Here is a 57,671-nt window from a genome sequence, read left to right on the forward strand (position 1 = left end):
TTTGTCTGGCGCTGGGGCTGGTCTGGCTGGAACGCCGCCCGCATCTGGCCATAGATACCTTGCTGGGCATCATGGCGCACAGTGCGCTTTCACTGGGACTGGTGGTCGTCAGCCTGATGTCGAATGTGCGGGTCGATTTGATGGCCTACCTGTTCGGCGATTTGCTGGCGGTCACCCCTGCCGATCTCGGGGCAATGGCTGCGGGCGTAGGTTGTGTTTTAGCGGTCATGGCCTGGCAGTGGCGCCCGTTGCTGTCGATGACCATCAGCCCTGAACTGGCGCAGGTCGACGGGGTGAATATTCAACGCACCCGGTTAATCCTGATGCTGGTGACCGCGCTGACTATTGGCGTGGCGATGAAATTTGTCGGGGCGCTTATCATCACCTCGCTGCTGATTATCCCGGCTGCGACGGCGCGACGCTTTGCACGTTCACCGGAAATGATGGCCGCGATTGCGGTGCTGATCGGGGTAATGGCAGTGACCGGCGGGTTAACCTTCTCGGCGTTCTATGACACGCCTGCGGGGCCGTCTGTGGTGCTGTGCGCAGCCATACTGTTTATCGTCAGTATGGTGCGCAAACCGGCGCTGTGATTACGCCTCTTTGGTGATACCGAAATGACGGTAAGCATGCTGCGTGGCCATCCGGCCGCGCGGTGTACGTTGGATAAAGCCCTGCTGAATCAGGAAGGGCTCGATGACATCTTCGATCGTTTCCCGCTCTTCACCAATCGCCGCCGCAAGGTTATCCAGACCCACCGGCCCGCCGGTGAATTTATCAATAATCGCCAGCAGCAGTTTACGATCCATATAGTCGAAACCTTCGCTGTCAACGTTAAGCATGTCCAGCGCGGTCACTGAGACTTCGCCGCTTAAGTTACCGTTTGCCCGCACTTCTGCAAAATCACGCACCCGGCGTAACAGTCGGTTAGCAATACGCGGCGTGCCGCGAGAGCGACGGGCGATTTCAAGGGCCCCCTCCTCGCTCAGCGCCAGGCCCAGACAGGCGGCACTGCGCCCGACGATATGCTGCAAATCTTTCACCTGATAGAATTCCAGCCGCTGCACGATACCAAAACGATCTCGCAGGGGCGACGTCAGTGAGCCCGCGCGCGTAGTGGCACCAATCAGCGTAAACGGCGGCAGATCAAGCTTAATCGATCGCGCTGCCGGACCTTCGCCAATCATGATATCCAGCTGATAGTCTTCCATCGCCGGATACAGTACTTCTTCAACGACCGGTGACAGGCGGTGAATCTCATCAATAAACAGCACATCATGCGGCTCAAGGTTGGTCAGCATCGCCGCCAAATCGCCCGCTTTCTCCAGCACCGGACCGGAGGTGGTGCGCAGATTGACGCCCATCTCATTAGCCACAATGTTCGCCAGGGTGGTTTTTCCCAGCCCGGGTGGGCCAAAAATCAGCAAATGGTCCAGCGCATCGCCACGCAGTTGGGCCGCTTTGATAAAAATTTCCATTTGCTCCCGCACCTGCGGCTGGCCGACATACTCGGTCAGCATCTTAGGCCGGATGGCGCGGTCGAGGCTCTCTTCTTCGCTAACGCTGGCGGCGGAGATCAGGCGATCGGCTTCAATCATGAATTACCTCAAATAGCGGCGCGGAGCGCTTCGCGAATTAATGTTTCACAATCCGCGTCAGGGCGACCCACTTTGCTGATCATGCGGCTCGCTTCCTGCGGTTTATAACCCAGGGACACCAGCGCTGCAACCGCTTCCGCTTCGGCGTCGTTGGTTTCGGGTTCCGGGCCCGGCGTGGTCAGCGTAAAGGCCGAGTCACCGCCAAACAGATCGCCATGCATCCCTTTAAAGCGATCCTTCATCTCGACAACCAGACGCTCGGCGGTTTTCTTGCCCACACCCGGCAGTTTGACCAGAGCGGCAATCTCTTCTTTTTCCACCGCCGTGACAAACTGCTGAGCGGACATGCCCGACAGAATAGCGAGCGCCAGTTTCGGCCCAACGCCGTTGACTTTTATCAGTTCACGAAACAGGGCACGTTCCTGTTTGCTGTTAAAGCCGAACAGCAGTTGCGCGTCTTCACGAACCACAAATTGCGTAAAGATTATCGCTTCGTGATTAAGCTCAGGCAGTTCATAAAAACAGGTCATTGGCATATGGACTTCATAACCAACGCCATGCGCCTCCAGCAGGACCAGCGGTGGCTGCTTTTCCAGAATGGTTCCCCGTAAACGACCTATCACCTGATGCCTTCCTTATTCAACGTATGTGGCGGAATTTATACCATAAAAAAGGCTGGATGAATATCCAGCCTGACGGGCATATTGCGGGGATTGCCGTTAGCGCTGCCGCAGCCGGCCGCGGGTCAGCACCAGCGTGTTCTCACTCATGCGCGCGGCATTCTGTGCAACATGGCAGTGCGTAATCGCGATAGCCAGCGCATCGGCGGCATCAGCCTGCGGACTGGCTGCAAGCTTCAGTAAAGATTTGACCATATGCTGAACCTGACTTTTTTCTGCCCCGCCGGTTCCGACAACCGTCTGCTTCACCTGACGTGCGGCATATTCGAACACCGGCAGGTCATGGTTTACCGCCGCGACGATGGCGGCACCGCGCGCCTGGCCAAGCTTCAGCGCCGAGTCGGCGTTCTTCGCCATAAACACCTGCTCGATGGCGAAAAAATCAGGCGAAAACTGCGTGATAATTTCGCAAACGCCAGCATAGATCAGTTTCAGGCGCGCCGGCAATTCTGTCGTATTGGTGCGGATACAGCCGCTGCCCAGATAGGTGAGCTGGCGGCCGGTCTGACGAATCACCCCGTAACCGGTGACGCGTGAACCGGGGTCAATCCCCAGGATAATAGACATGACGCGTCTCCAGCCAGCGATGAAAGCGGTACAGCATTACAGCGTTTCCGCCACCTCATCGGAGATCTCACCGTTGTGGTAAACCTCCTGCACGTCGTCGCAGTCTTCCAGCATATCGATCAGACGCAGCAGTTTCGGTGCGGTTTCCGCATCCATTTCCGCTTTGGTTGACGGAATCATCGCAACTTCCGCCGTATCCGCTTTCAGACCGGCGGCTTCCAGCGCATCGCGCACGGTGCCCATCTCTTCCCAGGCGGTGAAGACATCGATAGCGCCATCATCATACGTAACCACGTCCTCTGCACCGGCTTCCAGCGCGGCTTCCATCACCGCATCTTCATCCTGGCCTGGCGCGTAAGAAATCACGCCTTTTTTGCTGAACAGGTAAGACACGGAGCCATCGGTTCCCAGGTTGCCGCCGGTTTTGGTGAACGCATGACGCACTTCACCCACCGTACGGTTTCGGTTATCACTCAGACACTCGATCATGATGGCCGATCCCCCCGGACCGTAACCTTCATAGATGATGGTTTCCATGTTGGAATCATCTTCGCCGCCCACACCGCGTGCAATCGCACGGTTCATGGTATCGCGTGTCATGTTATTAGACAGCGCTTTGTCCATGGCAGCACGTAAACGTGGGTTAGAACCGGGATCGCCCCCACCCAGTTTCGCGGCGGTCACCAGCTCGCGAATGATTTTGGTAAAGATTTTACCGCGCTTGGCATCCTGAGCAGCCTTGCGGTGCTTGGTATTCGCCCATTTACTATGTCCAGCCATCTTACATATTCTCCGATCTTAACAATCGCACGGGCTATCTGACTTACGATCCGCCTCCCGACAGTGCCTGCCATCCTCACGTCGTTATAAACGTTCCGGTTGCGCTGCACTGACAGACGCGGCTTCGCGATACCGATGATGCCCGACTCTTCAATTTTAACGGCGCCGGTTTATCACCGGCACCCGGTTTAGGGAACGAAGGATGAGCTTCGTCGAATTCGTGAAATTTAACGTTACTGCCGTCTGAAAAACGCGTTACGGCAGGCATTCAGATAAATTCCTCAATCGCCTGGCGGTTACTCCAGGACTTGGTCAGGGCAGCAGCAGCGGCGGGCTCAAGCCAGCGCGCGGCAAGATGCTCGGTGAGCAGCAGGTCGCGCTCTGCGGGTAAGGCCAGCCTGAACCAGTGTTCACGGTTATGCGTGATGCCCGGTGCGTAACGGTGGCGATAGTGCGGGAAAATTTCAAACTCGATCTGTTTGTGACAGTCTTCCAGCACTAACTTTTCGTCCGCAATGTTGATGGACAGCTCCTCTGACACCTCACGCTCGGCCGCCTGGCGCGGGGTTTCCCCGACTTCCAGGCTGCCTGTGACCGACTGCCAGAAGCTGGCATCATCACGTCGCTGCAGCATTAACACCCGGCCAGTATCTTGCGCAAAAATCACCACCAGCACCGATACCGGATGTTTATTGCCCATTACTTGTTCTCTGACTTTTCTTTCTTCGGCGCCACCAGAATGCCCAGATCCAGCAACGCGGCAGGATTGGCTTCGCTCGGTGCTTCGGTCATCATGCACGCGGCGGCGGTGGTTTTCGGGAATGCGATAACATCGCGAATGTTATCGGTGCCGGTCAGCAGCATCGTCAGACGATCCAGACCAAACGCCAGGCCCGCGTGCGGTGGTGTACCGTATTTCAGCGCGTCAAGCAGGAAGCCAAACTTCAGGCGCTGCTCCTCTTCGGTGATCCCGAGGATACTGAACACCGTCTGCTGCATTTTGCTGTTGTGAATACGCACGGAACCGCCGCCCACTTCGTAGCCGTTAATCACCATGTCGTAGGCATTTGCCACCGCCTGAACCGGATCGCTGGCCAGCGCCTCTGCGGTCATGTCTTTCGGTGAGGTGAACGGATGGTGCATCGCAGCCAGACCGCCCTCTTCATCTTCCTCAAACATCGGGAAGTCGATTACCCACAGCGGTGCCCAGGCGTTTTCGTCGGTGATCCGCAAATCGCGGCCGACTTTCAGGCGCAGCGCACCCAGCGCATCCGCCACGACTTTCGCGCGATCGGCACCGAAGAAGATCAGGTCGCCATCCTGTGCGCCCGTGCGGTTCAGTATCGCTTCCACGATGTCGGCACTGAGGAACTTGGCCACCGGACTCTGCACGCCCTCGAAGCCGTTGGCACGTTCGTTAATCTTCATCCACGCCAGCCCTTTGGCCCCGTAGATTTCAACAAACTTGCCGTATTCGTCGATTTGCTTACGCGTCAGCGCCGCACCGCCGGGCACACGCAGCGCAGCTACGCGGCCTTTCGGGTCATTAGCGGGACCCGCGAAGACCTGGAATTCGACGCTTTTCAGCAGACCGCCTACGTCCACCAGCTCCATCGGGTTGCGCAGGTCAGGCTTATCCGAACCAAAGCGATGCATGGCTTCGGCAAAGGTCATCTGTGGAAACGCCCCCAGATCCACCCCTTTGATGTCCATCCACAGCTCACGAATCAGACGCTCCATCTTCTCACGCACCTGTTCGGCGGTCATGAAGGAGGTTTCAACGTCGATCTGGGTAAACTCTGGCTGACGATCAGCACGCAGGTCTTCATCACGGAAGCACTTAACGATCTGATAATAGCGGTCGAAGCCGGACATCATCAGCAGCTGCTTGAACAACTGCGGTGACTGCGGCAGCGCATAGAACTTCCCTTTGTGCACACGGCTGGGCACCAGATAGTCGCGCGCGCCTTCTGGCGTTGCTTTAGTCAGCATCGGCGTTTCAATATCCAGAAAGCCTTCGTTATCCATAAAGCGACGCACAAAGCTGGTGATTTTCGCACGGGTTTTCAAACGCTGCGCCATCTCCGGACGACGCAGGTCCAGATAGCGATACGTCAGACGCGCTTCTTCGCTGTTGGTCTGGTTAGAATCCAGCGGCAGAGGGTCAGCACGGTTGATGATGGTCAGCGCGTGGGCGAATACTTCCACGTCGCCGGTCGCCATGTCGCTGTTTCGGTTCTTTTCGTCACGGGCACGGACGGTACCGGTGATCTGGATACAGAATTCGTTACGCAGTTCAGATGCCAGCTGGAACGCCTCTTGATGATCGGCATCGAAAAACACCTGGGCGATGCCTTCACGGTCGCGCATATCGATAAAGATCAGGCTTCCCAGATCGCGACGGCGATTGACCCAGCCGCAAAGCGTAACTTGCTGACCCACATGAGACAGATTGAGCTGTCCACAATACTCTGTACGCATAACACTATCCTTTTAACTTCGCCGCTGCAGCAGACAGCACCAGGCCGCGTAACCTTATCAGGTGCTGTCGCAAAAAAGGCCGCTATTATAATGGAAAAAGGCTGACAGGATAAGTGGAGCCACGCTAAAGCACGGCATTTCCTGTTCCCTTTTCACCGGGTTGCGTCAATATACTGCCTTACAGGATAATTACCATCACACTCAACGACAGGAGTCAGGCGTGACACTTCGTATCGGTTTGCCGCAATGGCACCACGCACACTGGAAACGCTGGGGAATTGAAACCCTGGCGGACTACGCGCGTTATTTCCAGACCGTTGAGGGCAATACCACGCTGTATGCACTGCCGGATCCCGAAACCGTGTTGCGCTGGCGGGATATGACGCACGATCAGTTTCGCTTCTGTTTTAAATTCCCCAGCACAATCAGCCATCAGGCAGCACTGCAAAACACCGATGACTTACTGACCGACTTTTTTCGCCTGATGCATCCGCTTGCCGATCGCATCGGTCAGTACTGGCTCCAGTTGCCTGCCAGCTTTTCTCCCGCCCAACTCAGCGATCTGTGGCGTTTTCTGGATAGTCTGCCTGCCTCTTTTTCCTATGGCGTGGAAGTGCGGCATGCCGCTTTTTTCGCGAAAGGTGAGGCTGAGCGCGCGCTGAATCGTGGCCTGCTCCAGCGCGGCGTCAATCGTGTGGTGCTGGACAGCCGTCCGGTTCACGCCTCAACGTCACAAAGCGCGGCGGCGCTGCACGCCCGCCAGCAAAAACCGCGCGTCCCGCCGCATGCGCTGTTAACAGGACCGCGCCCGATGATCCGCTTTGTCGGCAGCGATAGTCTTGAAGAAAGCCTGCCGCTGTTTCGCATCTGGCTGACGAAACTGGCTGAATGGCATACGCAAAGTGAACCGCTGGTTTTCATTCACACGCCCGACATGGGCCAGGTCTTTCCGCTGGTGCAGGCCTTGTGGCCTGAACTGCAAAAAATTGATGCCAGCATCGGTCCCGGGCCGGACTGGCCGCAACAGGATTCGCTATTCTGATAGCGACCGGCAGCATCACACCTCTGGCAAAAGTAAAAATAAGGAATCAATAATGATAAGCGCGTTATATGTGGTGATCGGGGCCTTACTGATCATGAAATTTACCCTGAATGTTGTGCGCTTACGGCGACAGCATCATGTGGCTTATGGCGATGGCGGTCATCACGATTTACATATGGCCATCCGGATTCACGGCAATGCCATTGAAACGATCCCGCTGGGGTTATTATTGCTGATTGTGCTGGAGATGAACGGCGCGAATATCTGGATGGTGCACCTGACCGGCATCCTGTTTTTCATTGGCCGGGTGTTGCATGCACAGGGCCTGCGCAACGATGTCATGAGCAAACGCAAATATGGCATGATGCTGACGTTATTCTCGCTGTCCGGTATGGTAATTTTTAACCTGATTTACCTGCCCTGGCCACTCTTGCTCAGCTTGCGTTAATGTTAACGGCGTAAAGGGTGCAGGCCGCGGCAGTTTCTGCCAGAATAGCGCCCTTTCCGCCGTCTCTTCGGATTTTCGTTATGTCTGATCGCGATCAACTCTTTTCTGCGCCCATTGAAAAACTGGGCGACTGGACGTTTGACGAGCGCGTGGCTGAAGTGTTTCCCGACATGATTCAGCGCTCAGTGCCGGGCTATTCCAACATCATTTCGATGATTGGCATGCTGGCAGAACGTTTCGTCCAGCCCAACAGCCAGGTATTTGACCTGGGCTGTTCACTAGGCGCTGCCACGCTCTCGGTGCGCCGCAATATTCACGTGCCCGGCTGTCAGATTATTGCTGTGGATAATTCGCCGGCCATGGTGGAGCGCTGCCGCCGTCATATCGATGCGTTTCGGGCGGATACGCCGGTTACGGTCGTCGAAGCGGATATCTGCGATATCGCCATTGAGAACGCGTCACTGGTGGTGCTCAATTTCACCCTGCAGTTTCTTGAACCGCCAGCCCGCCTGACGTTGCTGACCAAAATCTGGCAGGGGCTGAATCCCGGCGGCGCGTTGGTGCTCTCTGAGAAGTTCAGCTTTGAAGATCGTGACGTCGGTGAACTGTTGTTCAACATGCATCATGACTTTAAGCGCGCCAACGGCTACAGCGAACTGGAAATCAGCCAGAAACGCAGCATGCTGGAAAATGTGATGCTCACCGATAGCGTAGAAACGCACAAGGCGCGCCTTAAACAGGCCGGTTTTTCTCATGCTGAGCTGTGGTTTCAGTGTTTTAATTTTGGTTCGTTGGTGGCATTAAAATGATCGACTTTGGCCGTTTTTATCAGCAAATCGCCGTGGGTCCCCTGGCAAAATGGCTGGAGGTGCTGCCTGCGCAAATCAGCGAGTGGCAGCGTGAAAATCTGCACGGGCACTTCCGTGACTGGTACAAGTCGCTGGAATATTTACCCCAGCTGGAACCTCAGCGGCTGGACCTGCTGCACAGCGTCAGCGCCGATCGGGACGATATCAGCGATCGGCACCGTCAGGGCATTGAGAAACTGCTGCGTAATCTGATGCCCTGGCGCAAAGGCCCCTATTCGCTTTACGGCACCGAAATTAATACGGAATGGCGCTCAGACTGGAAATGGGATCGCGTGCTGCCACACATCTCCTCGTTAGCCGGACGCACTGTACTGGATGTGGGCTGTGGCAGTGGCTACCATATGTGGCGCATGATCGGGGCAGGCGCGCACCTTGTGGTCGGTATCGATCCCATGCAGCTGTTTCTGTGCCAGTTCGAAGCCGTCCGCAAGCTGTTAAATGACGACCGCCGCGCCCACCTGCTGCCGCTCGGCATCGAACAGCTGCCGGTACTTCAGGCGTTCGATACCGTGTTTTCCATGGGCGTGCTTTATCATCGCCGTTCGCCGCTGGATCATCTGATGCAGCTGAAAAATCAGTTAGTGAGCGGCGGCGAACTGGTCCTGGAAACGCTGGTGATTGAAGGCGATGTGAATCAGGTGCTGGTGCCGGGCGAACGCTATGCTCAGATGCGCAACGTCTACTTTATCCCCTCCGCCGAGGCGCTGAAAAGCTGGCTGGAGAAATGCGGCTTTATCGATGTGCGCATTGTAGACTTTGCCGTAACGACCACAGATGAACAGCGCCGGACCGACTGGATGACCAGCGAATCGCTGGCGGAATTCCTTGATCCTGCGGACAGCAGCAAAACCGTTGAAGGTTATCCCGCACCGCTGCGTGCGGTGCTGGTCGCCACCAAGCCGTAATGCTCAGCGGCGAGACAGCGCCAGTTTCGCCGCGAAGCCAATAAAGACGCAGCCCGTCAAACGATCCATGATTGTCAACACGCGTGGCTTCCTGAGCTGTGCCGCAAAATAGTGACTGCTGCCAATCAGCACGCTGCTCCAGATCAATCCAGTCACCATATGTGTCAGGGCCATCAGGGTGCACCAGACCGGGACCGAGCCGCCCTGAGGGATAAACTGCGGTAAAAATGTTACGTAGAAAACGCCCACTTTAGGATTCAACAGATTCCCCAGTAACCCACGCAGAAAGCAGGCCAGATGCGTTTGCTGCGACGGCGTTTCGGCGGGCAGCGCTGCATTCTGGCGACGCGGATGCCACAGTAACCTGACGCCCAGACAGAGCAGATAGGCTGCGCCAGCCCACTTCAGCAGGTTATACGCCGTTTCCGATGCCAGCAGCAGCGCCCCCAGCCCCAGCCCGACCGCAATGCCCCACGACAGACAGCCCGTCGCCACGCCCAGCGCGGCCGCACTGGCTCGTCGCCAGCCCTGTGCCGCCGCCGATCGCAAAATTAATGCCGTATCGAACCCCGGCGTCAGGGTCAAAATGATGATCGCAAACAGAAAAGCGAGGAATGAAGTCGTCACAGGCGTACTCCTGATTAGAAGTGCTTAACAATAACAAGCGTTTTTCACGCTGTACAGACAGCCAGGCGTGATTAACTGCTACGCTTTTTAGTGGCGTTATTAGCGGGCCGGTAACGGTCTCAATTGAAAAACCAGGAGCTACGATCATGAGTAAATTTATTTTCTCTTCGCCTCGCAAATATGTACAGGGTGCGGGCGTGCTCGATGAACTGGGAGAGTATGTCACGGAATTGGGCAATCACGCTTTCGTGGTGGCTGACGATGTCGTCTGGGGGCTGATTGGTGAGCGGGCGCAGTCTACGCTGGAAAAAGCAGGCATTACCCTCAGCCGTCAGCAGTTCAATGGCGAAGCCTCCAGTAATGAAATTACCCGGTTAAGTCAGCATGCGCAGCAGCAGGGCTGTAACGTGGTGATTGGTTTGGGTGGCGGCAAAACGCTGGATACGGTAAAAGCCGTGGCCGATGAACTCAAACAGCCGGTAGTGATTGTGCCCACCATTGCCTCAACCGATGCGCCCTGTAGCGCGCTGTCTGTTATCTATTCCGACAGTGGCGTTTTTGAAAGCTACCGTTTCTACAGTAAAAATCCCGATCTGGTGTTAATTGATACCGCCGTGTGCGCCGCCGCGCCCGCCCGCCTGTTCGCGTCCGGCATCGCCGATGGTCTGGCGACCTGGGTGGAAGCCCAGGCGGTGGCCCGTAGCCATGCGAAATCGATGGTCAATGGCGATCCGACTATTGCCGGTCTTGCCATTGCCCGGGCCTGTGAAGAGACGCTGCTGACGTGGGGCTACAGTGCCTATATCGCCGTCTCGGAAAAACGCGTCACGCCAGCGGTAGAAGCGGTAGTGGAAGCCAATACATTGCTGTCCGGTTTAGGCTTTGAAAACGCCGGTCTGGCTGGTGCGCACGCGATTCATAACGGATTCACCGCAATTGACGGCGATATCCACCATCTTACTCACGGTGAAAAAGTGGCCTACGGTACGTTAACTCAGATGGTGCTTGAGCAGCGTCCCGATGAAGAAATTGCCCGCTACATCCGCTTCTACCGTTCGATCAATATGCCGACCACGTTAAAAGAGATGCATCTGGACGGGGTGAGCTGGGAAGATCTGGTAAAAATCGGCGCGCTGGCGAACAGCGAGGGCGATACGCTGAAAAACCTCAATCCTAACCTGGCACCGGAACAGATCGCCCATGCGCTGCTGGGCCTGGATGCGTTCAGTAAAACGGTAAAATAGGGGCTATTCCGTCGCCTCAGTGGGTTTGTCCCAGTACTGATACTTATAAACCGCACTGAGGTGACGCTGCACCGTGCCTTTCTCAAAAACTTCGGTTTCATTCAGGTAACTCAGGGTGCAGTTGCCCTTGTCATCCCAGAACTGGCATTCATCCACGGTGCGCAGAGTGCTGACGTCGGTTGATGCCGTGCCGTTCAGGCGCAGCTCCCGCCCTTTATCGTCATAGGTATAGGTGTCTTTTCGCCGGGCAGAGGTGGTGCGGGTGACGAGGCCCTGCGGACTCCACGTGTAACGGTATTCCCCGTTGCTGACGGGATCGGTTCCGCGCGCAATGCTTTTCAGCAAACGATAGTGTTTATCGTAGCGGTACGTGGTGTCCGTGAATCCCGATTTGCCCATGCTGATGAATTTGTCTGAAGCGCTGATAATATTGCCGTTTTTTCCCTTATGCCAGTTGATGGTGCCTTGTCGGTTATCCACCACCACTTCCTTTCCCTGTTTCAGCACTTTTACCAGATACGCATATTCGGCCACCCAACCTTCCTGCACACGCACCAGATGTTGTTCCATGCTCAGAATGACGTTACGCTCATTTTTGTCATAACTGATATCCGCCACCAGCAGGTCGCCACAGGGATCAAACTGCCCCAGCACCCGCTTTTGCGAATTGACGTCTTTGCCAAACTCCCCTGCGACAACCTGACGTACCGCCCCTTTCGCACTGCCGCCCAGCAGAATCCAGTTATTACTGTCAGAGACCGCTTTACTGTTTGATTTGCACGCGGCAAAGGTTAAGGGCGCATGGCATCCCATCACGGTGAGAACAGCGGAAAGCAGAATGCATCGCATGGCAGGGCCTCTGACATCAATGTCGATTAGGGTTAAGCTGATGACCCGCAACCGGGGAACAGAACAGGGAAAGCAAAGCCGCGTTGACGGCAAACGGCGACACAGAATGCACGCAATGCGTTGTTTCATCATCCACTATAGCGGAATACCGGACAAAAAATACCCCAGCAAATGTGCTGGGGTTTGGTACTTGCAAACATCACGTCATCAATCGGCGTGCTGCGCGGCAAAACTGGTTATGAGTCAGGCCACCCGGGCGGTATTCATTTGCATGACACTTTTCATTGCCTCTACAACATCACCATCGACGCAGTAACGGCTGAACTCATCAATTTCGGCTTCGGAACACATGGAAACACCCGCTTTGCGGTAACGCATCGGTGATGCCACCAGGTGGCTTGCCGAGCTGTGTACCTCACGAATATCTGCATCAAGAAACTTTTGCAGGTTACTTAAACGAACGCCAGCACCTGCCATAATGATAGGACCGCTGCTGTATTCATTAAGTTCCCTCAATAATGCAATTCCGTTTTCCGCACTCTGCTGCTGCCCGGAAGTGAGGATACGTTTCACGCCAAAATCGGTTAAAACATCGAGCGAACGTTTTGGCCGGTGGCAGAGATCGAAGGCGCGATGGAAGGTCACCGCCATGCCGTCGCACAGCGCCATGATCTGCCGCATCTGCCCCACATGAATATGGGCATCTTCATCCAGCATCCCTAACACTACGCCCGGAAAGCCCAGTTCGCGAATCCGCGCGACATCCGATTTCATTGCCTCGAACTCCCGGCTGGAATAGCAAAAATCTCCGCCGCGCGGGCGGACAATAGGATGCACCGGAACAGAAATGTCACGACGGGCGAATTCCAGCATGCCAGCAGAAGGTGTCAGGCCGCCTTCACGCGGTGCCGCACAGAGTTCAATTCGATCGGCCCCCGCCTGTTGAGCGGTTAAGGCACAATCCACCCCATAGCAACAAATTTCCAGTGTGGTCATTCTCTTCTCCTTTACATGACGTCCTGTTCACGCCAAATTCGTCAGGTATGCTTATCCCTTAGAACAGTTTACGTGGAAAACTAACTATGACATTCAATTTTGACCAACGGATAGACCGCCGTCACAGTGATAGCCTTAAATGGCACAAATATGCGGGTCAGGATATTCTGCCGTTGTGGGTAGCGGATACGGATTTCCGATCGCCTGCCCCCATCATTGAGGCCATTAAAGCCCGCGTTGATCATGGTGTTTTCGGCTATGGCGATAAGCCTCAGGGATTTATCGATGCGCTGATTGCCCGCTGTAAATCACGCTATCACTGGGAAGTTAAACCGGAATGGGTGGTCGTGTTGCCCGGCGTAGTCTGCGGGTTAAATCTGGCCGTGCGGGCGTTTACCGCGCCGCACCAGGGTACCGTCGCGCCGCATCCCATTTATCCCCCTTTCCGTTCAGCCGCGAAGCTGGCTGAACGTGATCAGTTGAATCTGCCTCTGACGTTGCAGGAAGGCCGCTGGGTCATGGATCTCACTGCAGCAGACGGCCACATGCAGGACAAAACCTTGCTGATGCTTTGCAATCCGCAGAATCCTGGCGGCACGGTTTACCGCCGGGAAGAACTTGAAGCGCAACTGGCCTTTGCGCAGCACCATGATTTAATCGTCTGCTCTGACGAAATTCATTGCGATTTACTGTTAACGCCGGGGCTGCAACATATCCCCTTTGCCTCCCTGAGTGATGATGCGGCCCAACGGAGCATTACGCTGCTTTCGCCATCCAAAACCTTCAATATTGCCGGGCTGGGCGCTTCCGTCGCTGTGATCCCGGATCCTGAACTACGGGCGCGATTCACCGCCGTGCGCCAGGGCATTGTGCCCTCAGTCGATATTCTGGCCCTGGTTGCGGCGGAAGTCGCCTGGCGGGCCTGTGATGACTGGCTTGATGCCCAGCTTGATTATCTGCGCGGCAACCGGGACTGGCTGGTTTCCGAAGTCAATGCGCTGCCCGGCCTCAAAATGACCTCTCCGGAAGGCAGTTATCTGGGCTGGATCGATGCGCGAGAACTCCAGGTTGCCAGCCCGGCGCTGTACTTTGAAAAACACGGGCTTGGCTTCTCGCCAGGGCGCGACTTTGGTGATGACGGCTTTGTACGAATCAATTTCGGCTGTCCCCGCGCCTTGCTGGAAGAAGCCGTCAGACGGCTCAGACGCGCGGTTGAAGCCCGGGGCTAACGCTGTTCACTGGCCACAATCTCGTCCAGTCGCCATGGGTGAAACTTAATCGTGGTTTCCCCATCGGTCACTGCCAGCGTAGGATTCGGCAGACGCTCGTTTTCCCCTTTCGGTGAGCTGGTTTTGAATGAAATACCCGGCTGCGTGAGCGCCTGATCGGACAGTAGCGCCATGGCACGCATGCCCAGTGTTTCAGGCTCGCCTCGTAATACCACCTCAATATGTTCCCAGCGCTCGTGGCGGTAACGTTTTTCACCCGGCCAGGGCAGCTCAACGACGTCTATCGCCCAGCCGGCAATCATTAACGGTTGGTGCAGCTTAAATAAACATACCGGTCGTCCGTTAATCATCGCCGCCGAGAACTGCTCCCCGAGTTGCAAAAACCCTTTTTGCCAGCGTTCGGCCGTCGCATTCTGATGACACCGCACGGCCACATGATCGACGTCGAGGTCTGTGGGGTTTAATCCCAGACGCTGTGAAAAATTTTGTAACCGTTCTTCGAAAGCCGCTAAATCGGCCTGTAAATCGTCCAGTTCGGGTGGGAATATCATGCTCACCGTAAGCTGTCTCCTCACTTTTTTATGACCAGGGAATGCCGTAACTCATTGTTACTGAACTATCGTAATGAACAAAAGGGTAAGATTCATCTTATTTGGCGGGCGTTTTACGAGAAAAGCAAAAAATTAACGCTTTTAATTCAGATTAATCTTCTGGTTAGATCCACCTTTTCGTTGACAAAAGTAACTTAAGTTACTGTTTTGTATAGTTATCATTAACACAATAAGATAAGTCTTACTTAACAGTGGCATGATTGCAGCCTGCATAGCTTTCTATTAAATTTGCATTAACACTATTATAAGGAAAGTTTTTATGACGATGCTCATCGTAGTTGCCATCTTAATTGCACTGATGGGGTTTGCCCTTGCGCGCCACTGGAAGGTACGTGCAGACAAAAGTGTTAAAAACGCGCGCCGCGCGCGTCGTCGCTAATCTCTGCGGGAAACATCTTCGGCTCTGTTTCCCTGCCTTTATCCCGCTACTGACTCACGCTGACAATTCACGTATACTTTTTCCCTCATTTTTTCCTTTTGCCGGGCCAGGACCTGTGGTCATTGCACCCGGCAGAATCATGACGACAGCCCGCTGCCCAAATAGCGTGCTTTTCTCTGCATATGTAAGGTAACCCGGTGAATATTCAGGCGCTTCTTTCCGCAAAAGTCAGTCAGGCAATGGTGCTGGCTGGTGCTCCCTCCGATTGTGAACCTCAGGTTCGTCAGTCGGCTAAAGTTCAGTTTGGTGATTATCAGGCTAACGGCATCATGGCCGTGGCGAAAAAACTGGGCCAGGCGCCACGACAATTAGCTGAAACCGTGATTCAACATCTGGACCTCACTGGCATTGCCAGCAAAGTGGAGATCGCGGGGCCGGGCTTTATCAACATTTTCCTGGATCGTCAGTGGCTGGCCGACCATGCCCGGCAGGCGCTGAATCATCCGCGCCTTGGCGTGAACCCGGTCGAACCACAGACAATCGTCGTGGACTACTCTGCCCCCAACGTGGCGAAAGAGATGCACGTCGGCCATGTGCGTTCCACCATCATTGGCGACGCCGCGGTGCGCACCCTCGAGTTCCTGGGCCACAATGTGATCCGCGCGAACCATGTGGGCGACTGGGGCACGCAGTTCGGCATGCTGATTGCGTTTCTTGAAAAACAGCAAAATGAAAACCACGCGGAGATGGCGCTGGCGGATTTAGAAGGTTTTTACCGTGAAGCCAAGCGCACTTACGATGAAGATCCTGAGTTTGCAGAGCGTGCGCGCGGCTATGTCGTGAAGTTGCAAGGCGGTGACGACTACTGCCGTCAGATGTGGAAAAAGCTGGTTGATATCACCATGACGCAAAACCAGCATATCTACAACCGTCTGAACGTCACCCTGACGCGTGATGATGTGATGGGTGAGAGCCTCTATAACGACATGCTGCCGGAAATTGTGGCCGATCTGAAAGCCAAAGGTCTGGCCGTCGAGAGTGAAGGCGCCACCGTGGTATTCCTGGAAGAATTCCAGAACAAAGAAGGTGAGCCGATGGGCGTGATCATCCAGAAAAAGGATGGCGGCTATCTTTACACCACCACCGATATTGCCTGTGCCAGGTATCGCTATGAAACCCTGCATGCGGACCGCGTAATTTACTACATCGACTCACGTCAGCATCAGCATTTACAGCAGGCGTGGACCATTGTCCGTAAAGCCGGCTATGTGCCCGCGTCCGTTCCACTTGAACATCATGCGTTCGGTATGATGTTGGGTAAAGATGGCCGTCCGTTTAAAACCCGCAGTGGCGGCACCATTAAGCTGTCAGATTTGCTGGATGAAGCCTATGAACGCGCGTACACGCTGGTACGCGAGAAAAACCCGGACATGACGGAAGAGGAAGTCAGCACGCTTGCGGAAGTCGTCGGCATCAGCGCCGTGAAATATGCCGATCTGTCAAAAAGCCGCACCACTGATTACATTTTTGACTGGGATAATATGCTGGCGTTTGAGGGCAATACGGCGCCTTACATGCAATATGCTTATACGCGCGTGCTGTCCGTGTTCCGTAAAGCCGGTATCGACGCCGATGCGATTCAGGCAGAAATCGTGCTGACGGATGACCGTGAAGCCCTGCTGGCAACGCGTTTGCTGCAGTTTGAAGAGGTCATTACGCAGGTGGCACGCGATGGCACACCGCATGTGATGTGTGCCTATTTGTACGATCTGGCGGGCCTGTTCTCAGGCTTCTACGAGCACTGTCCGATTCTGGCCGCAGAGGACGACGTGACGCGCCTGAGCCGTTTACAGATTGCGGCACTGACCGCAAAAACCCTGAAACTGGGCCTGGATACGCTGGGGATCAAAACGGTCGATCGCATGTAATCTGTTAAGGCGCTGAGAGCTGACTGTTCTCAGCGCCTGCCTCAACCTCGCCCTTCCCGCTCTGCCCGTCACCCGCACAATTTTCCTTCATGTAGCGTCATCTTTGCCATTGCCCTCCCTGACTCCACGATACAAAGGCGTTAATTCGTATTTCAGCACCAGAGATGATCGCAGCACGCGCCGTGCAAACCCGCTCAGGCAACCCTGATGTCGCGTATATCAAGGTCCTGTCGGGACATGATTCTTTTCTTATTCCCGCGCTCTACTATAAGCCCGCGTTTTATCAGGTTTAACGTGTTAACGAGAAAGGAAGAATAAGTTGATGTTAAGAAAAGCGTTTGCCGAGCTGTTCGGCACCTTCTGGCTGGTATTCGGAGGCTGCGGCAGCGCCCTGCTCGCCGCGAATTTTCCCCAAACCGGGATTGGGTTTGTGGGCGTGTCTCTGGCATTTGGCCTCGCCGTACTGACAATGGCCTTTGCGGTAGGCCACATTTCGGGCGGTCACTTTAATCCCGCCGTCACCCTGGGCTTATGGGGCGGTGGCCGCATCGACAGCAAGACCATCTTGCCCTACATCGTGGCACAGATGGCTGGCGGTATTGCGGCGGCGGGCGTGCTGTATCTGATCGTCAGTGGTCAGGCTGACTTTACGATGGCAGATAAGGGTTTCGCTGCCAACGGCTTTGCGGCGCACTCGCCAGGCGGCTATTCCCTCTGCGCGGCCGTCATCACTGAACTCGTACTCAGCGCGTTCTTCCTGGTGGTTATTCAGGGTGCGACGGATAAACGCGCGCCGGCGGGTTTCGCTCCCATTGCGATTGGTCTGGCATTAACGCTCATTCACTTAATCAGTATCCCGGTAACCAATACCTCGGTGAATCCGGCACGCAGTACCGCGATGGCTGTTTTTCAGGGAGGCTGGGCGTTACGGCAGCTGTGGGTTTTCTGGCTGGTACCGATAGCCGGTGGCGTTGCGGGGGGATGGCTTTACCGCTTTCTGCTGAAAAAAGACGCGTAGCCTGAACCGCGTTATGACATCGGGAGTGATCGGGCAGACCGACAGCATCAGTCTCTTGATGATGCTTGTCAGTCTGCCATGAACAGGGCGAAAAAGGCTTAGTGGTAGTTGACCGTCACCGCTGTGCTGACGACCTTCAGCCCCGGCGGCAAACTTCCGCCACCGGCGAAGCCAAACACCATATGTAACGTTTCACCGGCGGCGACCTCAGCCAGACCGCGTGTGCTGCCGCTGGCACCGTCCAGTTCGGTACAACGCTGTTCTGCACAGAGCCGGACCTGTAAACCGGAAGGCACCGGTTGGGTAAACTGATAACGCCAGTTCACCACGGTGATCGCCCCACTGACCTGACCTGGCGGGGTCAGCGGCTGCGACGACTGCCAGCTTCCCCGGTTCGCCATCAGTGGACCCGCCGCGCTGGCGCTCCAGGCACCGTCAGCGGCCTGAGCAAACAGCGGAAGCAGCAGCGAAAACAGCATTAGCGATCTCATTGTTTGCCACCGATGGTTGCGGTCATGCGAATCTGACGGTTATCGCTTAATTCCATATTGGACAGCACCACCAGCTGCGGCATGTTACGGCGCAGGAAGCGTGCCAGTAAAGCGCGTAACGGATGATTGACCAGCAGGACAGGCGGCGCGCCCATCATTTCCTGCCGTTGCAGGGCCTCCTGCGTCTGGGCTAACAGCCGATCGGCCAGGCCTGGCTCAAGTCCGCCACCGCCCTGCAAGGCCTGCAGCAGCAGGCGCTCCAGTGTCGCATCCAGGCCAATCACCTGCACTTCACCCGTGCCCGGGAACCACTGCTGCGTAATCGCTCTGCCCAGCGCCACGCGCACCACGCTGGTGAGTTCCTGCGGATCGCTTTGAACCGGCGCATGCTCTGCCAGCGTTTCAATAATGGTGCGCATATCACGAATCGAAACGCGCTCAACCAGCAGGTTCTGCAGGACTTTGTGCAGCGTTGTCAGCGTAATCACGCCAGGCACTAAATCTTCGGTCAGTTTCGGCATCTCTGAGGAGACGCGGTCCAGCAGTTGCTGCGCTTCCTGTCGGCCAAACAACTCACTGGCGTACTGGCCAATCAGATGATTAAGGTGCGTCGCCACAACGGTACTGGCTTCTACTACGGTAAAGCCCTGAATCTGAGCCTGCTCTTTGAGCGCACCGTCAATCCACACCGCCGCCAGGCCAAAGGCAGGATCGACGGTTGCTTCACCCGGCAAGGTACCCGCGGCTGTGCCGGGGTTAATCGCCATCCAGCGTCCGGGATAGGCATCACCGCTGCCGATCTCCACGCCTTTCATTAAAATGCGGTAGCGCGCGGGTGGCAATTCCATGTTGTCACGGATATGCACCACCGGCGGCAGAAAGCCGACATCCTGCGCCACTTTTTTACGGATACTGCGGATACGACCAAGCAACTCACCGTTCTGGTTGTGATCGACCATCGGAATCAGGCGGTAACCCACTTCCATGCCCAGCGTGTCTTCAAGCTGCACATCAGTCCAGGAGGCTTCGGCAGAGGCAGGCGTTTCCATGGATTTTGCGATGCTGCTCGGCGATTCGACATTCTTCTTCGGCTGCATCTCGCGGCCACGTAACCACCACGCCAGCCCCAGTAAGGCCGCCGTAAACAGCAGGAACACAAAGTTAGGCATGCCCGGCACAAGCCCCAGCAAACCGATTACGCCGGCACTCAGCATGAGGACGCGCGGATCTTTGAACAGTTGCCCAACCATCTGCTCGCCGACGTCCTGGTCGGTTGCCACGCGCGTCACGATAACACCCGCCGCGGTAGAGATGACCAGCGCAGGGATCTGTGCGACCAGACCGTCACCGATGGTTAACAGCGTATAGGTTTCTGCCGCGTGGCCCGCATCCATACCATGCTGAACGATCCCCACCAGTAAACCACCGATCACGTTAATGACCATGATCAAAATACCGGCGATGGCATCCCCGCGTACAAACTTACTGGCACCGTCCATCGAACCGTAAAAGTCCGCTTCCTGAGTCACTTCGGCGCGACGACGCTTCGCTTCATCTTCGCCAATCAGACCCGCATTCAGGTCGGCGTCGATAGCCATCTGCTTACCCGGCATCCCGTCAAGCACAAAGCGCGCACCCACTTCGGCGATACGGCCCGCACCTTTGGTGATAACCATAAAGTTGATGATCACCAGGATGATAAACACCACGATCCCGATGGCGAAGTTTCCGCCAACCAGGAAGTGGCCAAAGGCTTCCACCACCCTTCCCGCCGCCGCGGCACCGGTATGACCTTCCAGCAAAATAATACGCGTAGAGGCTACGTTCAGCGACAGGCGCAGCAGGGTCGAAAACAGCAGAATGGTGGGAAAGGCCGCAAACTCCAGCGTGCGCTGGGTAAACATGGCGACCAGCAGCACCATAATCGACAAGGCAATGTTAAAGGTAAACAGCAGATCAAGGATAAACGGCGGTAAGGGCAGAACCATCATCGACAAAATCATGATGATCAGCACCGGACCCGCAAGGACCTGCCATTGCATGTCTTTGAAGTTGCCTGGAAGGCGTAGTTTAGCGGCCAGATTAGCCATCGTTTTTGCTCTCTCCTGCAAAGTCCATCTCTGCCGGGACCGGCAGGTCTTTAGGTTTTACGGGCACCAGGCCACCTTCGCGCTTCCAGCGGCGAAGCTGCCAGACCCAGGCCAACACTTCCGCGACGGCCGCATAAAGGGCGCCAGGAATGTGTTGCCCGATTTCGGTATGACGGTATAACGCACGCGCCAGCGGCGGTGCTTCCAGAACCGGAATGCGGTGTTCTGCGCCCAGTTCACGAATGCGTAAGGCGATCTCGCCAGCGCCTTTGGCAATAACCTTGGGCGCACTCATTTTCTTCTCGTTATATTGCAGCGCAACCGAATAGTGTGTTGGGTTGGTAACGATCACGTCGGCCTTGGGCACATCGGCCATCATGCGACGACGGGCTGCCGCGCGCATCTGCTGACGAATGCGCCCTTTCACGTGCGGGTCACCTTCCTGCTGCTTGTGCTCATCGCGAATTTCCTGACGTGACATCCGCAATTTTTTAAAGTGGCTGTAAAGCTGCCAGAAAACGTCGTATCCCACCATGGGGATCAGGCCGAGCATGACCAGCGCACAACAGATAGCGATCATGTCCATGCCATGGATCAGGGCTGTGGTCGGCGACTCGGCAATCAACCGAAGCATATCGGGCCAGTGCGTCCAGATGTACCAGCCTGCCACGCAGCCCACCAGAATGGTTTTCAGAATGCCTTTAAACAGCTCCGTCCAGGCCTGCGCGGCGAACATGCGTTTGAAGCCTGGCAACGGGTTCAGCTTGCTAAAATCCACTTTGATGGATTTGCCGCTGATGACCACGCCGCCCAGCAGCATCGGTGAAGCAATGGCCACCAGAACCAGCCCGCCCAGAAGCGGCAGAAGCGCGGCAATAGCCTGCATGATCAGATTACCGACGTGGGCGATGATAATTTTGTCATCTGTCACCATGCCGTGGTCGAAACTGAGTCCGGTTGACACCATTGCCGCCAGTCGATGGGCCATTGCCGTTCCGCCAACCCATAAAATCATGATGCCTGCCAACAGCATCAATAGTGAGGTTAACTCGCGCGAACGCGGAATCTGGCCCTCTTCACGCGCTTTTTCAAGTCGGTGGGCCGTGGGCGATTCTGTTTTGTCCTCATCACTGTTTTCTGACACCACAAACCTCGGTTGGCAGGAATTCTGAGCATAGAATGCCAAATTTGAGTTTGGTTAAAGCGTGGATAAAACGTGAAAAACACGTGCTCTTTCACGGATAGCAAAAGAGAAAAGCGGAGTGGCCCGCGGTGAGCAGGCCACTTTTCAGAAGGGACCATCGCAACGTCGCGATGGCGAGACAGCCAGGTGATTAGAAACCGAGGCTGTCCAGCAGGTCATCCACCTGATCCTGGTTCGCAACAATGCCAGGGGCGGCAGCGTTAACCTGAGGACCGTTAAGCAGCGTAGTGCCAACCTGACGTTTTTCGGCGCTCACTTCTGGCATGTTTTCCAGCAGCACCATTAACAGCTGGCGCTCGATCTCCTGAATCACATCCATCATGCGTTTGATCACCTGACCGGTGAGGTCCTGGAAATCCTGCGCCATCATGATGTCGAGCAACTGCTTGTTAGTAAAAGAGGTGTGCTCAGGCACTTCCCCTAAATACTGACGCGTATCCGTCACCAGCTCGCGCGCATCGGCAAGTTCAATAGGATTCTCAAACCATGCATCCCAGCGTCCTTTAAGCGCAATCGCTCCCGCTTCCATTTTGTCCTGGTGCGGTTGCGCTGCTTCGACGCTGTTCAGCGCCCGGTCGGCCGCCTGAGCGGTCTTTTGCACTACATAGTCCAGACGATCACGGGCGTCAGGAATGGCTTCAGCAGCTTCTGCAATGGCCTGATCCAGCCCCAGCTCACGCAAACTATCACGCAGCATGCGTGTCAGTGAACCGATGCGGGAAATGATATCTTGTGCCGCGGCTTGCTCAGCTGATTTCGGAAGGTCGCTCATCACATCTCCTTACATACCCAGTTTTTCAAAAATTTTGCCCAGCTTCTCTTCAAGCGTGGCGGCCGTAAACGGCTTAACGACATAGCCGCTTGCACCCGCCTGAGCGGCAGCAATGATGTTTTCTTTTTTCGCTTCAGCCGTCACCATCAACACAGGCAGACTGGCCATGGCCGCATCTGCGCGAATGGTCTGCAGCAGTTGCAGGCCATCCATGTTAGGCATGTTCCAGTCGGAGATAACGAAATCGAAACCACCTGCCTTGAGTTTGGTTAACGCATCGACGCCGTCTTCCGCTTCTTCTACGTTATTGAAGCCCAGCTCTTTCAGCAGGTTACGGACAATACGACGCATCGTATTGAAGTCGTCCACCACTAAAAAGCGCATATTTTTGTCAGCCATATCTACTCCTGTGTTATCTCGCCCGGCAGGACGGGCCTGTTAAATACGCAATGCCTGTCCGGCGCTAATTTTCGCCAGCATGTGCTGGCTGATGTTGCTTAAATCCACTACTTCGCTCACACCGCCGCTGGCTATCGCCTCGCGTGGCATGCCAAAAACGACACAACTTGCTTCATTTTGCGCGATGGTCCAGGCGCCGGCACGATGCATTTCCAGCATGCCTGCTGCCCCATCGTTACCCATACCGGTCAGGATCACGCCAACGGCATTTCGCCCGGCGTTGATCGCCACCGATTTAAACAACACATCGACTGACGGTTTATGACGGTTAACTGGCGGACCGTCGTTCAGCTTCACGACATAGTTCGCACCACTGCGACCCAGCTCCATGTGCATCGCGCCGGGCGCGATATAAGCATGGCCAGGAAGAATACGCTCACCATCTTCGGCCTCTTTCACCGTAATCTGGCAGAGCTTGTTTAGCCGCTCGGCAAACGAACGGGTAAATCCCGGTGGCATATGTTGCGTAATCAGCAGCGCAGGGCTGGTGGCCGGTAGCGGCTGCAATACGTGGCGGATGGCTTCTGTACCGCCCGTCGATGAACCAATCGCAATCAGCTTTTCACTACTCAGCAGCGGACCGGCTTTCAGCGTGACCGGGGCAGGCATGGTGGTGCGCACATGCAGACGTGCCCGGGCAGCCGCGCGAATTTTATCGCCAATCATCTGGCTGTAAGCCAGCATACCTTCACGAATGCCTAACTGTGGTTTGGTCACGAAATCCACCGCACCGAGCTCAAGCGCGCGCAGCGTGATTTCTGAACCCTGTCCCGTCAGTGATGACACCATCACGACCGGCATCGGGCGAAGACGCATCAGTTTTTCAAGAAAATCCAGTCCATCCATGCGCGGCATTTCAACATCCAGCGTCAACACCTGCGGATTAAACTGTTTAATTAAATCGCGGGCCACTAATGGATCCGGGGCCGTCGCCACCATTTCCATATCAGGATGACTGTTGATGATTTCTGTCATCAGTTGCCGCATCAGCGCAGAGTCATCTACGCACATCACGGTAATTTTGCTCATCATCTTTCCTTCGTCAGTCCATAAACGGTTTGCCCACGCAGCCAGAACTCTTTACTAATCTGGCTAAAGTTTTCTGAGTGTCCGGCGAACAGGATGCCGCCAGGCTTAAGCAGTGGAACAAAACGACGTAGAATTTTTTCTTGTGTTTCTTTATCGAAATAGATCATTACGTTACGGCAGAAAATGGCATCGAACGGACCCGGCAGGTTCCAGTCGTTGGCCAGCAAATTCAGCTGACTGAAATTCACCATATTCGCCAGTTCGGGGCGCACACGCACCATGCCAGCATGCGGGCCCGTACCCCGTAAAAAGAAACGTTGTAGCTGTGCAGGCGACAGCGTCCGTAATTCTTCCTGGCGGTAAACGCCCGCCACGGCTTTTTCCAGAACCTGGGTATCGATATCACTGGCATGGACCTGGAATTTACCGGGTCCGGTTCCCAGCGTTTCGGCCAGGGTAATCGCGATAGAGTAAGGTTCTTCGCCCGTTGAGGCGGCCGTGCTCCAGACGCTGAAATTGCCCTGACGTTTACGTGCATGTTCCGCCAGGATAGGAAAATGGTGCGCCTCGCGGAAAAAAGCGGTCAGGTTAGTGGTCAGAGCGTTGATAAACGCCTGCCACTCAGCACTGTTAGGATCGTTCTCCAGCAGGGCCAGGTAGCGACCAAAATCATCAATATTCAGCGTGCGCAGACGACGTACCAGACGGTTGTAAACCATCTCGCGCTTATGATCGGCCAGCACGATACCCGCGCGCTGATAGATGAGCTGGCTGATACGGCGAAAATGGGTATCGGAGAGGGGCAGCCGCTGCACCATCTGTGAGAGCAGCGTTGTCGCCTCTGGTTGATCTAATAACGTCGATTTCTTCATCTTTGCACCTGGCCTGAACTACACCTGTTAAACGTCTGCTGCTATGCCCAACCGCACATCAGCGGTTGGGCCATCCAGGCAATTAGAAGGTTTCCCAGTTCTCATCACTGCGTGATGAGGGTTGGCGAATGCCCTCTGACGGACTTTCTAAACGTAAACTTTTTGCCGCCGTTGTCTTGTTAACGGCCTGCGTGACAATTTCTTTACCAATATTGAAGACAGAAACCGCTTGTTTTAAGTTGCTGGCCTGATCTTCCAGTGCCGCAGCGGCGGCGGCCGACTCTTCAACCAGCGAGGCGTTCTGCTGTGTCACGCGATCCATCTCGGTCACGGCCAGGCCAACCTGGTCGATGCCACGGCTCTGTTCGTCTGAAGCAGAGGCAATCTCTCCCATGATGTCGGTGACGCGTGTGACGGCGCTGACGATTTCGTTCATGGTATCGCCTGCGCTTTCAACCAGGACTGAACCGGTATTCACGCGACTGACGGAGTCCTCAATCAGCCCTTTAATCTCTTTCGCCGCCTGTGCACTGCGCTGTGCAAGATTGCGCACCTCACCGGCAACCACCGCAAAGCCACGGCCCTGCTCACCTGCGCGTGCCGCTTCCACGGCCGCATTCAGTGCCAGGATATTGGTCTGGAAAGCAATGCCATCAATCACGCTGGTGATATCGGCAATTTTTCTGGAACTGCCCGCAATTTCTTTCATCGTGGTCACGACACCGTCCACCACTTTGCCGCCCTGCTGTGCGGTTTCAGAGGCATTCAGCGCCAGCGTCGACGCCTGACGGGCATTTTCAGCATTTTGCTTCACGGTCGCGGTAAGCTGTTCCATGCTGGCAGCGGTTTGCTCCAGCGAAGCCGCCTGCTGCTCTGTTCGCGACGACAGATCGTTATTCCCTACGGCAATTTCGCTGGCGCCGGTATAGATCGCATCGGCCCCATCACGGACGGTGCTGACCGTACGGACCAGTTCACGTTGCATCTCCTGCAGAGACGTCAGCAAATCGCCAATTTCATTACGTACGGTAATGGCGATAGGCTGCGTCAGGTCACCCCGTGCGATATGCTGGATATGATCGATGCTCTGTTTTAACGGGCGAATCAGCAGGCTGCGCATAAGATTCCACACCAGCACGATCACCAGCAGCGTAACGACCAGCGTCCCCGCAACCAGCATAATCATGCGCTGATAAGCGGCATTATTGGCATCGATGCCTTTCTGGCTCAGTACCAGGTTGTAGTTAAGCCAGTCGTCATAATCTTTTTGGAATTTGTCCTGATAACTTTGTGTCGGCTGATCAACAAACCCTTTAAAGTTGCCGTTGCCCAGAAACACAATCAGTTCCGCCAGACCATCGTGGAATTGTTTGTAATTGGCCTGTAGCGTCAGCACGTTAGCCGCACTTTTTCCTTTCTCTGACAGGTTGGCATTGAATAATTCATAGCCCTTTTCAGCCTGTTTCAGCTCACTGTCAGCCAGCGCCACCAGCTCTTTTACGGTGGCTCCCGAACCTGCCATCTGCCCATCCTGCAAATAACGAATGCCCGCACGGTTTAAGGTATTACGTGCCTGGACAAGCGCAACCCATGACGTTCCCATGGCGCGTTGCAAGGTGCTAAGACGCTGGTTATAAGCAAAGTTTTCTTTATCTTCCGTAACCGTTTTGAAAAATACCCCACCCGAGAAAACCTGCAGCAAGGCAAAAAGCCCCAGTACACACAGGAGGCCGGTGACAACGCGTACTCGACTAAACATAGAAACCTCATTCATTAGCAATTCGATTCTGTTTATCGGCCCGCGCAGGCGGAACTTTACTGACAGCGTGAATTGATCATCACGCTGGCAGTAAAAACTGTCAGAACGCTTAAGTACGGGAGATTTTGAAGACGGAAACGGCCTGGGACAGTGAGCTCGCCTGTTGCTCCAGCGCGGCGGCGGCGGCGGCAGATTCTTCCACCAGCGAGGCGTTCTGTTGCGTCACGCGATCCATTTCTGTCACCGCCTGCCCCACCTGATCGATACCGCGGCTTTGTTCATCCGATGCCGAGGCAATTTCACCCATGATGTCGGTCACGCGGGTGACGGCACCCACAATATTATTCATGGTGCTGCCTGCGCTCTCGACCTGCTGCGAACCACTGTCAACGCGGGCAACAGAATCTTCAATCAGCCCTTTAATCTCTTTGGCAGCCTGCGCACTGCGCTGCGCCAGGCTACGTACTTCGCCGGCGACAACCGCGAAGCCACGGCCCTGCTCGCCTGCACGCGCCGCTTCGACGGCGGCGTTCAACGCCAGGATATTCGTCTGGAAAGCAATACCATCGATCACACTGATAATGTCAGCGATTTTCCTGGAACTGTCTGCAATTTCTTTCATTGTGCTGACGACGCCATCCACAACTTTGCCACCCTGCAAGGCGGTTTCAGATGCGGTATGGGCGAGTTGTGAAGCCTGACGCGCATTATCCGCATTTTGTTTCACCGTGGCGGTCAGTTGCTCCATGCTGGCGGCGGTCTGCTCAAGCGAGGCCGCCTGCTCTTCCGTGCGTGCGGACAAATCGTTATTGCCCGCGGCGATTTCGCTGGCACCCGTAAAGATCGCATCGCAACCGCTGCGGACTTCACCCACCGTTGTCACCAGAGATTGTTGCATCTCACGGATACCGGCGGCCAGTTGGCTCATCTCATTACGGCCTTCTACCTTCACTGGCTGCGTCAGATCACCGGAGGCAATCGTGCGGATATCCACCAGCAGACGTTGCAGAGGATAAATCAGCACCTGGCGCAGGCCAAACCAGCAACCGATGATCACCACGACCACCAGAGCGCCGACCATGCCCAGCAACCACATCATCTGAGTAAAGGCTTGCTGGTTTTGTTCTGCACCATGCGAAGACAGCTCGCTCTGCTTAAGACGCCAGGCCGTATAGGTGGCCTGCATGGCCTGCTGCTTCTGTTCAATGTTCTGTTTGAACATGCCTTCCAGATCTTTGGCTTTCAGGCTGGCGATCATCCCGCGCAGACCGGTCAGATAGGCGGCAAAATGGTTTTGTAACTGATCGCGCATTTCGGTATCCGCGCCTGGCGTTTCCGGAATGGCATTAAACTCGGCAAGATACTGCTCACCTTTATTGGCTTCGCTAATGGCTTTGTCCGTCAGGCTGTCCAGCTGACCGCCGTTCATTTGCGATGCCAGACTGGTTTGTAACCGCAACATGGCGCGGTTGAGCGTAGTACGTGACTGGTTCAGAGCCATATAGGCATCCGTCATGGCCGCCACGTTGCGTGTTGAAATCTGCGACAAGGCAAACGCCGCTTTATCATTATTGAGCGCTGACCAAAACAGGCTGCCTGACAGTAGTTGCAGGGCACCGAAAAGCATCAGTACCGTAATCAGACTGGTCACCACTTTTATCCGTTTTAACATCTTTTTCCCCGACTAAATAAGTAACGTGCAGGGGCTGTATCGGCGGCAACGCAGGATGTTTTAGCCATTCCGCTTTTAAAAAGGGGTTCAAATGACTTTTGTAATTATTGAAACCAGAGCAATATGCTAATCCTGGAGCAGGATCACAGACAGCGTGTTTTTTGAAAGGTCGACGGGTGAAGGAAAGGCGGTGATGACAGGTTCGGCGTGCAGAATAACAACACGGGCCAGCGTTGGCTGGCCCGTGTTTAACGATTACGCGGTACGCAGGTTGTCGACCAGCGCCATCTCTTCGCTGCTCAGCAGCTTTTCGATGTCGACCAGAATCAACATGCGCTCGCCCAGTGCACCCAGACCTGTCAGGTACTCTGTTGACATAGTCACAGCGAACTCAGGTGAAGGACGGATCTGTTCCTGCGTCAGCGACAGGACATCCGACACACCGTCAACCACGATACCGACGACGCGGTTTTCGAGATTCAGCACGATCACCACGGTATTTTCGTTGTACTCAACGTCTGGCTGTGAAAACTTCACGCGCAAATCGATAATTGGCACGATAACGCCGCGCAGGTTTGTCACGCCGCGAATAAAATCAGGCGTGTTGGCAATGCGGGTTACCTGATCGTAACCACGAATTTCCTGAACCTTCAGAATATCGATGCCGTACTCTTCATCACCCAGCGTGAAGACCAGGAACTCCTGTCCAACGGTTTCGCCAGCAATTTTTGTCACGGTTGCCATTCCACTCATGTTATTTACCCTTTCGTTATCAATCAGGCGGCAGCGCCGGCCACACGTTTTTCACGGTTAAGTGATTGCAACGCCGAAACGTCTACAATCAGCGCCACGCTGCCATCGCCGAGGATGGTGGCGGCTGAAATACCTGGAACTTTGCGATAGTTGCTTTCCAGGTTTTTGACCACAACCTGGTGCTGACCGATTAACTGGTCCACCAGCAAAGCGTAACGCTTGCCCGCGCTCTGCAGAATCACCACAATGCCCTGCGTCGCTTCGGTTTTCGCCTCTTTCACGTCAAAGACGTTCCACAGTTCAACCAGTGGCAGGTATTCGCCGCGCACTTCCAGAACACATTCGCCGCCCGCCAGGGGTTTCAGCTCTTCAGCACGCGGCTGTAACGATTCCATCACCGCATTCAGCGGCAGAATAAAGACTTCGTTCGCTACGCGCACTGACATGCCGTCCAGAATCGCCAGCGTCAGCGGCAGCAAAATACGGATGGTGGTGCCTTTGCCTTGTTTTGAGGCAATTTCAACATGGCCACCCATTTCCTGAATGTTACGTTTCACCACGTCCATGCCCACACCGCGGCCAGATACGTCGGTGACCTGCTCTGCCGTTGAGAAACCTGGCGCGAAAATCAACATGCCGACTTCTTCATCGCTCATGTTTTCATGCACCGGCAGTCCCGATGACAGAGCTTTTGCCAGGATACGTTCGCGGTTAAGGCCCGCACCGTCATCTGACACTTCGATACAGATGTTGCCGCCCTGGTGTTCTGCTGACAGCGTCAGATTACCTGTGGCAACCTTACCTGCCGCAATACGTTTTTCCGGGGTTTCGATGCCGTGGTCAAGACTGTTACGCACCAGGTGCGTTAACGGATCGATGATACGTTCGATCAGACTCTTATCGAGTTCCGTCGAGCTACCCAGTAACGTCAGTTCAACTTCTTTGCCCAGCTTGCTGGCCAAATCACGCACCAGACGTGGGAAGCGACTGAAGACGTACTCCATAGGCATCATACGAATCGACATCACAGATTCTTGCAGGTCACGCGCATTACGCTCAAGCTGCCCCATGCTGTTCAACAGTTCGCCGTGCGCGACCGGGTCCAGTTCACCTGAACGTTGTGCCAGCATTGACTGGGTAATCACCAGTTCACCCACCAGGTTAATCAGCTGATCGACCTTCTCAACCGCAACACGGATGCTGCTTGATTCGCTGGTCTTCGCGGGCGCGGCAGCGCGTTTGCTTTCGCGTTTCACTGCGGCAACCGGCAATTCGGTCACGGTCGCAGTCTGAACATCGGCAACCGCAGGCGCATCCACGCTTTCGGCTACCGCCGCGGCAGCGTCAGCACCCGGGAAGCGAATCTGCGCTTCATCAATAACGAAACACAGCACAGCAATAATGTCGTCTTTGCCTACGCCGGTAATGTGGCACTCAAGCGTATTGCTGCCTTTCTTCACGTTGCTGAGCGTGCCAAGATTACCCAGCTCTTCCAGCATCAGGTCGATATCTTTTTCTTTCAGGTCGACCAACTGGAGGTGAACACCTTCAGCATCAGAGGAGGCGGATTCTGCCTGACTGACAGGCGTTTCAAGCGCAACCACAACCGGTGCTTCAACCGGCTGACCTTTCGCCTCTAACGCCAACTGGCGTAATGCTTCACAGATATACTTGAAGCTTTCCGCGTTAGGCTCTTGCGCGGTTTTATAAGCATCTAGCTGTTCCTGCATAATATCTTTAGTTTCCAAAAACAGATTGATGATGTCGGTGCTGAGCTGCATCTCGCCGCGACGAGCACCATCCAGAATGTTTTCCAGGATGTGGGTTGTTTCCTGTAAAACCGTAAAACCAAAGGTTCCGGCTCCGCCTTTAATCGAGTGGGCGGCGCGGAAGATGGCGTTAAGCTGTTCAGAGTCTGGCTCCTGGGGATCGAGTCCCAACAGGTGTTGCTCCATATCCGCTAACAGCTCATCGGCTTCATCAAAAAACGTCTGGTAAAAATCGCTGATGTCCATGCTCACGGGAATCACCTCGGCTGTGAGGGGGCTGCTGTATTCACCGCACCTGCCGAAGACGCTGGCGGTGCGGAGGTTGTTTTCGTTGCATCCGCCGGTAGGGCTGACGGTGCAGGCGTTATTGTTGTTACCGCACGAACCGAAGAGGTTGACGTCGCGGAGGTCGCTGTTTTCGCCGCGACCGCCGGTGAGGCTGACGATGCGGAGGCTGCTGTTTTCACCGCGCTCGTCGATGACGCTGACGAGGCGGCGGTCGCGGCTTTCTCTGCGCTCGTCGATGCGGCTGACGGTGCGGAGTTCGCTGTTTTCACTGCATCCGCCGACGTGGCAGTTGCAGGTTTGGAAGATGTTTTATCAGCCGCATTACTGCCGGGTGCTGACGGCGCGGTCACTTTTTCTAAGGCAGAGGGATCGCTAATCTGAACCGCGTCACTTTCTGCGTTCTCTTTCTCAATCGCGGCTTCGGTATCATGGTTCAACACCAGCAAACTGATACGACGGTTAACGGCATCATCGCCGCCGCGATTTTTCAGTTTCATGGTATCCGCCATGCCGACGATACGCAGAATCTTTCCACCATCCAGCCCACCAATCACCAGTTCACGACGTGACGCATTGGCACGGTCCGCTGACAATTCCCAGTTGCTGTACCCTTTATCACCGGTCGCATACTGAATGTCATCCGTATGGCCCGCGATACTGATACGGTTAGGGATGTCATTCAAAATCGGTGCAATCGCGCGCAAAATATCACGCATATAAGGTTCAACTTCTGCACTGCCGGTCTTGAACATCGGGCGGTTCTGGCTGTCGATGATCTGAATACGCAGCCCTTCATCAACCATATTAATAATCAGGTGCGGACGCAGCGCTTTCAGGCGCGGATCAGCTTCGATTAACTGGTCGAGCTTTTCACGCAGGCGGTTGAGGCGAATTTCATCCAGCTTGCGTTTCTGCGCATCCATATCCACAACCTTTTTGACTTCACCTTCTTTCTTCGTAGCATCGTCTCCTCCGCCTGGGATCGGGCTGCTACTGTCGCTACTTCTCTGTCCACCCGTCAGCGCCACTTTCAAGGGCGTCTGAAAATACTCTGCTATCTGGATAAGCTGTTGTGGGCTGGCGATCGACAGCAGCCACATCACCATAAAAAATGCCATCATCGCCGTCATAAAGTCGGCATAGGCGATTTTCCATGAGCCATGTCCTCCTTCATGTTTTTTATGTTTGCGCTTTCTAATCAGCACAATTGGGCGATTGCCATGTTTCATGAGGTCTGATCCGAAGTCTGTTTAGCCGGGTTCTTCGCGTTGCGAACGTGTTCTTCCAGTTCGCTGAACGATGGACGCTCAGCTGAATAAAGCGTTTTACGACCAAACTCGACGGCGATCTGCGGTGCATAACCGTTCAGGCTGGAAAGCAATGTCACTTTCACGCACTGCATCATCTTGGTCGTTTCAGCACACTTCTGACGTAATACCGACGCCAGAGGCGAAATAAAACCGTATGCCAGTAAAATCCCGAGGAACGTTCCCACCATGGCATGTGCCACCAGTGCACCCAGCTCGGCGGCTGGACGGTCAGCTGACGCCAGGGCATGAACCACGCCCATTACCGCCGCAACGATACCGAAAGCGGGCAGGCCATCGCCGACGGCAGCGATACTTTGTGCCGGCACTTCACACTCGTGTTCATAGGTTTCAATCTCTTCATCCATCAATGCTTCGATTTCGAAAGCATTCATGTTGCCGCTCACCATCAGGCGTAAATAATCGGTGATGAAGTCGACTAACTGTTTATCGGCTAAGATGCGGGGATAATTAGCAAAAATTTCACTCTGGGCGGGATCTTCAATATCACGCTCAAGCGATAACATGCCTTGCTGGCGAGATTTCGCCATCAGCCGGTAAAGCAGTGCCATGAGATCCATGTACACCGCTTTGTTGTATTTCGAGCCACGGAACAGCAGCGGCAGAGCTTTGAGGGTCTTCTTGATCGATTTACCGTTGTTGCCCACCAGAAACGCGCCGACGCCCGCCCCGGCGATCATCAGCAGTTCTGCAGGCTGGTAAAGCGCGCCAAGATGGCCGCCCACTAAAGCGTATCCGCCCAACACGGAACCTAATACAACGATGTAACCTAAAATTATCAGCACAGAAAAATCCTTACGTCCGTAACGTGTTGGTCGACGTTAAGCCAGAGAAACCGGAGATGTTCACCCTGTGGAGGCAAAAAAAAAGCAGCGGGATTAACCGCTGCTGGATGACTTCCACATTGCGAACAAATTTAAACGGCGTGTTTAACCTGTTCATCCAGCAGTTGTGGAAAGATATCGGCAGTATCTGCAGAAAGTTTACGTCTTTTTACGGCACGTGATGGTGGCTGGCACAGGCTGCAGACAAAGCTGCCAACAGGCTGATGTGCATGATTAATAAAGCTGCCGCTGCAGCATTTACAATCTGATAATTCCAGCATACCGCTTTCAACGAATCGCACCAGGGTCCAGGCGCGTGTTAGCGCCAACAGCGGGCCCTCGTCCGATTGCGGGCACTGCTCGAGATAAAGGCGGTAGGCTTTAATCACCGCATCAATCCCTTTGCTCAAACCGGTTTTCAGTAAAAACGTCCAGGCATTACAGAACATTGAGGCATGAATGTTCTGTTCCCAGGTCATGAACCAGTCAGTCGAGAATGGCAACATACCTTTAGGGGGTGGACTGCCACGCAACTCTTTATAGAGTTTGATCAAGCGACCGCGGCTCAGCTGCGTCTCGCTCTCCAGCATTTGTAAGCGCGCACCCAGTGTGATCAGCTCCATAGCGAGCTGAATATCACGCGCTTCCTGGACAATACTTTTTTCACCCATTATACCGCCCTCTTTTTAGTAGGCGCGGCGTCTTTCGACGCGCTGCGTAATAAACGGCTGGATAAAAGAATCCCGGTATGGATTTGTTGTAAATCATCCACACGTGATTCCTGCGTCAGGCGATTAATAACGGTGCTATCGGTGAAACGAAACTGACACACAAGTTGGTTGGTCTCAGCTAATTTCACCATTTCAGGTAAGGTTAATTCAGACAATGCGTCAGCCATCTTTTCATCGATCCCGAGGCGAAACATCGCAGAAGCTTTTTCCTGGTTAATTAATCGCTGCGCGAGCAGTAAATATGACAAGTTGATATCGTAAATATGTTTTAGTAATTCAGATGTACCCATTTTTCCATCCTGAGAGACGCGACGTAACTTACCGCAGATGACATCTCTGCGTATCGAGCTGCTGGTTGGTAAATCTAAAGATGGCAAAATAATTAAACATAAAAAGCAATGGTTCTGAGTTCTGCTTCTTTTTGCGACCCTGTCTTTCCGGTCAGAAGTCAATCTTTTCAGTCCACCTTATTCTTAAGTCGATAACCTTCTTCCCTGAGGCTTGCTTGCTTTTTTTAAGACTAATCCGAAAACAAGGCAAATCTATATCGGATGATCCTTACATACAACGACAGTTCGGTGAAATTTTAGATAAAGTGTGACGCAGATCACACTTTTGCCTCTATTTTCTTCAGTAACGCTTTATTATCCCTTCCTCACTGTCTGTTTTTTACTCAATTTGACGTTTTTTTTACAGGGATTTGTCCTGAGCTGGACTTAATTGGCTACAAAAATCAGGGATGATTCTGTAAGGCATGCAGAATTCCTGTTTATCTCAATGAATGGAATTTGCACCCTATTTAGAACCAGCTAAAACCATAAAACCAGTGGAATATGCTACCCATGGCGCGCATTATTTGTATTTAAATTAGTCAGTTAGGTGATAAGACAAAAAGAAGGGAAAACAGGGGCAGAAGGCCGACAATTCTGATTACGCGCTTTCTGACAATCCGTCGTAAAGGCTGAAAGCAACCCGTTTAGAGAGCGTACACCGATGTAACAAGGAGTTACATTAAGGATATGAATGAATTGCAGGCAGGAGAGTTTTATGCATTTTAACTATCGGCAGGAATGAAGAGAACTTTAGCTTAACCAGGTAAAGAAAGTGAATGGCGGTGTTAATTGCACATTTTTACGCCACTTTGCCGTCAGACGGACGCCTGGCGACGCAAAAGCGCTTTTGAGTTAGGGGACAATCATTAGCAACAGCGTGTATGCAAAAGCGGCGGGATGTAACGCACAGCAAGCCTTCCCTGGCTTGCTCTGCTGTCAGGCGAGTTTCGGAAAGGTGGCAACCTTGTTTGCCATGCCGTGATCGGCACTCCGCGGAGCAATCTTCTCAAGATCACGCAGGAAGTTTTCGCGCCATGCGGTGATGTCGTTTTTACGCAGTACCGCCATCATATCGTTATAGCGTGAGATACGCTCGGTACGGGGCATGGTGATCGCTTTATCCAGCGCCGCGGCCACTTCGTCGCGGTCATAAGGGTTCACGATAAGCGCGGAGGTCAGCTCGTTAGCCGCACCGGCAAAACGGGACAGTACCAGCACACCCGGATCGTCCGGGTCCTGCGCCGCCACGTACTCCTTCGCCACCAGGTTCATCCCGTCACGCAACGGCGTCACTAAGCCGACATCCGTTAAACGGAAAATTTTCATCAATAAACGACGGTCAAAGTGCTGGTTAAGATAATAGAGTGGCGTCCAGCCTAGGGTGCCGTATTTCCCGTTGATGCGCCCTGCCTCGGTTTCTAACTGATGACGAATATCCTGATAGGCCTGCACATCGCCACGAGACGTTGGCGCAATCTGCGAGTAACGAATCTTGCCGTGATGCTGCGGGTAGTTTTCCAGCAGCGCTTCATACGCCAGGAAGCGTTCCGGCAGGCCTTTCGAGTAATCCAGACGTTCGCAGGCAATGATATTGCGCACATCGCCCAGCTCCTTCTTCATCGCCGCCATTTTGGGTGGCAATGGCCCTTCAGCCATCTCCTTAATGCTGTCAGGTTCAATCCCTATCGGGTAAACCTCCGTCATAAAGGTATTGCCATAGGCGCGATGTTTTTTGTCACCTTTATTCTGCAACTGCGTCAGCTGGCTCACACTGTCGAGGAAGGCGACGCGATCAGATTCCGTCTGGAATCCTAACAGATCGTATTCGCACAACATTTCCAGCAGTTCTCTGTGCGGCGGCAGCGCATTGAAAATTTCGGGCGTCGGGAAAGGAATATGCAGGAAGAAACCGATGCGGTTGTTGATGCCTGCCCGGCGCAGCGCGGCGGCAAACGGCAGAAAGTGGTAGTCATGAATCCACAGAATGTCGTCAGGCTTGATCAGCGGTTTCAGGCGCTGCGCGACGGCATCATTAACTTCGCAGTATCCTTCCCAGGCTTCACGCTGGAACTGCACCAGGTCTAAGCGGTAATGGAAAGCAGGCCAGATAACGGTATTAGAAAACTGACAATAATAGAGATCGTACTCGTTCTGGCTCAGCGGGAAGGAGGCATATTCAATACCATCATGCTCCGTTACCGATACCGGGTTTTCTTCCTCACCCGAAAATTCACTTATCTCACCGTTCCAGCCAAACCACAGTCCACCCGTGCTTTTCAGCGCATCCAGGATGCCAACGGCAAGGCCGCCCGCGCTGGTTTTGTTCCCATTTGGCATGGCGATACGGTTAGATACAACAACTAAACGACTCATAACCTAAACTCCTTACCAACGTTATCTTGCTCTAATTGTAATCGTGTTCTTTCCAGCCAGGCATAGACATCCGTAACGTCATGTAAACGATAACGTGCCTGGCTTTCGCCTTCTCCCACTTTCACGGAAATCCCGTGCATGGCATTGACGGCGGCAAAGCCTTTCTCATCGGTCAGATCGTCACCGATGAACACCGGAATACGTCCCGCGAACGGGGCTTCCTGCATAAATGCCTGCACAGCCGCGCCTTTATCAATGCCGGTCGGTTTAATTTCAACCACACACTTTCCGGGCTGCAACGTCAGACCCGAGAAACGTTCGACGGCGGCCTGCGCAAGGTGCAATATGTCCTGCTCATGTGCCATCGCCCGACGATAATGGAGGGCAAACGCCATCCCTTTCGCTTCAAGCTGCGTATCTGGCCAGTGGGCCATTTCGGCTTCCAGCATCTGTTTCAGCTGACGTTCAGTCTCTTCGGGCAGTGACACGCGGTGTACCCTGCCCTCCGCGTCTCGACGCTCAGCGCCATGCACGCCGGCAGCCGGCGCGTGCAACGGTGCCGCAAGCGCATCCAGTTGCTCAACAGGACGACCTGATACCAGCGCCAGCGCGCCGTGGCATAAAGAAGAGAGGCGTTGCAGCTCTGCTACAACCTGTTCTGGAATGAAAGCGGCATCCGGCTGGGGCTGTATCGCTGCCAGCGTGCCATCAACATCAAAAAAGAAGGCATACAGACCGCCGCTCAATGACGGAAACGAGGCATTACTTTCTGCCGTCTGGGTCACGTGTCTTCTCCTGTAAACGGGTTCATCATCAGGACATCGCAGCAGAGAGCGTTCAGCAAGAGGTCGGCGCAAGGCCGAATGAAGTAAGGAGACTGCGCGGTAAAACCCTGCAATTCGGTAACTCTTTCTCCAAAAACATACGCGTTAAGTGCTGAAAAACTCACTGACTGTCGTTGTCGCCCCATAAAGTGTAGACGCAATCCTGCATTCTGCCAGAAATATGCATTTCCTGTGCCAGCCGTCACGCTTAATTCTGCTGCTGGCAATAACGGCGATTAACGGCCTGCTCACGCCGACTTATTTTGCGCCCGCAAAAAAGAAATAAAAATGTAATAAATGGTCCTGTTTAAGGTTTTCCTAATCTTTCTTATCCATACTGTTCACTTATTACCGTCTGACTTTCATTGTTGCGCGTTAATGCGAATGTATTAGCGCAATAATAATGGAGACATTCACTAATGATTCAACCCGGATAAAATAACATTTTTTATTATTCCGACTTTATATTAATAGTCAGTCCGTCATGTTGCCCTTTCGCATTTGATAAAACGTCTTATTACGGGTTAAGGCATTATGCCGGGCGAGACGAAAAGGGGCTGATTTGCAGCCCTTTATCTCATCTTTAATTAACGTTTCCGCTGAGCTAAGTTGAGTGACAACATTCGTCATGTCAGCAACAATCCCGGCATGTTTGCCCAAAGCAGGCACAGCCGACGAAACCGGGACGGCCTGCCTTATCCACTTGCCGGACAAGGTTGTCAAGGTGAGTTCACGCAAGAGCGACCCGCTATTGCTGTGTCCGGTCATCGGTACTGATACAAAAGAGGTATCCTGTTAAGCGCTTATGAAAATATTAATTGTTGAAGACGATGCTCTGCTGCTGCAAGGTCTTGTTCTGGCGCTGGAAGGCACGGGCTATGTCTGCGATGCGGTTTCAACGGTCCGTTCCGCGGAAGCTCATCTTGCCAGCGGGCTTTACAGTTTGATCGTGCTGGATGTCGGCCTGCCGGATGAGGATGGACTGCACTTTCTGCAGCGTCTTCGCCGTCAGAAGCAGATGCAGCCTGTATTGATTCTTACCGCGCGTGACACGATTGATGAGCGCATCGCCGGGCTGGATGCAGGTGCCGATGACTATCTGATCAAGCCTTTCGCGCTGGATGAACTGCTGGCAAGGATTCGTGCCCTTATCAGACGTCATGTTAACCAGGGGGATACGCGCGTGGAGGTGGGCAACCTGTCGCTGGATATGACACATCGCCAGATCCATCTGGATAACGCCTTGCTTGATCTCACCCCTAAAGAGTTTTCGATTCTGTCTCGCCTGATGCTCAAAGCGGGCCATCCGGTGCACCGCGAATTGCTGTATCAGGATATCTACAATTTTGATAACGAGCCTTCGACCAATACGCTGGAAGTGCATATCCACAACCTGCGTGACAAGATCGGCAAAAGCATGATCAGAACGGTTCGCGGCTTCGGCTATGCCCTGTCCCCCTCCCAAACCGATAACGAGATGCCCGAGACATGAATACTGACCGCACCGGGACGACCATGCGTTTTCGGCTGCTTCTCACGATTGGCCTCATTATGCTGTTTTTCCAGCTCATCAGCGTGGCCTGGCTCTGGCATGAAAGTCAGGAACAGGTGCAATTTTTAGTTGAGGCGCATCTGCAGAACCGCAACATGGACCGGCATGTCCATAAAGAAGTCCGCGAAGCCGTGATGAGTCTTGCCCTGCCCAGTCTGGTGATGATTACGCTGACGCTGCTCCTGTGCTATCAGGCGGTACGCTGGATTACCCGCCCGCTCTATCAGTTGCAGCGTGAACTGGAGAACCGGAGCGAGGTAAACCTGGAACCTATCACCTTTTCCGGATCGGTGCAGGAGATTGACGCTGTTACGCACTCTGTGAATCGCCTTGTCGCACGTCTGACAGACAGTCTGGAACGTGAACGCCTGTTTACGGCCGATGTGGCCCATGAGCTGCGAACGCCGCTGGCAGGTTTACGCTTACATCTTGAGTTGCTACAACGAAATCAGGCCGTCGATACGCAACCTTTATTACATCGTCTGGATCAGATGACAGGAAATGTTGCCCAGTTGCTGCAGCTGACCCGTGCCGGCCAGCAGTTTACCTCAGGCAGCTACCAGCAGGTTGCCCTCATCGATGAAGTGATTGTGCCTATGGAAGCGGAGTTGAGTGCGATGCTTGCCGTGCGTCATCAAACGTTAACCCTTGATGTTGAGCACAGCTTCAGGGTGAAGGGCGATGCGATCCTGTTACGAATGCTTCTGCGCAATCTGGTGGAAAACGCCCACCGTTACAGCCCATCTGAAAGCAATATCACCGTGCGGCTTGAAAACACACCAGGCCCGGCGCTGATCGTGGAAGACGAAGGTGACGGCATTGATGAAAGCAGGCGCGGCGAGTTAAGCAAAGCCTTTGTCCGCATGGACACGCGCTATGGTGGCATTGGGCTGGGCCTGAGTATCGTCAGTCGGATTGTGCAGTTACATCATGGACAGTTTCTGCTGGAAAATCGCCCTGACCGTTCAGGTTGCCTGGCCAGGGTCCTTTTCGCGGTGGACTGATTCAGTTCACAAACCAGCAGGCCAGAAAGCTGATGACAGCGCTGACGGCAAGAATAACGGCAACGTACTCGCTGAATGGGCGTGATACGAAAGAGGTGGCGGTAACAGTCGTGGTTTTCATAGCGTCTCCTGTAGAATCCACCTCAGTATCGCTGCCCTGTGTTAAGGAAACATTAAGCGCTACATTCCCTGTCGCGGCTTAAACCTTCCCGACAGGGTGCCCACCGCTTGCCCTGTTCCCTGCTACGCTAAACGCATCGTGTGACAAAAAGGCCCCACATCAGACGGCGTTTAACGCGGCTCTCTTTACGCTGACGTCTTCAGAGATGTTGAAAATGCCTGACGTCATCCCCACCTCTTTCCTTCAGACCAGACAGGAGTAACATTTATGGCAATCGAATATGCAGTAATCGCAGGCGGCTGTTTCTGGTGTACAGAAGCGGTTTTTAAAGACGTGATTGGCGTTGAGTCAGTCGAAAGCGGTTACACCGGCGGCGAGCGCCCTAATCCGACCTATGAGCAGGTCTGCAGTGGCGCCACCGGTCATGCAGAAGCCATTCGCATTGGCTTTGATCCTGAGAAGGTCAGCTATGGCGATTTGCTGGACATCAGTTTTGCCACGCATGATCCAACACAGCTTAATCGCCAGGGCAATGACATCGGCACTCAGTATCGCTCCGCCATTTTCCCCGAAACACCCGAGCAGGAAGCTGAAGCCCGTGCCGCGATTGCACGCGCTCAGCAGGATCATGATAAACCGATTGTCACAACCATTGAGCCATTAAAGGCCTGGTATCCGGCAGAAGGTTATCATCAGGACTACTGGGAAGGTGCCGGCCAGCGAAACGGCTATTGCATGGCGGTGATTCCCCCTAAACTGCAAAAGCTGCGTAAGAGTTTTGCCAGTCGGGTTAAAACCGCCCAGTAACCGCCTGCCGCTGAGCGGACTTTACACTGCGTAAAAACGGGCGTTTTGTGATTAAAAAACCCGATTTTGCGCAGCCTTAACGCGATTCGTTCAGAGCTTAAGCGAATAGAAAAAAAGAAAAAAATAGTGCTTGACCGTTTCAGGTCGACTCCCTATAGTAGCGCCCCGTTGACCCAGCGCGGTCAGCAACAATTTGCGGTGAGGTGTCCGAGTGGCTGAAGGAGCACGCCTGGAAAGTGTGTATACGGCAACGTATCGGGGGTTCGAATCCCCCTCTCACCGCCACATTCAAAGAAGAGTCCAGACTCACCTCTGGACTTTTTTTTGCCTGTTCTCCTGAGAGGGGGATGAGAACCCCCGACCGGGGGGCGACAAAACGGCAACGCCGTTTTGCATGGCCGCCAGGCCACCCGAAGGGCGAGCGCAGCGAGTGAATCCCCCTCTCTCCGCCAGATTTGAAGAAGCGTCCAGACTCACCTCTGGACTTTTTTTTGCATATTCTCCTGAGAGGAGGATGAGAACCCCCGACCGGGGGGCGACAAAACGGCAACGCCGTTTTGCATGGCCGCCAGGCCACCCGAAGGGCGAGCGCAGCGAGTGAATCCCCCTCTCACCGCCAGATTTGAAGAAGCGTCCAGACTCACCTCTGGACTTTTTTTTGCATATTCTCCTGAGAGGAGGATGAGAACCCCCGACCGGGGGGCGACAAAACGGCAACGCCGTTTTGCATGGCCGCCAGGCCACCCGAAGGGCGAGCGCAGCGAGTGAATCCCCCTCTCACCGCCAGATTTGAAGAAGCGTCCAGACTCACCTCTGGACTTTTTTTTTGCCTGTTCTCCTGAGAGGAGGATGAGAACCCCAGACCGGGGGCGACAAAACGGCCCCGCCGTTTTGCATGGCCATCAGGCCACCCGAAGGGCGAGCGCAGCGAGTGAATCCCCCTCTCACCGCCAGATTTGAAGAAGCGTCCAGACTCACCTCTGGACTTTTTTTTGCCTGTTCTCCTGTGAGGGGGATGAGAACCCCCGACCGGGGGGCGACAAAACGGCAACGCCGTTTTGCAGGGCCGCCAGGCCACCCAAAGGGCGAGCGCAGCGGGTGAATCCTTCTCTATCGTCCTCTGTCGCACCCAATAAAAAAGGCCTGCCGGTTCACCCGCAGGCCCTTAAAGCACTCGCGCTCACGCGTTACTGCTTATCCCGTGCCCACGTCGCGCTGCTGACATTCACCTTCACTGGCAACAGACCGATCTGGGTAAATTTATCGGCCAGCGCCTGCTGTTCGTTAAACACGTTGGGCGTCATACGTTCCGCCCCAAACGGCATGCGGGCCAGCGCGCGCTGCCAGATGGGTACAGGCAACCCCGTGGAGCCGGAAAGGATTTTTGCGGCGTCAGCCTGATGACTGTTTGCCCAGACGCTCAGCTGACTCAGCGCATTCAACACCTGTTTCGCCGTCTCGGGATGACCATCAGCAAATTTGCGGCTGGCCAGAAAAAAGGTGTAATGCGGCACTAAGCCTTCGGCATTTTTCAGCAGGCGCGCATGGGCCGTGGTTTCGACTTCGGCCAGATACGGATCCCAGATAACCCAGGCGTCGACAGCACTGCGCTGGAAGGCGGCCCGGGCATCGGCAGGCGGGAGATAAACCGGCGTAATATCTTTATACGTCAGCCCCGCCTGCTCCAGCGCAGTCACCAGCAGATAATTAACATCCGATCCTTTGTTCAGCGCCACGCGCTTGCCTTTCAGATCCTTGACACTTTTGATCGTGGAATCGGCCGGCACCACAATGGCCTCGGTCTGCGGGTTGGCCGGCGAGTGGCCAAGGTAGACCAGATCGGCCTGTGCCGCCTGCGCGAAGACAGGTGGCGCATCGCCGGTGGCCGCCAGATCGATACTGCCTACGTTAAGCCCTTCCAGCATCTGCGGGCCTGCCGGGAACTCCACCCAGCGCACATCAATGCCCTGCTTTTTAAATTCGCTGTCGAGCGTGCCACGGTATTTCAGCAGCGCAAAAATATTCGCTTTCTGGAAACCGATATTCACGACCTGGGGTTTGTCTTCCGCCTGTGCTGTCACGAAGGTGCCAAGTTGAGCGAGCGCAATCAGTGCACTTATTACTATTTTTCTCATTTTTCTGTCCTGAACGAAGGTGTTGTCAGCGCAACATAACAAATCCGTGCCTGAGGGCTTAATGCGTATAAGTTCTGTCCTTAGTCATAAAACGTCATTGCGGCCAGACTCTGTCCCGGACGTTGATGGCGCGGGGAAACAGACCGAGCGCATAGAAACGATCGGCGATTCTCTGCTGCTCGCGAATAATCGCTAAGTTCATCGCCTGAGTTCGATGACTACGCCGCGCCAGCGCCTGACGTAATGCGCTGTCGGACATGCCCAACTCCTTTGCCAGTAACCCGGCAGCCTCGGCCGGATGGGCATCGATATACTGGCCAGTCTGCTCCAGCGCGGTCATCAACAGGCGCAGTAAATCGGGTGAATGCGTAGCAAACTGGCGATCCGCCAGATAGAACTGATGGTTGCTGACCCGGCCCACGCCATCGGCAATGACGCGCAGTTGATCGCCACGTTCGGCCTCACTCAGTAAAGGGTCCCACATCATCCAGGCATCGACCGCATTCAGGTCGCTGGCGGTTAACGGATATTTCGGTGGGGCATACACGATACGCACGTCGTCCAGCGTCAGGCCTGCTTCATCGAGGATCTGCAGCAGCAAAAAATGGACGTTAGAACCTTTATTCACCGCAATGCGCTTGCCTTTGAGATCGGCAATCGTCGTGATGGCGCTGTGTCTGGCGACCATCAGGGCAACACTTTGCGGCGCAGGCGGTTCCCAGGCCACATAGACCATGGTGCCCTGATCGGCTTGGGCAAACAGGGGCGGAACTTCGCCTGTCGTACCAAAGTCAATTTCCTGATCGCGCAGAGCATGCAGCAACTGTGGCCCCGCAGGAAATTCACTCCACAACACGCGGACATTCTGGCCCACCAGCTGCTGCTCAAGATGCTGACGGGCTTTGAGAATGCCAAGATTGCCGAACTTCTGGTAACCAATACGCAACTCGCGCTCCTGCACCACAGAGTCTGTCAAAACACGCGATGGCGCGATGGCGCTGCTGCGGCGCGGCTTAATGATGCCGCAGTGGCCCAGATGGGTGCGCAGGCTGTGACGGCTGATCCCCAACAGCGCTGCAGCCTGGAGCTGATTTCCCTGACTCAGCGCATAGGCATTGCGCACTAAGGATTCAATAATTCTGGGATACAGGGGCGTTTCACTGTGCTGCAGTTGCTGCCGGATAAACTGATCAATCACATCCTGTTCAGGCACCGGTTCAGCCTCAGTCACGCGGCCCAGACGCAGATGCTGGGGGCCAATAAGTGTTTCCTGGCTGAGCAGAACAGCATTATGTAATGTGTTTTCCAGCTCCCGAATATTGCCCGGCCAGGCGTACCGGCTTAACGTCGCGATCGCCTCCTCACTCAGACGCAGCTGAGGTCGGCCCAGTCGGCGCGCATAGTGTTGCAGAAAATACGCGGCCAGCACCGGTATATCCTCACGGCGCTCGCGCAGAGGCGGCAGCGCCACGCTGGCCACATTCAGCCGGTAATAGAGATCCTCGCGGAAGCGCCGTTCGGCAATCGCACCGGTCAGGTCGCGGTTCGTGGCGGCAAGCACCCGAACATTTACCTTTATCGCCTGAGATGAACCTACCCGGGTAATCTCTCTCTCCTGCAATACGCGCAACAGTTTTACCTGGAGCGGCAAACTGAGTTCACCGATCTCATCCAGCAACAGCGTGCCGCCCTGCGCCGCCTCGAACCAGCCACGATGACGTTCCGTGGCACCGGTAAACGCGCCCTTCTCATGCCCAAACAGTTCTGACTCGGCAAGACTTTCCGTCAGTGCGCCGCAGTTCACGGCGACAAAGGGCGCGCGGCGGCGCGGGCTGTGATGATGCAGATAGCGCGCCATCACCTCTTTACCGGTGCCGGTTTCGCCAATGATTAACACCGTGGCGTCCGTGGGCGCCAGGCGATCCAGGATACTTTTGAAGGCCAGAGAAGCCGGGTCAATTAAATCGGGACCAGCGTGTTCCATAGCGGATACCTGCAAAGTGACTGAGCGCTCACGATAACGCTAAGCGTGAAGGGAAACGAGCCACGGGCTGAGACCCTGTGCTGCAAATGCAGCACTGAAGTTCAACGCCTGCTGCATGTGCAACAGCGCGTACCTGAACGCTGAAATCATAACGCTATAAATTCAAAGCAAAAAATGACCGGCCGCAGTTGGCACGTATTCTGCTAACGGCTTTATAACTGAAAGATTGCTTTTCATTTGCCAATTTAAAATATCATTATAAAGGAATCTGCTAATGCCTGAAGCCTCTGAGAAAAACATTAATCTGTTCTGGTTTTTACCCACCCACGGTGACGGACGTTATCTGGGGACCACCCAGGGCGGAAGAGCGGTCGATCTGCCCTATCTGCAACAGGTCGCCCTGGCGGCAGACAATCTGGGTTTCTATGGCGTACTGATCCCCACGGGTAAAAGTTGTGAAGATTCCTGGCTGGTGGCGGCGGCTCTGGCCCCCATCACTAAACAGCTGCGTTATCTGGTGGCGGTCAGGCCGGGGTTGCAGCCGCCGAGCCTGGCGGCGCGCATGGCGGCAACGCTGGACCGTCTGTCAGACGGGCGCTTACTGATCAATGTGGTGACGGGTGGCGATCCGGTGGAAAATAAAGGCGACGGTATTTTCCTGAGTCATGCCGAACGCTATCAGGTCACGCGGGAGTTCCTGGAGGTCTATTCCCGTTTGCTGAAAGGCGAGAAAGTGGACTTCCACGGTGAACATATTCGTGTGGAGGGCGCTGAAATTCTGTTTCCGCCTGTGCAGGCCGACGGTCCACCGCTCTACTTTGGTGGTTCGTCAGACGATGCGGTCGACGTGGCCGCCAGTCAGGTCGATACTTATCTCACCTGGGGCGAACCCGTTGAGCAGGTTGCCGCCAAACTGGACGTTGTGCGCCAGCGGGCGCAGGAACGTGGCCGGGCGTTGTCCTACGGCATTCGACTGCACGTTATTGTGCGTGAAACCGAAGAGGAAGCCTGGGCAGCAGCCGATAAACTGATAGCTCATCTGGATGATGAAACCATCGCATCCGCTCAGAAGATCTTTGCCCGTATGGATTCGACGGGCCAGGCGCGCATGAGTGCACTGCACGGCGGTTCACGCGAAGGCTTACGCATCGGCCCCAATTTATGGGCAGGCGTCGGACTGGTGCGCGGCGGCGCGGGCACTGCACTGGTCGGCAACCCTCAGCAGGTGGCAGCGCGGATTCGGGAATACCAGGCGCTGGGCATTGATAACTTTATTCTGTCGGGCTATCCGCATCTGGAAGAAGCGCACCGGGTAGCCGAGTTACTGATGCCACTGCTGCCGCTGTCGACGCACGCCGGGAAAGCACAGCGCAGCGTGAATACAGGTCCCTTTGGTGAAACTATCGGTGGCGATCGTCGTCCCGAAAAAAGCGCCAGTGCCAGCTAAGAAATGAGGCGGTTTATGTCAGAGCAGCATATTGTCATCGTGGGCGGTGGATTTAGCGGGACAGCGCTGGCCGTGCATCTGGGTCGTCTGGGCCAGGCCGGACTGCGCGTCACGCTCATCGAACCCCGGTCGCAGCTGGCGCAGGGCGTTGCCTACTCGACGGCCGATCCGGCTCACCGCCTTAATGTACCCGCGTCACGCATGCAGCTGGCGGGAGAGGAAGAAGGCAGCTTTGATCGCTGGTATCGCGCCTCTGATGCATATGTCAGCGATCCCGCCGCGCGCTGGCACGATGGTCATGTCTATCCTCAGCGCAGGCAGTTTGCCCGTTGGGTCAATGCACAGTTCGAGGCGGCACAACGTGAGTCGCCTGTCGTTCTGGCGCATCTGCATGATCGCGCTGTGGCTTTCCGGGACGGCACGGTCAGCACCGCCGCCGGCAAACACCTTGCCGCCGACATTGTGGTCCTGGCCGTCAGTCATCCCGCGCCGTCGTTGCCTGGCGCGTTAACCGCACTGGCTGACCATCCCGCCATCATCGCCGATCCCTGGCAGGAGAACGCCCTCGCCTCTGTCGGTCCGGAGGAGCGCATCGCCATTGTGGGCAGCGGTTTAACGATGGCGGATATGGTGGCCACGCTGGATCGCCAGGGGCACCACGGCCCTGTCACCGTGTTTTCACGCCGTGGACAACTTCCCCGGCCCAATATCAGTCAGCATGACCTCAGTTGGTCGCTTGAAGGGCACCTTGCCAGGCCAGCGGGTGTGCGCTGCTGGTTACGGCGCATCCGCCAGGACATGCGTCAGGCGGCGGCGCGCGGGCTTCCGTGGCAGGTCGTCTTTGATGAGGTTCGTCGGCAGGGCCAGACCCTCTGGCAGAGCCTGCCACTGGATGAGCAACGGCGCTTTCTGCGCCATCTGCGGCCGTGGTGGGATGTGCACCGCTACCGCATTGCGCCACAGGCAGGCCAGGTGCTGAACGCGCGGCAGGAAAACGGATCGTTGCAGGTGATGGCGGCGCGGCTGACGGCGGCAGAGTCCAGCCATTCTGCGGTACGGCTGCATCTGCAAACTCGCTCGGGCGAAGTCGTGACGCGGGAGGTGGATAAGGTGATCGTGACCACCGGCCCGGCGCACGGGAAACTGGTACAACATGATGCCCTGCTACGCCAGTTGTGTGATGACGGCGTCATCCGGCCCGATCCTTTAGCGCTTGGCATTGATGTCAATGCCCTGTCGCAGACGCGAACGGCACAGGGCCACAGCAATTCCCATCTGTATGTGGTCGGTCCCGCGGCACGCGGTCGGTTTGGTGAACTGATGGGTCTGCCGCAGGTGGCAATGCATGCGGAAGCGGTTGCCCGTCAACTGCTAAATCTCACAACCGCTACGCTAAACGAGCGATGTCCCCTTTCACTGACTGACTAATCACTTACCTGTTTATTATCCCCCTAAAAAGTGGGCGGCACCGGCGTGCCGCATCCGCTCAGGAGCCTGCTATGCCTAAACAACGTGAAATCCGCTTAAATGCCTTTGATATGAATTGCGTGGGTCATCAGTCACCCGGCCTTTGGGCGCATCCGCGCGATCGCTCCTGGCAGTACAAAGACCTGGAATACTGGACAGACTTAGCCGTGCTGCTGGAGCGCGGTAAATTTGACGGCCTGTTTATCGCCGATGTACTGGGCATTTATGATGTCTTTAACGGCAACAATGATGCCGCCCTTCGCAGTGCCTCTCAGGTGCCGGTTAACGATCCGCTGGCGCTGATCACCCCAATGGCGATGGTCACTCAGCATCTCGGTTTCGGCCTGACCGCCTCGCTTTCGTTTGAGCATCCTTATCCGTTTGCGCGCAGGATGTCGACGCTGGACCATCTTACCAAAGGGCGGATTGGCTGGAACATCGTCACCTCCTATCTGGAAAGCGGCGCACGCAATCTGGGCCAGGCCACGCAAACCCGTCATGATGCCCGGTACGATTATGCAGATGAGTATTTGCAGGTGGTTTATAAACTGCTGGAAGGCAGCTGGGAAGACGACGCCGTTATTCGCGACCGGGAGCGCCATATCTTCAGTGATCCGAACAAAGTCCATCCGATCAACCATCAGGGCACCTTTTTCCAGGTGCCGGGCATTCACCTGTGTGAGCCGTCACCACAGCGCACGCCGGTGTTATATCAGGCGGGTGCCTCCAGCCGCGGTAAGGCATTTGCCGCGCAACATGCCGAGTGCGTATTTGTTGCCGCGCCGTCTAAGGTGCTGCTCAGGAAAACCGTGGCCGATATTCGTCGGCGCGCAGAGGAGGCCGGACGCGATCCGCGCAGCATTCTCATTTTCAATATGCAAACCGTGATCGTGGGCGAGACCGATAAGCTGGCCCAGGCCAAATGGCAGGATTACAAACGTTATGTCAGCCACGAAGGTGCCCTTGCCCTGATTTCCGGCTGGACCGGCATTGACTTTAGTCAGTATCAACCCGATCAGGTGTTTAAACATCTTCATACCGATGCGATTCAGTCTGTTGTAGAGAGCTTCTCGACCGCCGATCCGCAGCGTGAATGGACGGTGCAAAACATGGCCGACTGGGTAGGCATTGGCGGCTTTGGGCCGTTGCTGGTGGGCAGCACCGAAACCGTGGCAGATGAACTGCAGAGCTGGGTGGAGGAAACAGACGTTGACGGTTTTAATCTGGCTTATGCCGTTACCCATGAAACCTTTGCTGACGTCGTGAACCTGCTGGTGCCGGAACTGCAAAAACGCGGCGTATATAAGCAGGATTACCAGCCCGGCACGTTACGGGAGAAGCTTTTTGGGCTGGGCGATCGCCTTACTCATCCTCATCCTGGTGCCAGCTACCGACGCACGCCCTCGTCAGCGGGCCTGATCGTCCCTGCTGAAGCCTCATAACATAACGAGACGGCTTCGTTAGCCTGATTCACCCAACCCATACCGGAAGCGTGCCCACGTTTCCGGTCTTTTTCATGCCTGAGAATAAAAAATAACTTATTGAAATTAAAGCATTCCTTATCACTTTTTCTTGTTTGTTTACTGCGTATGCACTGCTTATAAAGGCAGCACCTGTACAGACAATAACGAGGATAACATGAGCACTCTCAATATCGATGATGATGTGGCGATCCCCTCGCCGCCTTCCACACCGGTTCGCTCCGTCAACGATGTGGCCCGACTGATCAATACGCAAAGTGACAAAAACAGCTATGCGCGCTGGATCGTGTTTCTGGCGCTGGGCGGCGTTTTTCTGGATGCCTATGACCTCACGACGCTGTCCTACGGCATCGATGATGTCGTTAAGACGTTTAGCTTAACGCCAACCTTAACCGGGCTGGTCACCTCCTCCATTATGATCGGCACCATTGTGGGCAACCTGGCTGGCGGCTGGCTGACCGATAAATACGGTCGCTATTCGGTGTTTATGGCAGACATGCTTTTTTTCGTCGTTTCTGCCCTCGCTGCCGGTCTGGCTCCGAATGTCTGGGTACTGATCGGGGCGCGCTTTTTGATGGGCATTGGTGTGGGAATGGATTTGCCTGTGGCCATGGCCTATCTGGCCGAATTCTCGAAGTTTTCGGGTAAAGGCAACAAAGCTGCGCGACTGGCGGCCTGGTGCCCGATGTGGTATGCCGCCTCGTCGGTCTGCTTTTTCATCATCTTCGCCCTCTACTTCCTGTTGCCAGCCCAGCACATTGACTGGCTGTGGCGGGCATCGCTGTTGTTTGGTGCCGTGCCTGCCCTGCTGATTATTGCCGTGCGCAGCAAGTTTATGAATGAATCGCCTTTATGGGCGGCTAATCAGGGAGATTTACGCGGTGCCGTCCGTATTCTGCGTGAGTCTTATGGCATCCAGGCACATGAAGATAAGTCCTCTGCCATCGAGCCTGTCGCACCGGCGGTCAGTTTCCGCGTGCTGTTCCAGAAGCCATATCGCGAACGCACTATCGTGGCAGCGGTGATGAACGCCTGTATCGCTTTTGAATATACGGCTATCGCATTTTTCCTCCCCTCGATTCTGGCGCAGTTTCTGGGCGCGGGCGTGTTCGAAACCATTGCCGCCTCACTGGGACTTAATGCGCTGTTCGCCTTTACCGGCGGCCTGCTGGGCATGCGACTGGCCTGGAAATTTCCCTCTCGTCATGTGGCCATCGCGGGGTTTGCGCTACAGTTTATCGCCCTGATTTCACTGGCCTTGATCGGGCATCCTGAAGCCACTTACGGTGTGGTCTTTGCCATTCTGCTGCTGGGAGTGTGGCTGTTTGCCGAAGGGTTCGGACCCGGTGCGCAGTTAATGATCTATCCCGCCCTCGCCTATCCCACATCTATTCGCGCCACCGGCGTCGGGTTTAGCCGTTCGATCTCTGGTGCAGGAAGCGCACTGGCGCTGTTCATTCTGCCGATATTGCAGGCGGCTTATGGCACCAACCTGTTCTGGATCGTGTCACTGGCCGCTCTCATCCCCATCATTTTCCTGCTTGTGGTGCGCTTTGAACCGACTCGCCACGATATTGATGACCCGTCAGCTCAAGGAGAACACCATGTCTGAACCTGATTACACCCATCTGGCAGAACGCTTTCGTCCTGTTTTTGCCCGCATCGCCGACGGGGCCGCTGCACGCGAACGCGACCGGACACTGTTGCATGAGCCGATAAACTGGCTTAAGGCGGCGGGCTTTGGCACGCTGCGTATCCCAACGGCTAATGGCGGCCTGGGAGCCTCGCTGCCGCAGCTTTTTCGTTTGCTCACCGAGCTGGCAGAAGCGGATTCCAATCTGCCTAAGGCTCTGCGTGCCCATATGGCCTTTGTCGAGGATCGCCTCAATCAGCCTGACAGCGAAGGCCGTCAACGCTGGTTTCGCCGCTTTGTTGATGGCGACATCGTCGGCAGTGGCTGGAGTGAAACGGGCAGCGTCAGGCTGGGAGACGTGAATACCACCGTTTCCCCTACCGGGCACGGTTGGCAACTGACGGGCGAAAAGTTTTACAGCACCGGCACACTCTATGCCGACTGGATTGATGTGTACGCTAAGCGCACCGATAACCAGCGCGACGTGATTGCGGTAGTGAGCACTCATCAGGACAGCGTTGAGCGGGACGATGACTGGGATGGATTTGGGCAACGCCTGACCGGTAGCGGCACTACGCGCTTTCGCGAGGCGCACGTGGAGCCTGCGCATGTGTATGACTTTAGTGAACGCTTTCGCTATCAGACGGCTTTTTATCAGCATGTCTTACTCGCGACGCTGGCCGGCATTGGTCGCGCTATTGTGCGGGATGTGTCCCGGAGCGTTGCACAACGAAAACGCATTTACAGCCACGGTAATGCCCGCCAGGTCAAACAGGATGTGCAGGTGTTGCAGGTTGTCGGCCAGATAAGCAGTTGGGTCTGGGCGACAGATGCCGCCGTGCAGCAGGCCACGCCGTCGCTCCAGCTTGCGTTTGATGCGCACCAACAAGGGCAAGCAGAAAGCCTGATTCACGCCGCCAACGTGCAGGCCGAAGTGGAGGCCGCCAAAGCGCAGGTCGTCGCCGTTGAATGGATTACCCGCGCGGCCAGCGAGTTATTTAATGCGCTGGGCGCGTCAGATACGCGGGTGATAAACGCGCTGGACAGGCACTGGCGCAATGCCCGAACCATCGCGTCCCACAATCCGGTGATCTACAAGAGCCGAAATGTCGGCGACTGGGAAGTGAACCGGCGCGATCCGACCTTTATCTGGCAGATCGGCAGCGGTGAATGATCGCGGCCAGGCGGCGAATCTCAGACACAAAAAAACCCGGCCGGAGCCGGGTTTGGTCGCTACATGACTCAATCGAACGCTAGCTGTACGCGTGCAGAGTGCGCTGACACAGCGCGGAACGCACACAATCCTCTTTGCCGAAACGGACAATGCCAACCATCTCGTCCTCTTCGAAACGCGCCAGCGCGTCTGCGAGACCGGAAGGCACCCCAGCGGGCAAATCGCACTGGGTAATATCGCCGTTAACAATCACCGTGACATTTTCGCCAAGGCGGGTCAGGAACATTTTCATCTGCGCAGCCGTCACGTTCTGCGCTTCGTCCAGAATCACTACCGCATTTTCAAAGGTGCGGCCGCGCATATAGGCAAAAGGCGCAATTTCCACTTTGCCGATTTCCGGACGCAGACAATATTGCATAAAGGATGCGCCAAGACGTTTAACCAGAATGTCGTAAACCGGGCGGAAATAGGGGGCGAATTTCTCTGAGATATCACCGGGAAGGAATCCCAGATCCTCATCCGCCTGTAGCACCGGGCGCGTAACGATAATCCTGTCGATATCCTTATGAATCAGGGCCTCTGCTGCTTTCGCAGCACTAATCCAGGTTTTGCCGCAGCCCGCTTCGCCCGTGGCGAAGATAAGCTGTTTTGTTTCTATGGCGTTAAGATAATGCGCCTGAGCTTCATTTCGGGCTTCAATCGGCGCCCGGTCACGCACATCGCGTGCCATGCCAATTGCATCGAGCCCACCCATTTGCACCAGCGAAGTGACCGATTCTTCTTCACGCTGACGATGACTGCGTGAGTCATTACGAAGCACTCGTCTTGCTTCTCGACGCGCTTTGATCACTGCTTTCTGTCTTCCCATAGTGGCACCTTACAGTTGGTTTCATTTCCCGCTTCAGGCAATACGCCCGTTGCGATTACGTGAACGCTTTAGAGGTTTCAGTTGGCTTCCTTTAGAGCCGTGACAGGCCATGACGATTGATATCCGGCAGCAAAACAGCCTGACCGTATACCGGTAAAAAAGGAGTGAAGTTGAAGAGAGAAAACACATTGAGATGTAAAAGCGGTTGAGGAAGAACGTCCCTCACGGGTGAGTGCGATATTGTTTACTGCTGAACGGCTGTAAAAACATCTATCCATGCGCGAACTCCAGTGTGAGACATCAACACGCCCGATTACGCTTTCATAGTAAAGTGAACCATCTTATTGGTATTTTGCAACAGTATTTTCACTTTCATGAAAAATAAATATTCAACCGGCCGTTAACGAAGACCTTACTTAAATTAAATTACGTATTTATTACAGAGGGTTAGTATATTTTACGTCACGTTAAAAGGCGTGTTAAACGGGGTGATAAAAAAGCCGTACGGGGAAAAAACGGCAATATGAAAACACGGCACGCTGCGCTGTCAGACACAGAATGCCGTGCCTAAAATTTAATCAACTTTCCAGTAAGGACTGGCCTAAATAATGGTTTTCATTCACCACGCCGGGTAAGACAAAAAAGTAACCGCCGCCAAACGGACGTATATACTCTTCCAGCGCTTCGCCATTTAAGCGGTTCTGGACGGTAAGGAAACCCAATTCCAAATCATGCTGATAGCAGACGAAGAGTAATCCCATCTCCAGTTGACCTGAAGCGGAAACACCGGACGAATAACTGTATCCCCGGCGCACCATCAGGCTGCTTTCCGTGGCGGGCGTACGGGGGTTTGCCAGACGAATATGCGCATCCAGCGCAATTATCTGGCCATCCGGATCGTTACGGTAATCGGGAACGTCATGTTCATTTTTCATACCCAGCGGCGCGCCGCTCAGCTTTTCGCGACCGAAAATGGTCTGCTGTTCGCCCAACGGTGTGCGATCCCACATTTCCACGTGGAAGCGAATCAACCTTACCGCCTGATAGCTGCCATTCCGCGCCCAGGCTGGCTCGTGCTGATCCTCGGTGACCCAGAGCAGCTTATCCATCAAGGCGTGATTGTGCGTGTCCGGATTTGCCGTGCCGTCTTTAAAGCCCAGCAGATTAATGGGCGTTTCTTTGCCCGCGCTGCGCGCGGCATGATCGGAGATAAAGCCTTCCCGCCGCCAGCGTACGCCCAGCAGATCCGGCGTATGTTTGATGATATCGCGCAGCGCGTGGATCACCGTGTCCTGGGTATTGGCGCAAATCTGCAACAGCAGATCGCCATGGCACTGACTGGCATCCAGCGAATCATTAGGGAACCGGGTCATCGGCTGCAGTTTCGCGGGTTTGAGCGCAGCCAGACCGAAACGCCCGTCAAACAGCGCGTTACCGACTGACACCGTGATGGTCAGATTATCGGGGGCAATCTCGGCCCCCAGGATACCGGAATCCATCGGTGGCAGCTGTGGGTTGACCACGGCGGGGGCCTTGCCGCCCGCCGTTAAAAACGCAATGCGCTGTGTCAGCAGTTGAAACAACCGCTGCAGCTCACGCCTGTCGCTGGTCAGCACATCAAACGCCACCAGCATCATGGCGGCCTGCTGTGGGGTAATAATGCCCGCCTGATGCACGCCATAGAAAGGCTGTCGTTGCTGACGCGCGTTCGGCGTAACCGTGCCCGGTGCAAAACTGTCGGGCTGCTCAGCAGCCCCGGCATGAAACGGACAGCCCGCGCCTACCGCAGCCGCGCCGCCCAGCATGCCCAGCCCTTTTAATAAACGCCGCCGCGCAGGGTGCTGTAATTCCTGATCCTTGTCCATGATTAGTTCAGGCCCAGTGTGCCACGCAGTAGGGAAAGATCTTCCGCCAGAGCGGTGATCGGCCCTTTCAGCGCCGTGCGGTCAGCCTGGGTCAGTTTTTCATAGGATTCATAACCTTGCTGCGTGCGGTATTTATCCAGAATCGCATCCACTTTACTGAAGTTAGCGTCTATTTTTGCTAAAAGCTGTGGGTTCGCCTGCTGCAGTACCGGACGTAAAAGTGTGACAATTTTTTGTGCGCCATCCACATTCGCGCGGAAATCCCACAGATCCGTGCGGCTGTAGCGATCCTCTTCGCCAGAGATTTTGGTCGCAGCCACCTCTTCAATCAGCCCGGCGGCTCCGCCCACCACTTTCGCCGGAGGAAATGCCAGTTCACTCACGCGTTGTTGCAGGTCATGCACATCGTGATTTAACTGGTCGGCATAGCCTGCCATGTCTTTCGTCGTGTTATCTGCAAACAGGGCTTTTTCGAGACGATGGAAGCCGGTAAATTTCGGATCGTCGGCTTTTTTCTCGTAATCATCTTCGCGGGCATCAATACGACCATCAAGGTCAGAAAACAGCTCCGCGATCGGCTCAATGCGCTCGTAGTGCTGACGGGTGGGCGCAAATAACGCTTTGGCTTTAGCCACATCACCGGCTTTCACCGCATCCGTAAACGCCTGCGTGCCGGATACCAGCTGACTCACTTCCTCAGTGACATAGGCTTTATAGGCATTAATGGGGCCCGCCAGTTGCATCAGTTCGGGTTTGCCTTGTTGCGCACTTTTGCTCCCGGTGCCCTGCACGATCAGTTTGCCTTTCGGGTTCGTCAGCAGGCCACAGGTCATGTCATATTCCCCGGCTTCCAGGTTGGCCGTCAGTTTCTGGCTAAAGCCCGGCGCAATATTTTCGCGCTCTTCGACCACCATCACGCCTTTGAGAATTTCCCATTCCAGCGCTTTTTGGCTGTTATTTTTAATCAGAAACTGAGTTTTACCGGCCTGTACCGTAACTGACATGGGCTCACACTGTTTGTCCGTCACAGTGACGCTGACCTGCGGAATGGCTGCAGCCAGTGAAGAGCCAGAAAACGCCAGCAGAGAAGCCAGTACCGCATTACGGTTAAAACGCATCATCATATTTTTTCCCTGTTCAGTCAGAGGCGCGGCTGACGCGCCGGGTAAACGCGTTAGCGCGCAGCTGCTGAGGTATCAGCGCGTGCAGGCATAACAAACAATAATAAAGCGGGGATCAGATAGAGCAGCCAGACAGCGACTTCACTGACGCTGGGCGCTTCCTGATAGCCAAGCATGCCTTCCAGCACTGTGCCAAACAGCGAATGCGTGGACAAGATCGGGCTCATATCAAAGGCCACCTGCTGAAAATGATTCCACAGCCCTGCCTCATGAAAAGCGCGAATAGCCCCTGCCGCCAGGCCCGCTGCCACCAGCAGAATGAACATGCTGGTCCAGCGGAAAAAGTGCGCCATGTTGAGCCGCAGGCCGCCCCAGTAGATCAGCATGCCCAGCACCACCGCCGTGGCCAGCCCCAACACCGCACCCAACGGCGGCGCATAACCGACATCCTGTGTGAACGCGGCCAGCAGAAAGAACACTGATTCCAGCCCTTCGCGTGCGACGGCCAGAAACACCATCATCACCAGCGCCAGGCCGCCGCCGGCCGATTTATGCAATGCCTCGTCGACGGCGTGTTCAAGTTCCCGTTTGATATTGCGCGCGACCCGGCGCATCCAGAACACCATCGAGGTCAGGATAACGACCGCGATTACCGCCACAATACCTTCAAACAGCTCTTGCTGTTTCTGCGGAAATTCACCCGTGGTCTGGTTGATAAAGATACCCAGCCCAAGGCAGAGTGCGGCGGCGATAAAGACGCCCGCCCACATCGCAGGAAACCACTGAGTGCGCTGAGTGCGCTTCAGATAACTGGCGATCAGGCTGACGATCAACGCGGCTTCAAGCCCTTCGCGCAGCATAATGAGAAACGGAACAAACATCGCCAACCTCTTGAATGTTAACCGGCGTCAACGACGCGTAAAGTTACGTAAAAACGAACGATACCGATTATCATTACCACTCAAAAAAATACAAGTTCCACAACGAAATAATTTCGTAACTGTCTGTGCCAGATAACGGGCAAAAAAAAGCCTGCCCTCACGGGGGCAGGCGGTGGAAAAAAGAAGGCGATTACTTCGTCTGGAACTCGGCCTCAGCGGCATCGAAACGTGCCATCGCCTGGGTTGACGGTGCGCGACTCGCCAGGCTAAAGACGACGATGGCGAGACTGGCCAGGATAAAGCCCGGAAT

Annotated in this window: 51 protein-coding genes and 1 tRNA gene (2 of these 52 running past the window's edge); 18 read left to right on the plus strand and 34 right to left on the minus strand. The window is 54.9% G+C overall.

Translation table 11 applies throughout. The features are described 5' to 3' along the window. Positions 1-593, plus strand: partial view of a zinc ABC transporter permease subunit ZnuB gene (gene znuB, locus C1N64_RS14290; RefSeq protein WP_054633643.1) — the 3' portion only. The gene continues 193 nt to the left of window position 1, outside the view; the window shows 593 of its 786 coding nt (coding positions 194-786); the start codon falls outside the window, past its left edge; the stop codon is at positions 591-593. Here the strand turns inward: znuB and ruvB are convergent, their stop codons facing one another. From ruvB to aspS, 6 genes are all read right to left on the minus strand, one after another. Continuing rightward, a complete protein-coding gene (gene ruvB / locus C1N64_RS14295; protein WP_006120271.1) occupies positions 594-1,598 on the minus strand; it encodes a Holliday junction branch migration DNA helicase RuvB in 1,005 nt (334 codons plus the stop codon). Between the two features lie 8 nt (positions 1,599-1,606). Beyond that, positions 1,607-2,221: a Holliday junction branch migration protein RuvA gene (gene ruvA, locus C1N64_RS14300; protein ID WP_006120270.1), complete on the minus strand. Its 615-nt coding sequence runs from the start codon at positions 2,219-2,221 to the stop codon at positions 1,607-1,609. A 96-nt stretch (positions 2,222-2,317) separates the two neighbouring features. Beyond that, a complete protein-coding gene (gene ruvC, locus C1N64_RS14305; RefSeq protein WP_033741979.1) occupies positions 2,318-2,845 on the minus strand; it encodes a crossover junction endodeoxyribonuclease RuvC in 528 nt (175 codons plus the stop codon). Between the two features lie 36 nt (positions 2,846-2,881). After that, the gene (locus tag C1N64_RS14310) at positions 2,882-3,625 is read right to left on the minus strand and encodes a YebC/PmpR family DNA-binding transcriptional regulator (protein WP_205956508.1); all 744 of its coding nucleotides are present in this window, start codon (positions 3,623-3,625) and stop codon (positions 2,882-2,884) included. A gap of 268 nt (positions 3,626-3,893) precedes the next feature. Further along, positions 3,894-4,325 carry a dihydroneopterin triphosphate diphosphatase gene (nudB, locus tag C1N64_RS14315; protein WP_006120266.1) on the minus strand — a complete coding sequence of 144 codons (432 nt, stop codon included), beginning with the start codon at positions 4,323-4,325 and terminating at the stop codon, positions 3,894-3,896. Then, positions 4,325-6,106 (minus strand): aspartate--tRNA ligase, encoded by a 1,782-nt coding sequence (gene aspS, locus C1N64_RS14320; RefSeq protein ID WP_324030510.1) that lies wholly within the window; start codon positions 6,104-6,106, stop codon positions 4,325-4,327. The genes nudB and aspS overlap by 1 nt, the downstream gene beginning before the upstream one ends. 220 nt (positions 6,107-6,326) lie before the next feature. Here aspS and C1N64_RS14325 point away from each other — a divergent pair, with 220 nt between their 5' ends. The 4 genes from C1N64_RS14325 (at position 6,327) to cmoB (ending at position 9,370) form a co-directional block, all read left to right on the plus strand. Then, a complete protein-coding gene (locus C1N64_RS14325; protein ID WP_006120264.1) occupies positions 6,327-7,148 on the plus strand; it encodes a DUF72 domain-containing protein in 822 nt (273 codons plus the stop codon). A 52-nt stretch (positions 7,149-7,200) separates the two neighbouring features. After that, positions 7,201-7,596, plus strand: coding sequence for an MAPEG family protein (locus tag C1N64_RS14330; RefSeq protein ID WP_033741986.1), 396 nt, complete (start codon positions 7,201-7,203; stop codon positions 7,594-7,596). An 80-nt stretch (positions 7,597-7,676) separates the two neighbouring features. Then, positions 7,677-8,405 (plus strand): carboxy-S-adenosyl-L-methionine synthase CmoA, encoded by a 729-nt coding sequence (gene cmoA, locus C1N64_RS14335; protein WP_006120262.1) that lies wholly within the window; start codon positions 7,677-7,679, stop codon positions 8,403-8,405. Then, complete coding sequence (cmoB, locus tag C1N64_RS14340; RefSeq protein ID WP_375096347.1) at positions 8,402-9,370, plus strand: tRNA 5-methoxyuridine(34)/uridine 5-oxyacetic acid(34) synthase CmoB; 969 nt, start codon at positions 8,402-8,404, stop codon at positions 9,368-9,370. The genes cmoA and cmoB overlap by 4 nt, the downstream gene beginning before the upstream one ends. Before the next feature lie 3 nt (positions 9,371-9,373). Here the strand turns inward: cmoB and C1N64_RS14345 are convergent, their stop codons facing one another. After that, on the minus strand, positions 9,374-9,997 hold the full coding sequence (locus C1N64_RS14345) for a LysE family translocator (protein ID WP_375096348.1): 624 nt from the start codon (positions 9,995-9,997) through the stop codon (positions 9,374-9,376). A gap of 146 nt (positions 9,998-10,143) precedes the next feature. Here C1N64_RS14345 and C1N64_RS14350 point away from each other — a divergent pair, with 146 nt between their 5' ends. Continuing rightward, positions 10,144-11,241, plus strand: a complete 1,098-nt coding sequence (locus tag C1N64_RS14350) for a glycerol dehydrogenase (RefSeq protein ID WP_033741989.1) — start codon at positions 10,144-10,146, stop codon at positions 11,239-11,241. Between the two features lie 3 nt (positions 11,242-11,244). Here the strand turns inward: C1N64_RS14350 and C1N64_RS14355 are convergent, their stop codons facing one another. Further along, on the minus strand, positions 11,245-12,090 hold the full coding sequence (locus C1N64_RS14355) for a hypothetical protein (protein WP_054633639.1): 846 nt from the start codon (positions 12,088-12,090) through the stop codon (positions 11,245-11,247). Positions 12,091-12,333: 243 nt separating this feature from the next. Further along, a complete protein-coding gene (gene cutC, locus C1N64_RS14360; protein WP_375096349.1) occupies positions 12,334-13,086 on the minus strand; it encodes a copper homeostasis protein CutC in 753 nt (250 codons plus the stop codon). Between the two features lie 86 nt (positions 13,087-13,172). On the opposite strand from cutC, the gene C1N64_RS14365 reads away from it, so the two are divergent. After that, the gene (locus C1N64_RS14365; RefSeq protein WP_185199348.1) at positions 13,173-14,315 is read left to right on the plus strand and encodes a MalY/PatB family protein; all 1,143 of its coding nucleotides are present in this window, start codon (positions 13,173-13,175) and stop codon (positions 14,313-14,315) included. On the opposite strand, the gene C1N64_RS14370 is transcribed toward C1N64_RS14365, so the two are convergent. Next, the gene (locus C1N64_RS14370) at positions 14,312-14,872 is read right to left on the minus strand and encodes a VOC family protein (RefSeq protein WP_006120255.1); all 561 of its coding nucleotides are present in this window, start codon (positions 14,870-14,872) and stop codon (positions 14,312-14,314) included. The genes C1N64_RS14365 and C1N64_RS14370 overlap by 4 nt on opposite strands. 630 nt (positions 14,873-15,502) lie before the next feature. Between C1N64_RS14370 and argS the strand changes: the two genes are divergently transcribed. Together argS and aqpZ are read left to right on the plus strand one after the other, a co-directional pair. After that, positions 15,503-17,233: an arginine--tRNA ligase gene (gene argS / locus C1N64_RS14375; protein WP_006120253.1), complete on the plus strand. Its 1,731-nt coding sequence runs from the start codon at positions 15,503-15,505 to the stop codon at positions 17,231-17,233. Positions 17,234-17,555: 322 nt separating this feature from the next. Continuing rightward, positions 17,556-18,251, plus strand: coding sequence for an aquaporin Z (gene aqpZ / locus C1N64_RS14380; protein ID WP_394515509.1), 696 nt, complete (start codon positions 17,556-17,558; stop codon positions 18,249-18,251). 98 nt (positions 18,252-18,349) lie between these two features. Here aqpZ and C1N64_RS14385 read toward each other — a convergent pair whose 3' ends face one another. The 17 genes from C1N64_RS14385 to otsB form a co-directional block, all read right to left on the minus strand. Next, positions 18,350-18,742, minus strand: coding sequence for a flagellar protein FlhE (locus C1N64_RS14385; RefSeq protein WP_033741996.1), 393 nt, complete (start codon positions 18,740-18,742; stop codon positions 18,350-18,352). Further along, positions 18,739-20,832 carry a flagellar biosynthesis protein FlhA gene (gene flhA / locus C1N64_RS14390; RefSeq protein WP_033741997.1) on the minus strand — a complete coding sequence of 698 codons (2,094 nt, stop codon included), beginning with the start codon at positions 20,830-20,832 and terminating at the stop codon, positions 18,739-18,741. Before flhA ends, C1N64_RS14385 begins: the two co-directional genes overlap by 4 nt. Next, a complete protein-coding gene (gene flhB / locus C1N64_RS14395; protein WP_033742222.1) occupies positions 20,825-21,976 on the minus strand; it encodes a flagellar biosynthesis protein FlhB in 1,152 nt (383 codons plus the stop codon). Before flhB ends, flhA begins: the two co-directional genes overlap by 8 nt. 190 nt (positions 21,977-22,166) lie before the next feature. Then, positions 22,167-22,808, minus strand: coding sequence for a protein phosphatase CheZ (cheZ, locus tag C1N64_RS14400; protein ID WP_006120247.1), 642 nt, complete (start codon positions 22,806-22,808; stop codon positions 22,167-22,169). A 9-nt stretch (positions 22,809-22,817) separates the two neighbouring features. Then, a complete protein-coding gene (gene cheY, locus C1N64_RS14405) occupies positions 22,818-23,207 on the minus strand; it encodes a chemotaxis response regulator CheY (protein WP_006120246.1) in 390 nt (129 codons plus the stop codon). A 39-nt stretch (positions 23,208-23,246) separates the two neighbouring features. Further along, the gene (locus C1N64_RS14410) at positions 23,247-24,296 is read right to left on the minus strand and encodes a protein-glutamate methylesterase/protein-glutamine glutaminase (RefSeq protein ID WP_006120245.1); all 1,050 of its coding nucleotides are present in this window, start codon (positions 24,294-24,296) and stop codon (positions 23,247-23,249) included. Continuing rightward, positions 24,296-25,168 (minus strand): protein-glutamate O-methyltransferase CheR, encoded by an 873-nt coding sequence (gene cheR, locus C1N64_RS14415; protein ID WP_006120244.1) that lies wholly within the window; start codon positions 25,166-25,168, stop codon positions 24,296-24,298. Before cheR ends, C1N64_RS14410 begins: the two co-directional genes overlap by 1 nt. A gap of 82 nt (positions 25,169-25,250) precedes the next feature. Then, on the minus strand, positions 25,251-26,927 hold the full coding sequence (locus C1N64_RS14420) for a methyl-accepting chemotaxis protein (RefSeq protein ID WP_039343223.1): 1,677 nt from the start codon (positions 26,925-26,927) through the stop codon (positions 25,251-25,253). Positions 26,928-27,036: 109 nt separating this feature from the next. After that, entirely contained in the window at positions 27,037-28,599 is a 1,563-nt protein-coding gene (locus tag C1N64_RS14425; protein WP_054633636.1) for a methyl-accepting chemotaxis protein, read from the minus strand. Between the two features lie 255 nt (positions 28,600-28,854). Continuing rightward, a complete protein-coding gene (gene cheW / locus C1N64_RS14430; RefSeq protein WP_006120241.1) occupies positions 28,855-29,352 on the minus strand; it encodes a chemotaxis protein CheW in 498 nt (165 codons plus the stop codon). 23 nt (positions 29,353-29,375) lie between these two features. After that, the gene (gene cheA, locus C1N64_RS14435) at positions 29,376-31,367 is read right to left on the minus strand and encodes a chemotaxis protein CheA (RefSeq protein ID WP_172677647.1); all 1,992 of its coding nucleotides are present in this window, start codon (positions 31,365-31,367) and stop codon (positions 29,376-29,378) included. 11 nt (positions 31,368-31,378) lie between these two features. Then, positions 31,379-32,638 carry a flagellar motor protein MotB gene (gene motB, locus C1N64_RS14440; RefSeq protein WP_033741999.1) on the minus strand — a complete coding sequence of 420 codons (1,260 nt, stop codon included), beginning with the start codon at positions 32,636-32,638 and terminating at the stop codon, positions 31,379-31,381. Further along, complete coding sequence (motA, locus tag C1N64_RS14445) at positions 32,635-33,522, minus strand: flagellar motor stator protein MotA (protein WP_006120238.1); 888 nt, start codon at positions 33,520-33,522, stop codon at positions 32,635-32,637. The genes motB and motA overlap by 4 nt, the downstream gene beginning before the upstream one ends. A gap of 131 nt (positions 33,523-33,653) precedes the next feature. Then, on the minus strand, positions 33,654-34,232 hold the full coding sequence (flhC, locus tag C1N64_RS14450; RefSeq protein ID WP_033742000.1) for a flagellar transcriptional regulator FlhC: 579 nt from the start codon (positions 34,230-34,232) through the stop codon (positions 33,654-33,656). Then, positions 34,232-34,582 carry a flagellar transcriptional regulator FlhD gene (flhD, locus tag C1N64_RS14455; protein WP_006120236.1) on the minus strand — a complete coding sequence of 117 codons (351 nt, stop codon included), beginning with the start codon at positions 34,580-34,582 and terminating at the stop codon, positions 34,232-34,234. The genes flhC and flhD overlap by 1 nt, the downstream gene beginning before the upstream one ends. Before the next feature lie 978 nt (positions 34,583-35,560). Then, positions 35,561-36,997, minus strand: a complete 1,437-nt coding sequence (gene otsA / locus C1N64_RS14460) for an alpha,alpha-trehalose-phosphate synthase (RefSeq protein WP_033742002.1) — start codon at positions 36,995-36,997, stop codon at positions 35,561-35,563. Further along, positions 36,994-37,782: a trehalose-phosphatase gene (gene otsB / locus C1N64_RS14465; protein WP_054633632.1), complete on the minus strand. Its 789-nt coding sequence runs from the start codon at positions 37,780-37,782 to the stop codon at positions 36,994-36,996. Before otsB ends, otsA begins: the two co-directional genes overlap by 4 nt. A gap of 844 nt (positions 37,783-38,626) precedes the next feature. On the opposite strand from otsB, the gene pmrA reads away from it, so the two are divergent. The 4 genes from pmrA (at position 38,627) to C1N64_RS14485 (ending at position 41,590) form a co-directional block, all read left to right on the plus strand. Then, positions 38,627-39,313 (plus strand): two-component system response regulator PmrA, encoded by a 687-nt coding sequence (gene pmrA / locus C1N64_RS14470; protein WP_033742008.1) that lies wholly within the window; start codon positions 38,627-38,629, stop codon positions 39,311-39,313. Continuing rightward, the gene (pmrB, locus tag C1N64_RS14475; protein WP_033742011.1) at positions 39,310-40,377 is read left to right on the plus strand and encodes a two-component system sensor histidine kinase PmrB; all 1,068 of its coding nucleotides are present in this window, start codon (positions 39,310-39,312) and stop codon (positions 40,375-40,377) included. Before pmrA ends, pmrB begins: the two co-directional genes overlap by 4 nt. Before the next feature lie 388 nt (positions 40,378-40,765). Next, positions 40,766-41,305: a peptide-methionine (S)-S-oxide reductase MsrA gene (gene msrA / locus C1N64_RS14480; protein WP_006120229.1), complete on the plus strand. Its 540-nt coding sequence runs from the start codon at positions 40,766-40,768 to the stop codon at positions 41,303-41,305. Between the two features lie 197 nt (positions 41,306-41,502). After that, a tRNA-Ser gene (locus C1N64_RS14485) sits at positions 41,503-41,590 on the plus strand. A gap of 902 nt (positions 41,591-42,492) precedes the next feature. On the opposite strand, the gene C1N64_RS14490 is transcribed toward C1N64_RS14485, so the two are convergent. Both C1N64_RS14490 and C1N64_RS14495 read right to left on the minus strand, forming a co-directional pair. Further along, positions 42,493-43,440: a sulfonate ABC transporter substrate-binding protein gene (locus C1N64_RS14490; protein ID WP_289367317.1), complete on the minus strand. Its 948-nt coding sequence runs from the start codon at positions 43,438-43,440 to the stop codon at positions 42,493-42,495. Between the two features lie 94 nt (positions 43,441-43,534). Beyond that, positions 43,535-45,424 (minus strand): aliphatic sulfonate ABC transporter substrate-binding protein, encoded by a 1,890-nt coding sequence (locus C1N64_RS14495; RefSeq protein ID WP_058707987.1) that lies wholly within the window; start codon positions 45,422-45,424, stop codon positions 43,535-43,537. 274 nt (positions 45,425-45,698) lie between these two features. On the opposite strand from C1N64_RS14495, the gene ssuD reads away from it, so the two are divergent. The 5 genes from ssuD to C1N64_RS14520 all read left to right on the plus strand — a co-directional run bounded on the left by ssuD (position 45,699) and on the right by C1N64_RS14520 (position 52,626). Further along, the gene (ssuD, locus tag C1N64_RS14500) at positions 45,699-46,871 is read left to right on the plus strand and encodes an FMNH2-dependent alkanesulfonate monooxygenase (protein ID WP_039343204.1); all 1,173 of its coding nucleotides are present in this window, start codon (positions 45,699-45,701) and stop codon (positions 46,869-46,871) included. A gap of 15 nt (positions 46,872-46,886) precedes the next feature. Next, entirely contained in the window at positions 46,887-48,299 is a 1,413-nt protein-coding gene (locus tag C1N64_RS14505) for an FAD/NAD(P)-binding protein (protein WP_394514904.1), read from the plus strand. A 71-nt stretch (positions 48,300-48,370) separates the two neighbouring features. After that, entirely contained in the window at positions 48,371-49,780 is a 1,410-nt protein-coding gene (locus C1N64_RS14510; protein ID WP_033742023.1) for an LLM class flavin-dependent oxidoreductase, read from the plus strand. A gap of 196 nt (positions 49,781-49,976) precedes the next feature. After that, the gene (locus C1N64_RS14515) at positions 49,977-51,431 is read left to right on the plus strand and encodes an MFS transporter (RefSeq protein WP_058701492.1); all 1,455 of its coding nucleotides are present in this window, start codon (positions 49,977-49,979) and stop codon (positions 51,429-51,431) included. Continuing rightward, the gene (locus C1N64_RS14520) at positions 51,424-52,626 is read left to right on the plus strand and encodes an acyl-CoA dehydrogenase family protein (protein ID WP_394514905.1); all 1,203 of its coding nucleotides are present in this window, start codon (positions 51,424-51,426) and stop codon (positions 52,624-52,626) included. Before C1N64_RS14515 ends, C1N64_RS14520 begins: the two co-directional genes overlap by 8 nt. Positions 52,627-52,705: 79 nt before the next feature. Here the strand turns inward: C1N64_RS14520 and phoH are convergent, their stop codons facing one another. From phoH to putP, 5 genes are all read right to left on the minus strand, one after another. Beyond that, on the minus strand, positions 52,706-53,494 hold the full coding sequence (gene phoH / locus C1N64_RS14525) for a phosphate starvation-inducible protein PhoH (protein ID WP_006120221.1): 789 nt from the start codon (positions 53,492-53,494) through the stop codon (positions 52,706-52,708). A gap of 578 nt (positions 53,495-54,072) precedes the next feature. Further along, entirely contained in the window at positions 54,073-55,359 is a 1,287-nt protein-coding gene (efeB, locus tag C1N64_RS14530; protein WP_394514906.1) for an iron uptake transporter deferrochelatase/peroxidase subunit, read from the minus strand. 2 nt (positions 55,360-55,361) lie between these two features. Then, a complete protein-coding gene (efeO, locus tag C1N64_RS14535) occupies positions 55,362-56,483 on the minus strand; it encodes an iron uptake system protein EfeO (RefSeq protein WP_033742027.1) in 1,122 nt (373 codons plus the stop codon). A 50-nt stretch (positions 56,484-56,533) separates the two neighbouring features. After that, positions 56,534-57,361 (minus strand): iron uptake transporter permease EfeU, encoded by an 828-nt coding sequence (efeU, locus tag C1N64_RS14540; protein ID WP_006120218.1) that lies wholly within the window; start codon positions 57,359-57,361, stop codon positions 56,534-56,536. Between the two features lie 190 nt (positions 57,362-57,551). After that, a protein-coding gene (putP, locus tag C1N64_RS14545; protein ID WP_033742030.1) for a sodium/proline symporter PutP crosses the window boundary here: on the minus strand, positions 57,552-57,671 show its 3' end. It continues 1,365 nt past the right edge of the window; 120 of the gene's 1,485 nt are visible here — the last part of the coding sequence; its start codon lies off the right edge, out of view; its stop codon occupies positions 57,552-57,554.

This window comes from Pantoea sp. SGAir0215 (genome assembly GCF_043543215.1).

What these genes read in the sequence shown, in the direction of transcription:
- ruvB (WP_006120271.1), bottom strand. Translation starts at nt 1,598, where the DNA reads ATGATTGAAGCCGATCGCCTGATCTCCGCCGCCAGCGTTAGCGAAGAA.
- ruvC (WP_033741979.1), bottom strand. Translation starts at nt 2,845, where the DNA reads ATGTCTATTATCCTGGGGATTGACCCCGGTTCACGCGTCACCGGTTAC.
- C1N64_RS14310 (WP_205956508.1), bottom strand. Translation starts at nt 3,625, where the DNA reads ATGGCTGGACATAGTAAATGGGCGAATACCAAGCACCGCAAGGCTGCT.
- nudB (WP_006120266.1), bottom strand. Translation starts at nt 4,325, where the DNA reads ATGGGCAATAAACATCCGGTATCGGTGCTGGTGGTGATTTTTGCGCAA.
- aspS (WP_324030510.1), bottom strand. Translation starts at nt 6,106, where the DNA reads ATGCGTACAGAGTATTGTGGACAGCTCAATCTGTCTCATGTGGGTCAG.
- C1N64_RS14330 (WP_033741986.1), top strand. Translation starts at nt 7,201, where the DNA reads ATGATAAGCGCGTTATATGTGGTGATCGGGGCCTTACTGATCATGAAA.
- cmoA (WP_006120262.1), top strand. Translation starts at nt 7,677, where the DNA reads ATGTCTGATCGCGATCAACTCTTTTCTGCGCCCATTGAAAAACTGGGC.
- cmoB (WP_375096347.1), top strand. Translation starts at nt 8,402, where the DNA reads ATGATCGACTTTGGCCGTTTTTATCAGCAAATCGCCGTGGGTCCCCTG.
- C1N64_RS14350 (WP_033741989.1), top strand. Translation starts at nt 10,144, where the DNA reads ATGAGTAAATTTATTTTCTCTTCGCCTCGCAAATATGTACAGGGTGCG.
- C1N64_RS14355 (WP_054633639.1), bottom strand. Translation starts at nt 12,090, where the DNA reads ATGCGATGCATTCTGCTTTCCGCTGTTCTCACCGTGATGGGATGCCAT.
- cutC (WP_375096349.1), bottom strand. Translation starts at nt 13,086, where the DNA reads ATGACCACACTGGAAATTTGTTGCTATGGGGTGGATTGTGCCTTAACC.
- C1N64_RS14365 (WP_185199348.1), top strand. Translation starts at nt 13,173, where the DNA reads ATGACATTCAATTTTGACCAACGGATAGACCGCCGTCACAGTGATAGC.
- aqpZ (WP_394515509.1), top strand. Translation starts at nt 17,556, where the DNA reads ATGTTAAGAAAAGCGTTTGCCGAGCTGTTCGGCACCTTCTGGCTGGTA.
- C1N64_RS14385 (WP_033741996.1), bottom strand. Translation starts at nt 18,742, where the DNA reads ATGAGATCGCTAATGCTGTTTTCGCTGCTGCTTCCGCTGTTTGCTCAG.
- flhA (WP_033741997.1), bottom strand. Translation starts at nt 20,832, where the DNA reads ATGGCTAATCTGGCCGCTAAACTACGCCTTCCAGGCAACTTCAAAGAC.
- cheZ (WP_006120247.1), bottom strand. Translation starts at nt 22,808, where the DNA reads ATGAGCGACCTTCCGAAATCAGCTGAGCAAGCCGCGGCACAAGATATC.
- cheY (WP_006120246.1), bottom strand. Translation starts at nt 23,207, where the DNA reads ATGGCTGACAAAAATATGCGCTTTTTAGTGGTGGACGACTTCAATACG.
- C1N64_RS14410 (WP_006120245.1), bottom strand. Translation starts at nt 24,296, where the DNA reads ATGAGCAAAATTACCGTGATGTGCGTAGATGACTCTGCGCTGATGCGG.
- cheR (WP_006120244.1), bottom strand. Translation starts at nt 25,168, where the DNA reads ATGAAGAAATCGACGTTATTAGATCAACCAGAGGCGACAACGCTGCTC.
- C1N64_RS14420 (WP_039343223.1), bottom strand. Translation starts at nt 26,927, where the DNA reads ATGTTTAGTCGAGTACGCGTTGTCACCGGCCTCCTGTGTGTACTGGGG.
- C1N64_RS14425 (WP_054633636.1), bottom strand. Translation starts at nt 28,599, where the DNA reads ATGTTAAAACGGATAAAAGTGGTGACCAGTCTGATTACGGTACTGATG.
- cheW (WP_006120241.1), bottom strand. Translation starts at nt 29,352, where the DNA reads ATGAGTGGAATGGCAACCGTGACAAAAATTGCTGGCGAAACCGTTGGA.
- cheA (WP_172677647.1), bottom strand. Translation starts at nt 31,367, where the DNA reads ATGGACATCAGCGATTTTTACCAGACGTTTTTTGATGAAGCCGATGAG.
- motB (WP_033741999.1), bottom strand. Translation starts at nt 32,638, where the DNA reads ATGAAACATGGCAATCGCCCAATTGTGCTGATTAGAAAGCGCAAACAT.
- flhC (WP_033742000.1), bottom strand. Translation starts at nt 34,232, where the DNA reads ATGGGTGAAAAAAGTATTGTCCAGGAAGCGCGTGATATTCAGCTCGCT.
- flhD (WP_006120236.1), bottom strand. Translation starts at nt 34,582, where the DNA reads ATGGGTACATCTGAATTACTAAAACATATTTACGATATCAACTTGTCA.
- otsA (WP_033742002.1), bottom strand. Translation starts at nt 36,997, where the DNA reads ATGAGTCGTTTAGTTGTTGTATCTAACCGTATCGCCATGCCAAATGGG.
- pmrA (WP_033742008.1), top strand. Translation starts at nt 38,627, where the DNA reads ATGAAAATATTAATTGTTGAAGACGATGCTCTGCTGCTGCAAGGTCTT.
- pmrB (WP_033742011.1), top strand. Translation starts at nt 39,310, where the DNA reads ATGAATACTGACCGCACCGGGACGACCATGCGTTTTCGGCTGCTTCTC.
- msrA (WP_006120229.1), top strand. Translation starts at nt 40,766, where the DNA reads ATGGCAATCGAATATGCAGTAATCGCAGGCGGCTGTTTCTGGTGTACA.
- C1N64_RS14490 (WP_289367317.1), bottom strand. Translation starts at nt 43,440, where the DNA reads ATGAGAAAAATAGTAATAAGTGCACTGATTGCGCTCGCTCAACTTGGC.
- C1N64_RS14495 (WP_058707987.1), bottom strand. Translation starts at nt 45,424, where the DNA reads ATGGAACACGCTGGTCCCGATTTAATTGACCCGGCTTCTCTGGCCTTC.
- ssuD (WP_039343204.1), top strand. Translation starts at nt 45,699, where the DNA reads ATGCCTGAAGCCTCTGAGAAAAACATTAATCTGTTCTGGTTTTTACCC.
- C1N64_RS14505 (WP_394514904.1), top strand. Translation starts at nt 46,887, where the DNA reads ATGTCAGAGCAGCATATTGTCATCGTGGGCGGTGGATTTAGCGGGACA.
- C1N64_RS14510 (WP_033742023.1), top strand. Translation starts at nt 48,371, where the DNA reads ATGCCTAAACAACGTGAAATCCGCTTAAATGCCTTTGATATGAATTGC.
- C1N64_RS14515 (WP_058701492.1), top strand. Translation starts at nt 49,977, where the DNA reads ATGAGCACTCTCAATATCGATGATGATGTGGCGATCCCCTCGCCGCCT.
- C1N64_RS14520 (WP_394514905.1), top strand. Translation starts at nt 51,424, where the DNA reads ATGTCTGAACCTGATTACACCCATCTGGCAGAACGCTTTCGTCCTGTT.
- phoH (WP_006120221.1), bottom strand. Translation starts at nt 53,494, where the DNA reads ATGGGAAGACAGAAAGCAGTGATCAAAGCGCGTCGAGAAGCAAGACGA.
- efeB (WP_394514906.1), bottom strand. Translation starts at nt 55,359, where the DNA reads ATGGACAAGGATCAGGAATTACAGCACCCTGCGCGGCGGCGTTTATTA.
- efeO (WP_033742027.1), bottom strand. Translation starts at nt 56,483, where the DNA reads ATGATGATGCGTTTTAACCGTAATGCGGTACTGGCTTCTCTGCTGGCG.
- efeU (WP_006120218.1), bottom strand. Translation starts at nt 57,361, where the DNA reads ATGTTTGTTCCGTTTCTCATTATGCTGCGCGAAGGGCTTGAAGCCGCG.